At 66.9% G+C, this 54935-nt stretch carries 55 protein-coding genes and 1 tRNA gene (1 of these 56 running past the window's edge); 28 read left to right on the top strand and 28 right to left on the bottom strand.

What is annotated here, in order from left to right:
- The 6 genes from tkt to RBB34_RS08460 form a co-directional block, all read left to right on the top strand.
- A protein-coding gene (tkt, locus tag RBB34_RS08485) for a transketolase (protein ID WP_306118773.1) crosses the window boundary here: on the top strand, window positions 1–1531 show its 3' portion. 473 nt of this gene lie to the left of the window's left edge; only the last 1531 of its 2004 coding nucleotides appear in the window; its start codon lies off the left edge, out of view; its stop codon occupies window positions 1529–1531.
- A 39-nt stretch (window positions 1532–1570) separates the two neighbouring features.
- On the top strand, window positions 1571–2572 hold the full coding sequence (gap, locus tag RBB34_RS08480) for a type I glyceraldehyde-3-phosphate dehydrogenase (RefSeq protein ID WP_306118772.1): 1002 nt from the start codon (window positions 1571–1573) through the stop codon (window positions 2570–2572).
- A gap of 100 nt (window positions 2573–2672) precedes the next feature.
- Window positions 2673–2858 (top strand): hypothetical protein, encoded by a 186-nt coding sequence (locus RBB34_RS08475; protein WP_306118771.1) that lies wholly within the window; start codon window positions 2673–2675, stop codon window positions 2856–2858.
- Between the two features lie 61 nt (window positions 2859–2919).
- Window positions 2920–4113 (top strand): phosphoglycerate kinase, encoded by a 1194-nt coding sequence (locus RBB34_RS08470; RefSeq protein ID WP_306118770.1) that lies wholly within the window; start codon window positions 2920–2922, stop codon window positions 4111–4113.
- Window positions 4114–4237: 124 nt separating this feature from the next.
- Complete coding sequence (locus RBB34_RS08465; RefSeq protein ID WP_306118769.1) at window positions 4238–5266, top strand: class I fructose-bisphosphate aldolase; 1029 nt, start codon at window positions 4238–4240, stop codon at window positions 5264–5266.
- A 243-nt stretch (window positions 5267–5509) separates the two neighbouring features.
- Window positions 5510–6148 (top strand): LysE family translocator, encoded by a 639-nt coding sequence (locus RBB34_RS08460; protein WP_306118768.1) that lies wholly within the window; start codon window positions 5510–5512, stop codon window positions 6146–6148.
- Between the two features lie 49 nt (window positions 6149–6197).
- Here the strand turns inward: RBB34_RS08460 and rpmE are convergent, their stop codons facing one another.
- Window positions 6198–6419, bottom strand: coding sequence for a 50S ribosomal protein L31 (gene rpmE / locus RBB34_RS08455; protein ID WP_306118767.1), 222 nt, complete (start codon window positions 6417–6419; stop codon window positions 6198–6200).
- 193 nt (window positions 6420–6612) lie between these two features.
- On the opposite strand from rpmE, the gene RBB34_RS08450 reads away from it, so the two are divergent.
- Both RBB34_RS08450 and RBB34_RS08445 read left to right on the top strand, forming a co-directional pair.
- Window positions 6613–8430 (top strand): ABC transporter transmembrane domain-containing protein, encoded by a 1818-nt coding sequence (locus RBB34_RS08450; RefSeq protein ID WP_306118766.1) that lies wholly within the window; start codon window positions 6613–6615, stop codon window positions 8428–8430.
- Window positions 8431–8569: 139 nt separating this feature from the next.
- On the top strand, window positions 8570–9589 hold the full coding sequence (locus RBB34_RS08445; RefSeq protein ID WP_306118765.1) for a GSU2403 family nucleotidyltransferase fold protein: 1020 nt from the start codon (window positions 8570–8572) through the stop codon (window positions 9587–9589).
- A gap of 13 nt (window positions 9590–9602) precedes the next feature.
- Here RBB34_RS08445 and RBB34_RS08440 read toward each other — a convergent pair whose 3' ends face one another.
- From RBB34_RS08440 to RBB34_RS08415, 6 genes are all read right to left on the bottom strand, one after another.
- The gene (locus RBB34_RS08440; RefSeq protein ID WP_306118764.1) at window positions 9603–10634 is read right to left on the bottom strand and encodes a peptidoglycan -binding protein; all 1032 of its coding nucleotides are present in this window, start codon (window positions 10632–10634) and stop codon (window positions 9603–9605) included.
- 3 nt (window positions 10635–10637) lie between these two features.
- Window positions 10638–11663, bottom strand: coding sequence for a MotA/TolQ/ExbB proton channel family protein (locus RBB34_RS08435; RefSeq protein WP_306118763.1), 1026 nt, complete (start codon window positions 11661–11663; stop codon window positions 10638–10640).
- A gap of 156 nt (window positions 11664–11819) precedes the next feature.
- Window positions 11820–12623 (bottom strand): inositol monophosphatase family protein, encoded by an 804-nt coding sequence (locus RBB34_RS08430; protein WP_306118762.1) that lies wholly within the window; start codon window positions 12621–12623, stop codon window positions 11820–11822.
- A 43-nt stretch (window positions 12624–12666) separates the two neighbouring features.
- On the bottom strand, window positions 12667–13230 hold the full coding sequence (gene efp, locus RBB34_RS08425) for an elongation factor P (protein WP_306118761.1): 564 nt from the start codon (window positions 13228–13230) through the stop codon (window positions 12667–12669).
- Window positions 13231–13317: 87 nt separating this feature from the next.
- A complete protein-coding gene (locus RBB34_RS08420; protein ID WP_306118760.1) occupies window positions 13318–14511 on the bottom strand; it encodes a sel1 repeat family protein in 1194 nt (397 codons plus the stop codon).
- The gene (locus RBB34_RS08415) at window positions 14508–15170 is read right to left on the bottom strand and encodes a thiamine phosphate synthase (protein ID WP_306118759.1); all 663 of its coding nucleotides are present in this window, start codon (window positions 15168–15170) and stop codon (window positions 14508–14510) included. The genes RBB34_RS08420 and RBB34_RS08415 overlap by 4 nt, the downstream gene beginning before the upstream one ends.
- A 236-nt stretch (window positions 15171–15406) precedes the next feature.
- On the opposite strand from RBB34_RS08415, the gene RBB34_RS08410 reads away from it, so the two are divergent.
- A complete protein-coding gene (locus tag RBB34_RS08410; protein WP_306118758.1) occupies window positions 15407–15685 on the top strand; it encodes a metalloregulator ArsR/SmtB family transcription factor in 279 nt (92 codons plus the stop codon).
- Between the two features lie 253 nt (window positions 15686–15938).
- Here the strand turns inward: RBB34_RS08410 and RBB34_RS08405 are convergent, their stop codons facing one another.
- Window positions 15939–16118, bottom strand: coding sequence for a DUF465 domain-containing protein (locus tag RBB34_RS08405; protein WP_306118757.1), 180 nt, complete (start codon window positions 16116–16118; stop codon window positions 15939–15941).
- A gap of 187 nt (window positions 16119–16305) precedes the next feature.
- Here RBB34_RS08405 and RBB34_RS08400 point away from each other — a divergent pair, with 187 nt between their 5' ends.
- From RBB34_RS08400 to RBB34_RS08375, 6 genes are all read left to right on the top strand, one after another.
- Window positions 16306–16509: a YdcH family protein gene (locus tag RBB34_RS08400; RefSeq protein WP_306118756.1), complete on the top strand. Its 204-nt coding sequence runs from the start codon at window positions 16306–16308 to the stop codon at window positions 16507–16509.
- A gap of 82 nt (window positions 16510–16591) precedes the next feature.
- A complete protein-coding gene (gene purE / locus RBB34_RS08395; RefSeq protein WP_306118755.1) occupies window positions 16592–17092 on the top strand; it encodes a 5-(carboxyamino)imidazole ribonucleotide mutase in 501 nt (166 codons plus the stop codon).
- 4 nt (window positions 17093–17096) lie between these two features.
- A complete protein-coding gene (locus RBB34_RS08390) occupies window positions 17097–18200 on the top strand; it encodes a 5-(carboxyamino)imidazole ribonucleotide synthase (protein ID WP_306118754.1) in 1104 nt (367 codons plus the stop codon).
- Window positions 18201–18311: 111 nt separating this feature from the next.
- Window positions 18312–18437, top strand: coding sequence for a type B 50S ribosomal protein L36 (gene ykgO / locus RBB34_RS08385; protein ID WP_306118753.1), 126 nt, complete (start codon window positions 18312–18314; stop codon window positions 18435–18437).
- A 144-nt stretch (window positions 18438–18581) separates the two neighbouring features.
- A complete protein-coding gene (locus tag RBB34_RS08380; protein WP_306118752.1) occupies window positions 18582–19208 on the top strand; it encodes a hypothetical protein in 627 nt (208 codons plus the stop codon).
- A gap of 48 nt (window positions 19209–19256) precedes the next feature.
- A complete protein-coding gene (locus tag RBB34_RS08375) occupies window positions 19257–20336 on the top strand; it encodes an alpha/beta hydrolase (RefSeq protein WP_306118751.1) in 1080 nt (359 codons plus the stop codon).
- A gap of 42 nt (window positions 20337–20378) precedes the next feature.
- Here the strand turns inward: RBB34_RS08375 and pyk are convergent, their stop codons facing one another.
- Window positions 20379–21815 carry a pyruvate kinase gene (gene pyk / locus RBB34_RS08370; RefSeq protein ID WP_306118750.1) on the bottom strand — a complete coding sequence of 479 codons (1437 nt, stop codon included), beginning with the start codon at window positions 21813–21815 and terminating at the stop codon, window positions 20379–20381.
- Window positions 21812–22237: a DUF1036 domain-containing protein gene (locus RBB34_RS08365; RefSeq protein ID WP_306118749.1), complete on the bottom strand. Its 426-nt coding sequence runs from the start codon at window positions 22235–22237 to the stop codon at window positions 21812–21814. The genes pyk and RBB34_RS08365 overlap by 4 nt, the downstream gene beginning before the upstream one ends.
- Window positions 22238–22437: 200 nt before the next feature.
- Here RBB34_RS08365 and RBB34_RS08360 point away from each other — a divergent pair, with 200 nt between their 5' ends.
- Window positions 22438–22692: a DUF1244 domain-containing protein gene (locus RBB34_RS08360; RefSeq protein WP_306118748.1), complete on the top strand. Its 255-nt coding sequence runs from the start codon at window positions 22438–22440 to the stop codon at window positions 22690–22692.
- A gap of 275 nt (window positions 22693–22967) precedes the next feature.
- On the opposite strand, the gene RBB34_RS08355 is transcribed toward RBB34_RS08360, so the two are convergent.
- The 3 genes from RBB34_RS08355 to RBB34_RS08345 form a co-directional block, all read right to left on the bottom strand.
- Window positions 22968–23939 (bottom strand): SGNH family hydrolase, encoded by a 972-nt coding sequence (locus RBB34_RS08355; protein WP_306118747.1) that lies wholly within the window; start codon window positions 23937–23939, stop codon window positions 22968–22970.
- Window positions 23940–24009: 70 nt separating this feature from the next.
- Window positions 24010–25227 carry a lytic murein transglycosylase gene (locus RBB34_RS08350; RefSeq protein WP_306118880.1) on the bottom strand — a complete coding sequence of 406 codons (1218 nt, stop codon included), beginning with the start codon at window positions 25225–25227 and terminating at the stop codon, window positions 24010–24012.
- A gap of 129 nt (window positions 25228–25356) precedes the next feature.
- Window positions 25357–26928 carry an outer membrane beta-barrel protein gene (locus RBB34_RS08345; RefSeq protein WP_306118746.1) on the bottom strand — a complete coding sequence of 524 codons (1572 nt, stop codon included), beginning with the start codon at window positions 26926–26928 and terminating at the stop codon, window positions 25357–25359.
- 205 nt (window positions 26929–27133) lie between these two features.
- On the opposite strand from RBB34_RS08345, the gene RBB34_RS08340 reads away from it, so the two are divergent.
- Window positions 27134–28129, top strand: coding sequence for a KpsF/GutQ family sugar-phosphate isomerase (locus RBB34_RS08340; RefSeq protein WP_306118745.1), 996 nt, complete (start codon window positions 27134–27136; stop codon window positions 28127–28129).
- 203 nt (window positions 28130–28332) lie between these two features.
- Here RBB34_RS08340 and hemH read toward each other — a convergent pair whose 3' ends face one another.
- The 4 genes from hemH to RBB34_RS08320 all read right to left on the bottom strand — a co-directional run bounded on the left by hemH (window position 28333) and on the right by RBB34_RS08320 (window position 34610).
- Window positions 28333–29397: a ferrochelatase gene (gene hemH / locus RBB34_RS08335; protein WP_306118744.1), complete on the bottom strand. Its 1065-nt coding sequence runs from the start codon at window positions 29395–29397 to the stop codon at window positions 28333–28335.
- Window positions 29398–29596: 199 nt separating this feature from the next.
- Window positions 29597–32080 carry a 5'-nucleotidase C-terminal domain-containing protein gene (locus RBB34_RS08330; RefSeq protein WP_306118743.1) on the bottom strand — a complete coding sequence of 828 codons (2484 nt, stop codon included), beginning with the start codon at window positions 32078–32080 and terminating at the stop codon, window positions 29597–29599.
- 164 nt (window positions 32081–32244) lie between these two features.
- Window positions 32245–32670 (bottom strand): hypothetical protein, encoded by a 426-nt coding sequence (locus RBB34_RS08325; RefSeq protein ID WP_306118742.1) that lies wholly within the window; start codon window positions 32668–32670, stop codon window positions 32245–32247.
- Between the two features lie 119 nt (window positions 32671–32789).
- Window positions 32790–34610, bottom strand: a complete 1821-nt coding sequence (locus RBB34_RS08320; protein WP_306118879.1) for a M3 family oligoendopeptidase — start codon at window positions 34608–34610, stop codon at window positions 32790–32792.
- Between the two features lie 164 nt (window positions 34611–34774).
- On the opposite strand from RBB34_RS08320, the gene RBB34_RS08315 reads away from it, so the two are divergent.
- Both RBB34_RS08315 and RBB34_RS08310 read left to right on the top strand, forming a co-directional pair.
- Window positions 34775–36286, top strand: a complete 1512-nt coding sequence (locus RBB34_RS08315; RefSeq protein ID WP_306118741.1) for a sigma-54 dependent transcriptional regulator — start codon at window positions 34775–34777, stop codon at window positions 36284–36286.
- Between the two features lie 299 nt (window positions 36287–36585).
- Window positions 36586–38412 carry a DUF882 domain-containing protein gene (locus tag RBB34_RS08310; RefSeq protein WP_306118740.1) on the top strand — a complete coding sequence of 609 codons (1827 nt, stop codon included), beginning with the start codon at window positions 36586–36588 and terminating at the stop codon, window positions 38410–38412.
- Between the two features lie 33 nt (window positions 38413–38445).
- On the opposite strand, the gene RBB34_RS08305 is transcribed toward RBB34_RS08310, so the two are convergent.
- From RBB34_RS08305 to RBB34_RS08270, 8 genes are all read right to left on the bottom strand, one after another.
- Window positions 38446–38712 carry a DUF2312 domain-containing protein gene (locus RBB34_RS08305; protein WP_306118739.1) on the bottom strand — a complete coding sequence of 89 codons (267 nt, stop codon included), beginning with the start codon at window positions 38710–38712 and terminating at the stop codon, window positions 38446–38448.
- Between the two features lie 118 nt (window positions 38713–38830).
- A complete protein-coding gene (locus RBB34_RS08300) occupies window positions 38831–39025 on the bottom strand; it encodes a hypothetical protein (RefSeq protein WP_306118738.1) in 195 nt (64 codons plus the stop codon).
- Window positions 39026–39124: 99 nt separating this feature from the next.
- On the bottom strand, window positions 39125–40585 hold the full coding sequence (locus RBB34_RS08295) for a glutamate synthase subunit beta (protein WP_306118737.1): 1461 nt from the start codon (window positions 40583–40585) through the stop codon (window positions 39125–39127).
- A gap of 13 nt (window positions 40586–40598) precedes the next feature.
- Window positions 40599–40964, bottom strand: a complete 366-nt coding sequence (locus RBB34_RS08290; RefSeq protein ID WP_306118736.1) for a DUF5615 family PIN-like protein — start codon at window positions 40962–40964, stop codon at window positions 40599–40601.
- A 4-nt stretch (window positions 40965–40968) separates the two neighbouring features.
- Window positions 40969–41190, bottom strand: a complete 222-nt coding sequence (locus tag RBB34_RS08285; protein ID WP_306118735.1) for a DUF433 domain-containing protein — start codon at window positions 41188–41190, stop codon at window positions 40969–40971.
- Window positions 41191–41287: 97 nt separating this feature from the next.
- Window positions 41288–41611: a heavy metal-binding domain-containing protein gene (locus RBB34_RS08280; protein ID WP_306118734.1), complete on the bottom strand. Its 324-nt coding sequence runs from the start codon at window positions 41609–41611 to the stop codon at window positions 41288–41290.
- A gap of 4 nt (window positions 41612–41615) precedes the next feature.
- Entirely contained in the window at window positions 41616–46355 is a 4740-nt protein-coding gene (gene gltB, locus RBB34_RS08275; protein ID WP_306118733.1) for a glutamate synthase large subunit, read from the bottom strand.
- On the bottom strand, window positions 46352–46534 hold the full coding sequence (locus tag RBB34_RS08270) for a hypothetical protein (RefSeq protein WP_306118732.1): 183 nt from the start codon (window positions 46532–46534) through the stop codon (window positions 46352–46354). The genes gltB and RBB34_RS08270 overlap by 4 nt, the downstream gene beginning before the upstream one ends.
- A gap of 339 nt (window positions 46535–46873) precedes the next feature.
- Between RBB34_RS08270 and RBB34_RS08265 the strand changes: the two genes are divergently transcribed.
- From RBB34_RS08265 to RBB34_RS08250, 4 genes are read left to right on the top strand one after another with little or no spacing between them, the layout of a single operon-like run.
- Complete coding sequence (locus RBB34_RS08265) at window positions 46874–47182, top strand: DUF2282 domain-containing protein (protein ID WP_306118731.1); 309 nt, start codon at window positions 46874–46876, stop codon at window positions 47180–47182.
- A 35-nt stretch (window positions 47183–47217) separates the two neighbouring features.
- Entirely contained in the window at window positions 47218–48183 is a 966-nt protein-coding gene (locus RBB34_RS08260) for a DUF692 domain-containing protein (protein ID WP_306118730.1), read from the top strand.
- Window positions 48167–49000, top strand: coding sequence for a DNA-binding domain-containing protein (locus RBB34_RS08255; RefSeq protein ID WP_306118729.1), 834 nt, complete (start codon window positions 48167–48169; stop codon window positions 48998–49000). Before RBB34_RS08260 ends, RBB34_RS08255 begins: the two co-directional genes overlap by 17 nt.
- Before the next feature lie 2 nt (window positions 49001–49002).
- Window positions 49003–49509, top strand: a complete 507-nt coding sequence (locus RBB34_RS08250; protein ID WP_306118878.1) for a DoxX family protein — start codon at window positions 49003–49005, stop codon at window positions 49507–49509.
- Window positions 49510–49638: 129 nt separating this feature from the next.
- Here RBB34_RS08250 and RBB34_RS08245 read toward each other — a convergent pair whose 3' ends face one another.
- Window positions 49639–50112 (bottom strand): Hsp20 family protein, encoded by a 474-nt coding sequence (locus RBB34_RS08245; RefSeq protein ID WP_306118728.1) that lies wholly within the window; start codon window positions 50110–50112, stop codon window positions 49639–49641.
- Window positions 50113–50423: 311 nt separating this feature from the next.
- On the opposite strand from RBB34_RS08245, the gene RBB34_RS08240 reads away from it, so the two are divergent.
- Window positions 50424–50816 carry a hypothetical protein gene (locus RBB34_RS08240; RefSeq protein WP_306118727.1) on the top strand — a complete coding sequence of 131 codons (393 nt, stop codon included), beginning with the start codon at window positions 50424–50426 and terminating at the stop codon, window positions 50814–50816.
- Between the two features lie 148 nt (window positions 50817–50964).
- Window positions 50965–51912: an alpha/beta hydrolase gene (locus RBB34_RS08235; RefSeq protein ID WP_306118726.1), complete on the top strand. Its 948-nt coding sequence runs from the start codon at window positions 50965–50967 to the stop codon at window positions 51910–51912.
- A 29-nt stretch (window positions 51913–51941) separates the two neighbouring features.
- On the opposite strand, the gene hisN is transcribed toward RBB34_RS08235, so the two are convergent.
- Window positions 51942–52727 (bottom strand): histidinol-phosphatase, encoded by a 786-nt coding sequence (hisN, locus tag RBB34_RS08230; protein WP_306118725.1) that lies wholly within the window; start codon window positions 52725–52727, stop codon window positions 51942–51944.
- 174 nt (window positions 52728–52901) lie between these two features.
- Window positions 52902–53792: an N-formylglutamate amidohydrolase gene (locus tag RBB34_RS08225; RefSeq protein ID WP_306118724.1), complete on the bottom strand. Its 891-nt coding sequence runs from the start codon at window positions 53790–53792 to the stop codon at window positions 52902–52904.
- A gap of 190 nt (window positions 53793–53982) precedes the next feature.
- Between RBB34_RS08225 and RBB34_RS08220 the strand changes: the two genes are divergently transcribed.
- The 3 genes from RBB34_RS08220 to RBB34_RS08210 all read left to right on the top strand — a co-directional run bounded on the left by RBB34_RS08220 (window position 53983) and on the right by RBB34_RS08210 (window position 54907).
- Complete coding sequence (locus RBB34_RS08220; protein WP_306118723.1) at window positions 53983–54345, top strand: response regulator; 363 nt, start codon at window positions 53983–53985, stop codon at window positions 54343–54345.
- 97 nt (window positions 54346–54442) lie between these two features.
- Window positions 54443–54517 (top strand) — tRNA-Val (locus RBB34_RS08215).
- 219 nt (window positions 54518–54736) lie between these two features.
- On the top strand, window positions 54737–54907 hold the full coding sequence (locus RBB34_RS08210; protein WP_306118722.1) for a hypothetical protein: 171 nt from the start codon (window positions 54737–54739) through the stop codon (window positions 54905–54907).
- Window positions 54908–54935: the final 28 nt, after the last annotated feature.

Below are 54935 nucleotides of genomic sequence, written 5' to 3'. Positions count from 1 at the left end.
CCTCATGGAGGGCATCAGCCAGGAGGCGATTTCCCTGGCAGGGCATCTGGGGCTCGACAATCTGGTGGTCATCTGGGACGACAACCGGATCACCATCGATGGCGACATCGCACTGGCCGATTCCACCGACCAGATCGCCCGGTTCGAGGCCTGCGGCTGGGCCACCGACCGGATCGACGGGCACGATCCCGATGCCATCGAGGCGGCGCTCACCCGCGCCGGGAGCGCCGGCCGGCCGGTCATGATCGCCGCACGCACCACCATCGGCTTCGGCGCCCCGACCAAGGCCGGCACGGCCAAGGCGCATGGCTCCCCGCTCGGTCCGGAAGAGATCGCCGGCGCCCGCATCGCGCTGGGCTGGCAGGCCGAACCCTTCGAGATCCCCTCGGAGATCCTCGATGACTGGCGCCTTGCCGGGCTTTCGTCGGGACAGGAGCGTGTCGCCTGGCAGAAACGGCTCGATGCCGTCGGCAACGGGATCAAGAGCGAGTTCGAACGGCGCATGCGTGGCGATCTGCCCTCGACCTTCTTCAACGCGGTCGGTGACTACAAGGCCGCCCTTGCCAGGCAGGCGCCGACCGCCGCCACCCGCAAGTCCTCGCAGATGGCGCTCGAAGTGATCAACGCCGCCATTCCCGAGACGCTGGGCGGATCGGCCGATCTGAGCGGCTCGAACAACACCAAGACCGAACAGACCGCTGCGATCACACCCGGCGACTTCTCCGGCCGTTACATTCATTACGGCATTCGCGAGCACGCCATGGCGGCCGCGATGAACGGCATCGCCCTGCATGGCGGCCTCATGCCCTATGGCGGGACCTTCCTGGTCTTTTCCGACTATGCGCGCCCGGCCATGCGCCTGGCGTCCCTGATGGGCATCCGCTCGATATTCGTCATGACGCACGACTCGATCGGCCTGGGCGAGGACGGCCCGACGCATCAGCCGGTCGAGCACCTGGCCGCCTTGCGCGCCATCCCCAATCACCTGGTCTTCCGGCCCGCCGACGCGATGGAAGTCGTCGAGTGCTGGGAACTTGCCCTGGGCGAAGCGGCCATGCCGTCCACCCTCGCCCTGACCCGCCAGGACCTGCCGGCCCTGCGCACGGAGACCGCGAGCGAAAACCGCTGCGCGCTGGGCGCCTATGAACTGGCCACCGCCGGCGAGGAATCGGCGATTTCGCTGTTTGCGACCGGCTCGGAAGTGCACATCGCCATGCAGGCGCGCGAGCGGCTGATCGCGCAGGGCCATCGCGCGCGCGTCGTCTCGGTGCCGTGCTTCGAACTGTTCGAGCGCCAGTCGCCCGAATATCGGCGCGCCATCATCGGCACGGACGGCGTCCGCATCGCCGTCGAGGCCGGCGTGCGGCAGGGCTGGGAGCGTTTCATCGGCGAGGACGGCATCTTCATCGGGATGAGCGGTTTCGGTGCATCGGGCCCGTACAAGGCGCTATACGAGCATTTCGGCATCACCGCCGACGCCATCGTCGAGGCCGCCCTCGCGCGTCTTGCGCGGCGAACCGATGCCGCGTGATCGTTGCCCATCGGGCTTGTTGAGCATTTGGAGAACACCATGACAGTCAAGGTAGCCATCAACGGCTTTGGCCGCATCGGCCGCAACGTCTTGCGCGCCATCATCGAATCGGAGCGCACCGACATCGAGGTCGTGGCCATCAACGATCTGGGCCCGGTCGAGACCAACGCCCATCTGCTGCGCTATGACAGCGTGCACGGCAGGTTTCCCGGCGCGGTCAGGGTCGATGGCGACACGATCGATGCAGGCCGCGGCCCGATCCGGGTGACCGCCGAGCGCGATCCGGCCAGCCTGCCCTGGTCCGATGTCGACATCGCGCTCGAATGCACGGGCATCTTCACCGATCGCGACAAGGCCGCCCTGCATCTCAAGAACGGTTCCAAGCGCGTGCTCATTTCCGCGCCCGGCAAGGGCGCCGACAAGACGGTCGTCTACGGCGTCAACCATGACGCGCTGACCGCGGACGACCTTGTCGTCTCCTGCGCGTCGTGCACCACCAACTGCCTGGCGCCGCTCGCCTATGTGCTGCACAGCGAGTTCGGCATCGAAAAGGGCTACATGACGACCATCCACGCCTATACCGGCGACCAGCCCACGCTCGACACCCTGCACAAGGATCTCTATCGCGCCCGCGCGGCGGCCATGTCGATGATCCCCACCACGACCGGCGCCGCCCGCGCGGTCGGCCTGGTGCTGCCCGAACTCGACGGCAAGCTCGACGGCTCCGCCGTGCGTGTGCCCACCGCCAACGTCTCGCTGGTCGACCTGAAGTTCGTGCCCTCGCGCGATGTCACGGCCGAGGAGGTGAACGCCGCCGTCAAGGCCTGGTCCGAGGACAGGCTCAAGGGCATTCTCGATTACGATACCGAGCCGAAGGTCTCCATCGACTACAATCACGACGCCCATTCGTCCAACTTCGCCGCGCCCCAGACCAAGGTGCTCGAGGGCAATCTGGTTCGCGTGATGAGCTGGTACGACAACGAATGGGGCTTTTCGAACCGCATGTCCGACGTCGCGGTGGCAATGGGCAGGCTGATCTAGCCCCGCTTGCGAGCATTTTCGGCGCCCTGGCCGGCGATTTCGGCCCAACCCGAAGGGCCGCGTGGAGATATTCGACAAACCCTGATATGCTGGGCCGGTCATGGAGACCGGCCTCGTCATCTTCCTTCTGATCGGCGCGGGGATCGTCGTCCTCGCGCTCGTCGTCGGCCGGTTCTTCCGCCGAACGGTCGAAAGCCAGATGCCCGGCGCCGACCAGGGCGACAGCCGCGCATGGTGGTATGCGACCGGCCGCCGCAATGGCGATGACGGTGCCGATAGTCATTGAAATCGCGGTGTGATCTTCCTAGGAAACCGGGTGTGACTTGCGGCCACCGGGAAGACCGACCATGCCCATCAGGACCCTCGACGATCTGACCGACATTTCCGGCAAGCGCGTCATGGTACGCGTCGACCTCAACGTGCCCATGGCCGACGGTCAAGTCAGCGATGCAACGCGCCTGGAACGCGCCGCCCCGACGATCACCGAACTGTCCAGGCGCGGCGCGAAGGTGATTTTGCTGTCCCATTTCGGCCGGCCCAAGGGCAAGGTCGTGCCCGACATGTCGCTGCGCCCTGTCGCCCAGGCGCTCGAGGAGGTGCTGGACCTGCGCGTGGATTTCGCGGCCGACTGTATCGGAAGCGCCTGCGCCGCCCGCCTGTCCGAGATGGCCCCGGGCGATATCGTGCTGTTCGAGAACACGCGCTTTCACCCCGGCGAGGAGGCCAATGATGCCGATTTCGCCCGGGCATTGGCCGAAAACGGCGACATCTACGTCAACGACGCCTTTTCGGCTGCCCACCGCGCCCATGCCTCCACCGAGGCCATCGCCCGCCACCTGCCGGCCTATGCCGGCCGCGCCATGCAGGCCGAACTCGAGGCGCTTCAAAAGGGCCTGGGCGACCCGGCGCGGCCGCTCGTCGCCATTGTCGGCGGCGCCAAGGTGTCGACCAAGATCGACCTTCTGGAAAACCTGATCGCAAAGGTCGACGCGCTGGTGATCGGCGGCGGTATGGCCAACACGTTCCTGGCCGCCCGCGGCGTCGATGTCGGCCGGTCGCTGTGCGAACACGATCTGGCCGAGACCGCCCGCACCATCATCGCCAGGGCGGCCGAGCGCGGTTGCGCGATCGTGCTGCCCATCGACGTGGTGGTCGCCGCCGCCCTCGAGGAGGGCGCTGCCACGCGCACCGTCGATGTCGATGCCGTCCCCGCCGACCGGATGATCCTCGATATCGGTCCGGCCTCGGTCGCCAAGGTCAATGGCTGGATCGGCCAGGCCGCCACGCTCGTCTGGAACGGTCCGCTCGGCGCCTTCGAGGTGCCGCCCTTCGATGCGGCGACCATGGCGGCGGCGCGCCATGCCGCCAACCTGACGGCCAAGGGCGACCTGGTCTCCATCGCCGGCGGCGGCGACACGGTCGCCGCGCTCAACAAGGCGGGCGTGACCGGCAAGTTCACCTATGTATCGGCGGCCGGAGGGGCGTTCCTTGAATGGATGGAAGGGCGCCGGCTGCCGGGCGTGGCCGCACTTCAGGCCTGACTGGCCCCGCCTCGGTCGCCCACGCGACCGGTCCGTCGTTTCAATCGATTGAGGTGAGCCGGCCCGTATTTTCCGGTGTCCGGCCTTCTGCTATGGCCATGCCAACGACACATGGAGAAGCGACATGAGCGAACGTCTCGAGGACATTGCGGCGAAGATGGTCGCCCCGGGCAAGGGCATTCTGGCCGCCGACGAATCGACCGGCACGATCAAGAAGCGCTTCGATACGATCGGCCTGCAATCGACCGAGGACACGCGCCGCGACTATCGCGAGATGCTGTTCCGGTCCGAAGAGGCGATACGCGATTGCATTTCCGGCGTCATCTTGTTCGAGGAGACGCTCTATCAGCGCGCCGCCGACGGCACGCATCTGGTGGATCTGATCACCGCCGCCGGCGCGGTCCCCGGCATCAAGGTCGACAAGGGCGCCAAGGTACTGGCCGCCTATCCCGGGGAGACGGTCACCGAGGGCCTTGACGGGCTGCGCGAGCGGCTCGACACCTATTACGACGCGGGCGCCCGCTTTGCCAAATGGCGCGGCGTGATCGCCATTTCCGACAGCCTGCCCACCGATTACGCGATCAGGGCCAATGCCCACGCGCTGGCCCGCTATGCGGTGTTGTGTCAGGAGCAGGGCCTTGTGCCGATCGTCGAGCCCGAAGTGCTGATGGACGGCGAGCCGGGCACCCATTCCATCGATCGCTGCGCCCAGGTGACCGACGCCGTGCTGACGGCCGTGTTCGAGGCGCTGCACGAGGCGCGTGTCATGCTCGAAGGCATGATCCTCAAGCCGAACATGGTGATCGACGGCAAGAACGCGCGCAAGGCCTCGGTCAACGAGGTCGCCGACCGGACGCTCAAGGTGCTCAGGGAAACCGTGCCGAGCGCCGTGCCCGGCATCACCTTCCTGTCGGGCGGCCAGAGCGACGAGGAGGCCACGGCGCATCTGTCGGCGATGAACGCGCGTGGCGGCGAGATCCCCTGGCCGCTGACCTTCTCCTATGGCCGCGCCCTGCAGGCCGCCGCGCTCAAGGCCTGGGGCGGCAAGGCCGCAAACGTGCCCGCCGCGCAGGCGGCCTTCACCCATCGGGCGAAGATGAACGCCCTCGCGGCCCGCGGCGAATGGTCGCCCGAACGCGAACAGGCGGCCTGATCGCCGGCAGGACCCTTGCCGGCACAGGCACGGGCAGGGAAGCGGGGCGCCCTGTCCGGCGTTCAAATGGAAAACGGCCGCGCAGCGATCTGCACGGCCATTGGCCTCGTCAAGGCCCGGATCGCGGACGAAAACGGCATGCCGCGCCGCCACCCGGGATTCGTGCCGACCGGGCCCGTTTTGCACCGCCACCGGAATGCATGATAGTCATCCCGGCAATCGTCTTGCTTGATCGAGGTGCCCATGCTCGACTGGACCGGACTGGCCGCGATCTTCGCCGCCTTCTTCGTCGTGACCGTTTCGCCCGGCCCCGCCAGGCTCGCCGTGAGCACCGTGTCGGCGGCCAGGGGCCGTCGAAACGGCATGATGTTCGGGTGCGGTCTTGGACTGGGACTGGCGCTCTGGGGCATCGTCGCGGCGACCGGTCTGGGCGCGGTGCTGCAGACCACGACCCACCTGCTTGCCGCGCTCAAGGTCGCGGGCGGTCTTTATCTTCTCTGGCTTGCCCATGGTTCGGCCCGCTCGGCGATGCGCAAGGATGATGCATCGAGCCACAGCGATGGCGATCCGTCCGTGAACGAGAGGAGCTGGTTCATGCGCGGGCTGCTGCTGAACCTTTCAAATCCCAAGGCAGTGGTGGCGTGGATGGCCGCACTCTCGGTCGGCCTGGGAGCCGAGAGCGGTTGGGGCGGCGTCGCCATCGCCACGGGCGGCTGCATCATGATCGGCTTTGCGATCTATGCAGCCTTTGCCGCCGCGTTCTCGATCTCCGCCGTCATGCGGTGCTACGCCCGCGCGCGCCGCTGGATCGACGGCATCGTGGCGGCCCTGTTCGCCCTTGCCGGACTGGCGCTGATCCGCTCGGCCGTTTCAAGGGCATGAGCCGCCCGGTGAGCCGGTCGCCGCAACGGGCAAGCCCGGCATCTGACCGCTAGATGCCCAGGCCCTGATAGCGCTTCTGGAACTTGGAGACGCGGCCGCCGCGATCGACCAGGCCCTGCTGTCCGCCGGTCCAGGCCGGGTGTGTGTTGGGGTCGATGTCGAGGTTGAGCGTATCGCCCTCCGCGCCCCAGGTCGAGCGCGTCATGTATTCGGTGCCGTCGGTCATGACGACCTTGATCATGTGGTAGTCGGGGTGAATGTCGGCCTTCATGGTGCTGTTCCGTCGAAACTGGGGCGTGAAATGGATGCGACATCATTTCCGCCGGATTTGATGACAAAAGCCGCGAACGCGGCGCTCACGGCTTTGAAAATCGTGACGCGGGCTATACACGACAAACCGACGTCAAACAAGAGCGGTCGCGCCGCACGCGCGGCGCCCGATCGCCGGCCTAATCGGGGCGCATATGAGCGCAGACACATCGACAGCCGCCAGCCGCGTTGCGGGCACGGCCGCAACGAACGCCAGGACGCGCACGCTGCGGCCGCTGGCCCGGCTCGTGCCCTACATCGTCCGGTACAAGGGTCTTCTGGCCGGCGCGGCCTTCTTCCTGCTGCTGGCGGCCGTCACCACACTGGCCCTGCCCACCGCCGTGCGCCGCATGATCGACTACGGCTTCACCGGCAACGATGCGGGCCTGATCGACCAGTACTTCACCATGCTGGTGGCGATCGCGGCGACGCTGGCGGCCGCCAGCGCGCTGCGCTATTATTTCGTCATCACGCTTGGCGAGCGCGTGGTCGCCGATCTCAGGCGCGACGTCTTCGCCCATGTGATGACGCTGTCGCCGGCCTTCTACGACACCGCCCAGTCGGGCGAGATCGTCTCGCGGCTGACCGCCGATACCACGCAGATCAAGTCGGCCGTCGGCGCCACCGCCTCGCTCGCCCTGCGCAACATGATCCTGGGCATCGGCGCGCTGATCATGATGATCGTCACGAGCCCGCAGCTTTCGGGCCTGGTGGTGGCGGCGATCCCGCTGATCATCCTGCCCATCGTCGGCTTCGGCCGGCGCGTGCGCACCCGCTCGCGCACCGCCCAGGACACGCTCGCCAATGCCTCGGCCTATGCCTCCGAGGCGATCGGCGCGGTGCGCAGCTTCCAGGACTTCACCAACGAGCTGTTTGCCGGCCGGTTTTACGCCGATGCCGTCGACCGCGCCTTCGGCGCCGCGCGCTCGGCGGTGCGCGCCCGCGCGGCCTTGACCGCCTTCGCCATCTTTCTGGTTTTCTCCAGCGTCGTCGCGGTTCTGTGGATCGGCGCCAAGTCGGTGCTCGCCGGCACCATGTCGCCGGGCACGCTGGGCCAGTTCCTGCTCTATGCGGTGTTTGCCGCCGGTGCGCTGGCCGCGCTTTCGGAGGTCTGGGGCGAATTGCAGCAGGCCGCCGGCGCCGCCGAGCGGCTGACCGAACTGCTCGAGGAGGACCCGGCCATCGCCACGCCCGCCGACCCGGTCGCCCTGCCCGAACCGCCGCTGGGCACGCTCGCCTTCGACGAAGTGACCTTCGCCTACCCCACAAGGCCCGACGACAGCGCCACCCATGCCCTGAGCTTTTCGGTCGAACCGGGCGAGACGATCGCCATTGTCGGCCCTTCGGGTGCCGGCAAGTCGACCATCTTCGCGCTTTTGATGCGCCAGTACGATCCGCAGGCCGGCATCGTCACCGTCGACGGCGTCGATCTGCGCCGCGCCGAACTGACGGCCGCCCGCCAGCGCATGGCGATCGTGCCGCAGGACGTGACCATCCTGTCCGGCACGGTGGCCGAGAACATCGCTTTCGGCAAGCCGGACGCGACGATCGACGAGATCGTCGAGGCGGCGCGCGCCGCCCAGGCCGACGGCTTCATCCGCGATCTGCCGAACGGCTACGAGACGCAGGTCGGCGAGCGCGGCGTGACCCTGTCCGGCGGCCAGCGCCAGCGCGTCGCCATCGCCCGCGCGATCCTGCGCGATGCGCCGATCCTGCTGCTCGACGAGGCCACTTCGGCGCTCGACGCCGAAAGCGAGGCGCTCGTGCAGAAGGCGCTGGAAACGCTGATGGAGGGCCGCACCACGCTGGTCATCGCGCACCGGCTGGCGACCATCCGCAAGGCCGACCGCATCCTGGTGATGGATCGCGGCCGCATCGTCGAGGAAGGCACGCACCAGTCCCTGTCGCGCAAGAAGGACGGCGTCTATGCGCGCCTTGCCACGCTGCAGTTCAACGCCGGCAGGGCGGCATGAGGCAGAACGGCTGACGTGCCCGCTTCCGCACCGAGCAGTCGCCGGCAGGGTGTGTGCATCAAACGATTTCTTGCTGCACACATTGACCTGTGTGCAGCAAAGTAATATTTGATGCACACACCCGGGAACCCGAACTGCCATGGACATCGTCGCGCACAGTCGTCCGGCCGTGGTGGCCTATCAGGACCTGCTTCGCCTCCATCTGGACGCGCGCGCGGCGAACCTGGTCGGCGCGATCGAGGAGCGACACCGCAACGGCCGCACATATCTTTACGAGCGCTTCCGGATCGGAACAGAGATGGTCAGCCGCTATCTCGGCGAGGACAGGCCCGAACTGCGGGCGCGCCTCGAAAAGGCGCAAGCGCTGAAGGCGGACGCACAGGCGCGCCGGAAGCGGATGACGCGGCTTGCGCGCACGCTCCGTGCCGAAGGATTCATCGCCGCAGACCGGCAGACCGGATCGATCCTGCTGGCATTCGCGCGAGCCGGCGTGTTCCGGCTCGGCGGCACGCTGGTCGGCACCGCTGCATATGGCGTCTACCAGGGCGAACTCGGGGTCCGCATGGATTTCGAGGAAATGGCGCAAACCGACGACATCGATGTGACCGGCTTCCAGCGTCTTTCGGTCGCGCTCGGCGACATCGTCGACGACAAGCCCGGCGACATTCTCGGGGCGCTGAAATTCGACCCGGTCCCCGGCATCGACGACCGGCAGGTCTGGAGATGGCGGCAGAGCCGCTCGGAGACGCTGGTCGAATTCCTGACGCCCGCCTTCGGCGACGAGACCGTCAAGCCACTGCCGGCGCTTGGCGTCAGTGCGCAAGCGCTCAACTATCTGAACTATCTCATCGCCGACCCGATCGACGCGGTCGTGCTTTATCGTTCGGGCGTGCTCGTTCAGGTACCCCGGCCCGAGCGGTTCGCGATCCACAAGCTGATCGTCGCCGACCGGCGTCCTGGCGGACCTGACCGGCTGAAGGCGCGCAAGGACAGGGCCCAGGCGGCCTTCCTCATCGCGGTCCTGTCCGAAGACCGGCCCGACGAACTGGCCGAAGCCTATGAGGACGCCCTGTCCCGCGGTCCGCGCTGGCGCGAGCGGATCGCCGCCAGCCTGAAGCGTCTTCCCGAAACGGCCGAGAGGCTGAAGGCCCTTGCTTGACCCGCCGGCCTGCCTACCGCTCGGTCAGTTTCAGCTCGATGCGCCGGTTGCGCGCGCGGGCCTCGTCATCCGTGTTCGGCTCCAGCGGCTGGAACTCGCCGAAACCGGCCGCGACCAGCCGGTTGGGCGGCACGCCCTGGTCGATCAGATACTTGACCACCGAGGTGGCGCGCGCCGATGACAGCTCCCAGTTGTCGCGGATGCGCCCGGTGCCCGACAGCGGCACGTCGTCGGTGTGCCCGTCGACGCGCAGCACCCAGTTGATCTCGTCGGGTATCTCCTGTTCGAGATCGATCAGCGCGTCGGCGAGCTTGGCCATTTCCTCGGCGCCGGCCGGGTTCAGTTCGGCCTGGCCGGAAGGAAACAGCACCTCGGACTGGAAGACGAAGCGGTCGCCGACCACGCGGACGTTCTCGCGGTCCGACAGGATGTCGCGCAGCCGGCCGAAGAAGTCGGACCGGTAGCGGTTGAGTTCCTGCACGCGCTGGGCCAGCGCCACGTTCAGGCGGCGGCCGAGATCGGCGATCTGCGCCTGCGCTTCGGCGTCGCGCGCTTCGGAGACGTCCAGCGCGCTTTCGAGCGCCGCGATCTGGCTGCGCAGCGCGCCGATCTGCTGGTTGAGCAGCTCGACCTGGCTGAGCGCACGCTGGCTGACGAGGCGCTCTACCTCCAGATCCTCGGTCAGCGTGCCGATCTGCTGGCGCGCGGCCTCGCCCACGCCCTCGTCGGCGGCCAGCAATTGCTGCAGGCGCGCCCGCTCGGCCTGCGCCTGGTTGAGCGAGGCGCGCAGCGCGGCGACCTCGTCCTCGGTGTCCTGCCTGTCCGAGCGTTCCAGCGCCAGCAATTGCGTCAGTTCGTTGATCTGCGTGTTGAGCCGGTTGAGCACGGCATCGCGGCCGGTGATCTCCTGGCCAAGCAGGAACTGGGCCAGAACGAACACCGACAGCAGGAACATGATCGCCAGCAGCAGCGTCGACAGCGCGTCGACGAAGCCCGGCCAGTAGTCGACCCCTGCCGGCCGGCGTCGGGATCGCGCCAGCGCCATGGATCAGGACCCCTTGTCGAGCTTGGCGATGGTCTTGGAAAGCTTTTCGAGCGTGTCGCGCATGGCCTTTTGCTCCTTGGCCTGGCCGTCGACCCAGTCGCGCATCATCTGCTGCTCGCTGCGCATGGACTGCACCAGCCCCTGCACGCCCTCGGCAAGGCTCGCCAGCGCCTGGGTCTGGCGCGGCGTCGAGGCGGCGTCCTGCATGTTCGCCAGCCGTGCCGTCAAAAGGCTGAGCTGGTCGGTGCCGGTGAGCGCGGCGGCGCCCGCGTTCTCCTCGACATTGGTCACCGACGACAGCCAGTTTTCGAGTTCGGTATAGAACCGGTTCTGCGCGCGGCCCGCCTGCAGGTCCAGAAAGCCCAGAACCAGCGAGCCGGACAGGCCGAACAGCGAGGACGAAAACGCCGTGCCCATGCCGTCGAGCGGCTCGCTGAGCCCGCGCTTGAGCGCATCGAGCACCGCATTGGTGTCGCCGGTGCCCGGATCGAGCGACTGGATCGTCGCACCGATCGAGCCGATCGTCTGCAACAGGCCCCAGAACGTGCCGAGCAGTCCCAGAAACACCAGAAGTCCGATCAGATAGCGCGAAATGTCTCGCGATTCGTCGAGCCGCGTGCCGATCGAATCCAGGATCGAGCGCATCGAAAGCGTTGTCAGCGCCACCGATTGCTGGCGGCTGAGCAGCGCCCGCATCGGCGCCAGCAGCACCGGCTCCTTGCGGGCCGCGTTGACCGTGTCGCCGACCTTGAACGAATTGACCCAGGCGACCTCGCGGAACAGCCGCGTGACCTGCATGAAGGCGAGCACGATACCCACCGCCAGCACGCCAAGAATGAGCCCGTTCAGGCCCGGATTGGTCATGAAGGCCGACGACACCTGCCGATACAGGATGGCGGCGAGAAAGCCGACGATCACAACGAAGATGATCATCGACAACAGGAAGACCTGCGGATTGGACAACCGATAGGGGTCGAACCGGCGCCGCGCCGATTTGACGATTGCATCGTCTGCCGCTGAGACGTTCATGCCGGCGTTCTCCCGTCGCCTCGTGCGATTGTCAACCGCGCCCGCAGGCTCCCGATTTTAAGTCGAACTGTGGCGAAATTGAAAGAACCAACTGGCCCAAAGACTTGGGCCTCACGGACATGAACCGCGAAGACGCCGGCCCCGGAGACGCGGGCCTCATGACCCGGACGGTTCGGAACGGTCGAGCGTGGCCAGAAGTTCCCGGTGCACGGCCTCGTTGCCCGCGACGATCTCGCCGCGCCCGAAAATGTCCTTGCCGCCGGCCCGGTCGGTGACGAAACCGCCGGCCTCGCGCACCAGAACCATCCCCGCCGCCATGTCCCAGGGCGACAGATGACGCTCCCAGTAGCCATCGAGCCGGCCGGCGGCGACATAGGCCAGATCGAGCGAGGCGGCGCCGGAGCGGCGAATGCCCACGCACCGGCCCATCACATTGCGCAACTCGATGAGAAACTGACCGTGATGGCCACGGCCCAGATGCGGCACGCCGCAACCGATCACGCTGTCGGACAGCGATCGCCGCGCGGCCACGCGCAGGCGCCGGTCGTTGAGGAACGCGCCGCCGCCGCGTTCGGCGGTGTACAACTCGTCCGTGGCCGGATTGAAGACGACGCCGGCGACCAGTTCGCCCTGGCGTTCGAGCGCGATCGAGACGGCAAACTGCGGAATGCCGTGCAGGAAATTCGTGGTCCCGTCGAGCGGGTCGACGATCCAGCGGTGCTGCGGATCGCTGCCCTCGACCGCCCCGCCTTCCTCCATCAGGAAGCCATAGGCCGGTCGGGCGCGCTGAAGCGATTCAAAGACGGTTCTCTCGGCCCGATGGTCGGCCTGGCTGACGAAGTCGCCCGGTCCCTTGACCGAGACCTGCAGGTTCTGCACCTCGCCGAAATCGCGTGCCAGCCCGCGGCCGGCCTTCATGGCGGCCTGGACCATCACATTCATCAATGCCGAGCGCGCCATGGCGGGCCTTTCGGGGACGAGGCGGGGTCAGGGAAGCGGCGGCTCAGTCGGCCCGCCGCACATAGGTGATGTCGTCGGTCGCAACGACGATGCGTTCGCCCGAGGTGACGAATGGCGGCACCATGATGCGCACGCCGTTTTCGAGCACCGCCGGCTTGTAGGACGAGGTCGCCGTCTGGCCCTTGACGACCGGATCGGCCTCGGCCACCTCGAGCGTGACCTGGTCGGGCAGGGAGACGCCGATCGGCCGCTCCTCGTGCAGTTCGACGGTGACGGTCATGCCGTCCTGAAGGAAGGCGGCGCGGTCACCGACGAAATCGGAGGCCAGTTCGAGCTGTTCATAGGTCTCGGTGTCCATGAAGACGAGCGACTCGCCCTGAGCGTAAAGGTACTGGTAGTCCTTCTGCTCGAGCCGGACGCGTTCGACCGTCTCGGTGGCGCGGAAGCGTTCGTTGAGCTTGGTGCCGTCGATGAGGTTCTTGAGCTCGACCTGGTTGAACGCGCCGCCCTTGCCCGGCTTGACGGCGTTGGTCTTCACCGCGACCCACAGGCCGCCATTGTGCTCGATCACGTTGCCCGGCCTGATCTCGTTGCCGTTGATCTTCATGTCCTGTCACCTGAATCTTGCGGAAAACGCCGCGGGGCGGCCTGCGTTGCGGGCTCAAGACCACAATTGCCCCCTTGTTGCAAGCGGTCAGCCGCCGCGCAGCCGGTTCGCGCGCTCGATGCCCTGCCGCTGCATGGCATCGGAAAGACCAAGCCAGAAGTCCTCGAGCACACGGTCCCGCAGACCGGCCCGCCGCGCCAGCACATACCAGCCCGCCGCTTCGGTCACATTGGGTTCGGTTCCGATACCGGCCCAGTAGAGCTTGGCCAGTTGCGCCTGCGCGGCGATGTTGCCCTGCCGCGCCGCACGGGCCGTCCACACGAAACCGCCGCGCAGATCGCGATCGCCGCCAATGCCCTCGAGCATCATGCCGCCCAGTTCGAACTGCGCGGCATCAAAGCCCTGTTCGGCCGCCCGGCGCAGCCACGTGCGGGCCTCGGCCTCGTCGCCCAGGGCGGGCGGGCGCCCCTGCGCGTAATATTGGGCGACCGCGTACTGGGCATCGGCAATGCCCTTTTCGGCCGCCTCGAGGAAGTAGGCGAAAGCCTCGTTCTGGCCCGAAGGTCCGGGCCGGTCGGCAAGGGAAAGCTGGGCGTGGTTGAACATCGCCATGGCATTGCCCGCCTCGGCCGCCGCCTTCATGAGCGTTCGCGCCTCGGGCGAATCCTCATCATCGCGCAGCAGGATCAGCGCATAACGGAACTGCGCCTCCGGTTCGCCCTGGCGCGCGGCCTGCGCATACCATCGGGTCGCTTCGGCCTCGTCGACGGCGACGCCGAGACCGCGCGAATAGATCTCGGCGAGCAGCAATTGCGCCGCCGAATCGCCGGCCTGCGCGCGCGGCAGCGCCAGGTTGCGGGCGGTCAGGTACATGCCGCGCTGAAACGCGCCATAGGCCGCGTCGGGCGGCGGCGGGCCGAAGCGCGCCGGCGAGGGTCCGTTCCCGGTGTCGGCGGCGCCTTCGGGGGCATTGTCCCCTCCGCTCCCGTTCGCGCCGCCAAAGCGTGCCGGAGAGGGTCCGGCGGCCGGTCCATCCCGGGGCGGGGCCGGTCGGGGTTCCTGCCGCGCGGCCCCGGACGCGGGCGCGCCGGGCTGCGCCAGGCCGCCAAAGCGCTCGGGCGCCGGTTCGCCGTTCGTCTCCGCCCCGTCAGAGGCGGGTTCGCCAAAGCGCGATGGCGCCGGCTCGGGCACGTCGACGCCGGCCTGCGCATGGGCCAACGCCGGCGCCATGACCAGCAGCGCGGCGACCGCGCATCGCAAGGTCGCGACCGCCGCTCTCATGCGGCATCCTCCAGGCTGTGCTCGCGAAGAATCGCGTTGGCCTTCGCGACGGCCGCGGCCGTATCGACGCCGGGCCCGAAAACGGCCTGCGACAGCGCGACGAAGTCGACGCCGGTGCCGGCGGCGGCATCGAGATGGTCAAGATCGAATCCGCCCATCAGAACTGCGGGGATTTCCACGAAATCGGCCCACCAGCGCGCCAGGTCCGCCGCCTTGGGATGCGCCATTGCGTGCGTGTCGCCGCCGAGCCGGCCAAAGAAGACGTAATCGGGCCGCGCCTCGCCGATCTCCAGCGCCGTGTGCCGGCTCGTGCCGCCATCGGCACCGATCAGCCGATCATCATCGGCCAGATCGGCGATCGCCGCGACGATCTCGCCGACGCCGCCGCGCAGATGAACGCCGTCGGCCCCGGTTCGCATGGCCATACGCGGTTCGCCCGCCGCCATGACCGCCGCGCCGATGCGTTGGCCCGCGGGAACGACCGTTTCGAGCAGTCCCTGATAGCCGTCGCCCCCCAGCGCGTATTGCGGCACGATGATCGAGGCGACATCGCCGCCCTGCCCCGCTTGCGCGATCTGCGCAGCGAGCGCTTCGGGCGCAGCGCCCTTGGGCGTCACCAGCACGAGGCGGCAATGAAGTTGCGTGGCTTCGGTCGTCATCGCCCTTGTCTGCGGTCCGCGATACGCGCCGACCTGATGGTCGACAATGTCGACGGCATTAGGGCAGCCAGCCGTCGCTGGCAACAAGGCCGTTGGCCTCGGGGTCGGCCGGAGACACCGGTCGCTTGCGCTGCGATGCACAACGCCGCTGCCGCTTTTGCTGCATATGCGAAAGGATCATCTCGCAACCGCGAAAAAGGCTTGCCGCGCGGTAAGACCTGGCTTACAAATCGGGGATGCCGAACGACCCCTTCGACGCCATTGCCGACCCGCACAGACGCCACGTTCTCGAGGAGCTTCGCCGGCGTCCGCGAACGGTCACCGAACTGGCCGATGGCCTGCCGATTTCACGACCGGCCGTGTCGCAGCACATGAAGGTGCTGCTCGATGCGGGACTTGTCACGGCACGCGCGCAAGGAACGCGCAGGATCTACTCCGTCAATGACGAGGCATTCTTGCCGCTCAACCTCTGGCTCGACCAGTTCTGGGCGTCGCAACCGGTTCAGCCGCGGTAACCGGCGCACGAGGATCCGTTGAATATCGCCGCGCGGGCCTTCGGGTTGGGCGCAGCCTCGCGCGCCGATACTCGACAGACCCGAATGCGCCAGCCGGGCTGACGGCTCGATCGATGGCATTGCCAAGGCCGGTCAGGCTGCGTTTCGACCGGCACCTGCCCGCGGCGCCATCGGCCTCTCGACGGGCCGGTGCGATGGCGGCGCGGCGGTGTTCGACAGACCCTGTACCGGTTCGCCCCGACCGGCTTGCGGCTCAATGATGCGTCGTCTGCGTCGACAGCCGTTCGATTTGCTCCTTCAGTCGGAGTTTTTCGCGCTTGAGCCGGGTGATCCGCGATTCGTCCGGGGCCGGGCGCGCCTGCATGTCGCTGATTTCGCTTTCAAGAGCGCCATGCTTGCGCTTGAGGGCGTCCAGATGACCGTCCAGTGCCATGTAACTCCTCCTTGGAACCGGTTGTATTCACCTATTCGATTGTTCGATGGTGCCAGAATTCGGCACAACTGTCGAACGCATCGTGGTAGCATTCCGTTGCACGCGCTCGTGTGGTAAAGCGCCGGTTCATTGCCGATACAACAACGAGGGCGCTGCCGCGTGCGCGCCGCCAAGAGCGGAAAAGGCGATGTCCGAACAGGACCAGGCAGAACTGCGCTTGATGTTCGCAAGGCTCAAGCAGGACCACGAGGATTTCGATGCCGCGATCGCCGCGATGCAGGCAACCGGTTGCAATCGCTTGCAGATTCAGCGCATGAAGAAGAAGAAGCTCGCCATTCGCGACCGCCTCAAGGACATCGAGGACCAGATCATCCCGGACATCATCGCCTAGGATCCGCACGCCCGATCGAACGGCTGTGGACAACGCCATTGGCTGTGGATAGTTGGGACCGTTTCGCCGCAACGGTTCGACCATGAAAGCCAAGATCGCCATCATTATGGGCAGCCAGTCGGACTGGCCGACCATGCGTCACGCCGCCGAGGTGCTCGATGCGCTCGCCGTGCCCTACAAGGCGCGAATCATCTCGGCCCACCGCACGCCGCATCGCATGGTCGATTTCGCCGAAGGCGCCCGCGACGCCGGCTTCGAAGTGATCATCGCGGGCGCGGGCGGCGCCGCCCATCTGCCCGGCATGGTCGCCGCGCTCACCACGGTGCCGGTGCTCGGCGTGCCGGTGCAGAGCCGGGCCCTGTCGGGTCAGGATTCGCTGCTTTCGATCGTGCAGATGCCCGCCGGCGTTCCCGTCGGCACGCTGGCGATCGGGCAAGCCGGCGCGACCAATGCTGGACTGTTGGCCGCGGCGATCCTGGCCAATGCCGACGCGGCGCTGCGCGCCCGGCTCGAGACCTGGCGCAAGGCCAACACCGACAGCGTTGCCGAACGGCCCGACCGTTCGGCCGACCCCGAACGCTGAGCCCGTGCTGAATCGCGGCGCGACGATCGGCATCATCGGCGGCGGCCAGCTCGGCCGCATGCTGGCCATGGCCGCGGGACGGCTGGGCCTGCGGACCCTCGTGCTCGAACCGCAACCCGACTGCCCGGCCGCGCAGATGGCCAACCGCCAGATCGTCGCCGGCTATGACGATCCGGCCGGCCTGGCCGCGCTGGCCGAGGCCAGCGATGTCGTCACCTACGAGTTCGAGAACGTGCCTTACGACGCGGTCGCCCGGTTGTCGCGGGACCGACCCGTCTTTCCCGGACCCGACGCGCTGCGCGTTGCCCAGGACCGGCTCGTCGAAAAGCGCTTCCTGCGTGCGGCCGGCCTGGCGACGGCCGACTTCGAACCGGTGGACACAGAGCACGACCTTGTTGCCGCGCTCGGCCGGTCGGGCGGGACCGGCATCGTCAAGACCCGCCGCTTCGGCTATGACGGCAAGGGCCAGATCCGCTTTGCCGGCGATGCGTCCGACCCGGCGCCCGCCCGGGCCCTGGCGGCGCTCGGCGGAGCGCCCGCCATCCTGGAATCGCTGGTCGGATTTGCGTGCGAGGTCTCGGTCATCGCCACACGCGGACGCGACGGGACGGTCGTCAGCTACGAGCCGGCGCGCAACCGCCACCGTAACGGCATCCTGGCAAGCTCGGTCGTCCCGTGCGGGCTCGCCGAAACGGCGATCGCGGCGGCGCGGCGACAGGCGCATGCCCTGGCCGACCGGCTCGGCTATGTCGGCACGCTCGGCCTCGAACTGTTCGTGATGGCGGAGGGCACGCTGCTCGCCAACGAGTTCGCCCCGCGCGTGCACAATTCCGGCCACTGGACCGAGGCGGCCTGCACGGTCAGCCAGTTCGAACAGCACATCAGGGCGATCGCCGGCTGGCCGCTCGTCGAACCGCGCCGGCACAGCGACTGCGTGATGGAGAACCTGATCGGCGACGACATCGACCGGCTTGCGGCGATCGCCGGTGAACCGGGCGCCTGCGTGCACGACTATGGCAAGGCCGAGATCCGCGCCGGCCGCAAGATGGGCCACGTCACCCGGTTGACCGGCCGGGCCGCGCCATCGCCGGAGGCTGACAAAACTTGACAAGTCCGCCGGCATGGCTGTAACAGCGCACATCGAATTTGGCGCGCCGCAACGGCGCGTTTTTGTTTGTCCCGGCCCGTCCGGGATCCGGATGCATTCAAGGCCGAACCGATGAAGATCAAGAACTCGCTGAAGTCGCTCAAGAGCAGGAACCGCAACAACCGCATCGTGCGGCGCCGGGGCCGGGTCTACGTGATCAACAAGCTCAATCCGCGCTTCAAGGCACGCCAGGGCTGACCGGCCCATCCGCGGTCGCGCCTGCGCGCCCCCGGTCGGGCGCGGGGCGACGGCGCGCCGCGACCCTCACCGATTTTTGCGTTTGACCCGCGCCATGGCCGCGCTAGTCTTGTGGTCATGCGACTTGTCCTGACCGCAATTGCGTTGTCCCTGACCGTCTTTCTGGCGGCGTGCCCCGTCGGCGCCCAGTCGATCATCGACCCCGAGGCCGAGACCGCGGAGCCGATCCAGCCGGGCGATGACGCCATCGTGCCGCCCACCGACGACGTTCCTCTCGTCGACAACGATCGCCACGAGCGCATCGACGCGCTGTTCGCCGAACTCAAGCGGACGGCGGATCCGCGCGCTGCACAGACCATTGCCGACGGAATCTGGTCGCACTGGTATCGCTCCGGCAGCGCCAGCATCGACCTGATGATGCAATGGTCGAACGATGCGCTACGCGACCGGCGCTTTCACATGGCGCTGGATTTCCTCGACCAGGTCGTCATCCGCGCCCCCGACTACGCCGAAGGCTGGAACCGCCGCGCCACGCTGCACTACACGATGAACAATCTCGCCAAGTCGATGAACGATATCCAGAAGGTGCTGGAGATCGAACCCCGCCATTTCGGCGCGCTGTCGGGTCTGGCGATGATCCTTGAAAGAAACGGCAACGACCGCGCCGCGCTGGCCGCCTGGCAGCGTGCCCTGGCAGTCTATCCGGCCATGCAGTCGGCACAGGAAGCGGTGATCCGTCTCAGCGACGAGCTTGCCGGCGACCCCGTCTGATCGGGCGCGCCGCACATCCCCTTCCATTCCAGGACGCAGGCAGTCTCCGTGAACATCGCGCTCGCCGCTCTGGCCGTGCTGGCCTCCCTAGCCTTTGCATTGGCCGGCGCGACGCGCATCGGCGTCTTCCTTGTCGAGCGGCGCTATCCGCCCACGGGAACCTTCGCCACGGTTCGCGACACGCGCCTGCACTTCGTCCTTCACCGCGCCGAACGGCCCGACCTTCCGACGACCGTGTTCCTGCACGGGGCGAGCGGCAATCTGCACGACGCCGCCAGCGTCTTCGCCGAGCCCCTGCGCGGCCGCGCGAACCTGCTCTTCGTCGATCGACCCGGTCATGGCTGGTCGACACGCGGGCCCGATGACAATGCATGGCCGGACGGCCAGGCGCGCACGCTCGCCGCGCTCCTTGACCATCTGGGCATCGACGAGGCCATCATTGTCGGGCACTCCTTCGGCGGGGCGATCGCGGCCAGCTTTGCGCTCGATCACGCCGAGCGCACCGCCGGCCTGCTCTTTCTGTCGCCGGTGAGCCACCCCTGGCCGGGCGGGGTGAGCTGGTATTACAGGCTCACCGCGGTGCCGGTGCTCGGGCGGCTCTTCACCGAGACCGTGGCCATGTTCGGTGCGATCATGCGCATCGATGGCGGCACCGACTGCGTCTTTGCGCCCAACCGGCCGACGCTGCACTACGCACGGCGCACCCACCTGCCCCTGATCTTCCGGCCGGGACATTTCCGGGCCAATGCCATCGATGTCGCCAATCTTTATGAATACGTCACCCGCGTTTCGCCCCACTACGCGCGCATCCAGGCACCCGCCGTCATCATCACCGGCAACAAGGACACCATCGTCCTGCCCTCGATCCACTCCACCGGACTGGCCCGCGATCTGCCCAACGCCGAATTGCTGCGCATCCGCAATCTCGGCCACAAGCCCGATCACGTCGTCACCGATCTGGCGATCGCCGCGCTCGAACGGCTTGCCGGCAAGCCGCGCGACCTGGAAGGCCTGGCCCACGCGGCCGAAGCCCGGCTCCAGTCGGATGCCTATGGCCCGCTCGAGCGCTGCCTGGACAATGACGTCATTCGCAAGGAAGTCGAGGCGGCGGGGTTTCGGCTTGATTGACACAGCCGCGTCCGCGCGCGCCGCAAGGTTCGGCGCCCGTTCTCAGATCCCGCTCAGCCCGTCCGAGCCGATATAGGCGATGCGCAGCATGTTCGTCGCCCCGGGCGTGCCAAGCGGAACCCCGGCGCTGATGATCACGCGGTCGCCCGGCTTGGCGAAGTCTTCGCGAAAGGCGATGCGGCAGGCACGGTCGACCATGTCGTCGAGATCGACGGCGTCCTCGGTCACCACGCAGTGCAGGCCCCAGACCAGCGCCAGCCGGCGCGCCGTCTCGGCGACCGGCGACAGCGCGATGATTGGAAGGTTCGGCCGCTCGCGCGAGGCGCGAAGGCCGGTCGTGCCCGACGAGGTGTAGCAGACCACCGCGCTGAGCCTGAGCGTTTCGGCGATCTGCCGCGCGGCCGCCGAGATGGCGTCGGCGCCGGTCGCCTCGGGCGCCGAGCGCTGCGCGTTGATGATGCCCGAATAGTTCGGATCGCGCTCGACCTGCTCGGCGATGCGCGACATGGTCTGCACCGCTTCGACCGGAAACTCGCCCGCCGCCGATTCGGCCGAGAGCATGATGGCGTCGGCGCCCTCGAAGACGGCGGTCGCGACATCGGAGACCTCGGCGCGGGTGGGCACCGGCGCGGCGATCATCGATTCGAGCATCTGCGTTGCCACGACCACCGGCTTGCCGGCGGCACGCGCCTTGCGCGTGATCTGCTTCTGAATGCCCGGCACGCTTTCCAGCGGCATCTCGACGCCCAGATCGCCGCGCGCGACCATGATCGCGTCGGACATCTCGATGATCTCGTCGATGCGCTGCACCGCCTGCGGCTTTTCGATCTTCGACAGAAGCGCCACGCGCCCGCGTGCGATCTTGCGCACCTCGGCCAGGTCCTCGGGCCGCTGGATGAACGACAGCGCCACCCAGTCGACCGATTCCTGAAGGACGGCGCTCAGGTCCGAGCGGTCCTTTTCGGTCAGCGCACCAAGCCCAAGCGTCGTGTCGGGCAGGCTGACGCCCTTGCGGTCGGAGATGGTGGTTCCGGCGACCACCTTGCAGGTGATCGAGCGCCCGTCGCTGGCGGTGGCGACCAGTTGCAGGCGGCCGTCGTCGATCAGCAGCCGGTGGCCCGGCTGCACCGCCTCCAGGATTTCCGGATGCGGCAGGTGAACGCGCGTGGCATCGCCCGGCGCCTGTTCGTCGTCGAGCGTGAACGCCTGTCCGATTTCGAGCGACACCTTGCCCTGGGCGAACTTGCCCACGCGCAGCTTCGGTCCCTGCAGATCGGCGAGAATGCCGATCGGCCGGCCCTGACGCGCCTCCACGGCGCGGATTCGCGCCACCAGGTCGCGCATCAGGTCCTGGCTGGCATGGCTCATATTGATGCGAAAGACGTCCGCACCGGCCGCATGCAGCTTGCCGATCATGTCTTCGGAGGAGGAGGCCGGTCCCAGCGTTGCCAGAATCTTGACCTTGCGGCTGCGCTTCACTGACCGGTCCCCTCGGTGACATTGGTTGCCTCCGGTGCCTCATCGGGGGCGGCGCCGCCATTGTCAACCAACTGGACCATCCAGCTCTGCTGATTGCCGGTATCGTATTCGCGGAAACCGGCGCGCTGGAAGCCGCGGGCGAAGCAATCGTTGACGCCGGTGATCTTGAACTCGCGCTCGGCGACGCACATCTGAATCGGCCCGTCCCAGCGCCCGCCGCGCAGCGCATCCTCCGCATAAAGGTAGTAGTAGCGCGAGGCCAGCGCGCCCTCGATCAGCGTCTTGCAGCTCGCCGGCTCGATATGCCACCAGCCCTCGGTGATCCATCCGGCCTGTGCGCGGTAGCCGATGGCAACGCCCACCAGTTCTTCGGTCCCGTTGCACACGCGGAAGTCGGCGCGGGCCGATATGGTGCCGAACATCAAGAAAAGCCCGATCGCGCCGGCCAGTGCCACGATACGCGATGGCGGCGCCCAAGGACGGCGAACTCGCAAGCGGCCTCTCCCTTTGCTGTGCTCAGCAGACAACCAACGCCCCTTTTGTCATGAAAGCCACCTTTGTCAATGCGCGCGCGAAGCGATAGGCTCAAGGGCCGGTTACCCAGAACTTCGAGGAAGGCACCATGGCCGAGATCACCCCGTCCACGCGAACCGAACTGGAAGCGGCCGCCTTTCGCCGCCTCGTCGAACATCTGCGCGAACGCACCGACGTGCAGAACATTGACCTGATGAATATGGCCGGTTTTTGCCGCAACTGCCTGTCGGACTGGTACCGCGAGGCGGCCGGCGAACACGGCATTGAGCTCGACAAGCAGGAAGCGCGCGCGATCATCTACGGCATGCCCTACGATGAATGGAAACGGCGCTATCAGACCTGAAGAGCGTCTTGTTCCGCGATTTGCCTGCCGTTTGAATCGCACCGGTGCAAAGGTCGGAAACGCAGGCCCGCCGCCAACTCAATGACACCTATGCAGCCTTGAACCCGACATCCGTACCGAAAACGACATCGGTCGGACGTGGAAGCGTCGCACTCGCTCCATTTCGCCACGCCCTTGCGGTCGATGCGATTCGCCGACACCGGTGCCAGCCATGATTGAGCACATGCCCCGCGCCGGCGCGCCGCGACCGCCGCGCCGGGCGGCCCGGCAGGGCGTCAGCCGCCGGCCGGCCAGGTGAAATTGCCGGCCCGGCCCGGACGCGCCGGTGGCGGAATGCCGTTCTCGACCAGCCGCCGGCGCACCGATTTCGCCTGCAACGGATTGTCGACATTGCGCGCCAGATCCTCGACATTGCCAAGCAGCGCGCTGCCGCCGTCGAGGTCGGGATCGGACAGGGCGATCGGGTCGATCCGATCGAGCTCGGCCTCGGTTTCGAGCGGCGGCAGCTTCAGGATCGGCAGGTTTTCGGGACCCAGCGAGGTGATGAAGGAGATCGAGGGGTCGTCCAGCACCTGCCGGAGCTGCCGTTCGACATAAAAGGCGATCTTGCGGTAGCCGGCGCGCGTGAAGTTGATGCCGTCGGAATTGCGCAGCCGCACCGTCTGTCCCTTCACGTCGGTGCCGCGGTCGACGAAACGCCCGTTCTCGTCCACGAACCCGTCCCAGATGTCCACGAAATAGCCGCTCGCGCCTTCCGCCGCCGTCCGGTACAATTCGTTCAGGGCAAGAATGTCCGCAGACATCGAGCGGAACCGGAAGGGCGGGCTGCCGGTCCAGACCAGAAGCGCCTCGCGCTCGCGGATTTGCGCGATGAACGCCTCCACCCGCGAGACATACTCGGCCCGCCAGGCATCGGTCAGCGCATCCTCGCGGCGGCCATCGATGCGCATGGGCTGGCGATCGTTCGAACCGATCAGCACGACCACGATGTCGGGCTCGATCTCGTCGAGCACGCGGCCGATCTCCCCCGGCCAGTCATAGTGATCGTCGCGCACAAAGCCCGAAGAGCCGCGAATATGGGTTTCAACGACCACCGTCGGCCGGTCGGCGAACGCCTCCTCGAGCCCGCGCGCCATGCCGTCGGCGATGAAGTCGCCGACCACAAGCACGGTGCGCGCATTGGGGTTCTTCCCGCTCTGCGCCTGGGCCGGCGCTGGCCAGACAAGGGCGATCAAGACAGCGGCCAACGCCGCCCTCACCCAACGCGCCCCATTGGCCGCAACCCTTGACATCGATCCACCCCGCCCTTCGCTCCGGCTAGAACCTGCGCAGCGCTTCCAGCACTTCCATGGACGCAAACCCGTCCTGCGGCAATCCGGCGCGGGCCTGGAAGGCCTTGATCGCGCTGCGCGACATCGGCCCGATCTTGCCGTCGATATCGCCCTCGTAAAGGCCCTTGCGCGCCAGGCGGATCTGCAGCTCCTCGCTTTCGGCAACGCTCAGCCGCGTGAAGGGCCGTGTCCAGTCCTTGCGCGGGGGCGGATATCCGCCGATCTGGTCGGCCAGCAGCCCGACGCCGAGCGCGTATTTGTCGGCGTTGTTGTAGCGCTTGATGACGAAGAAGTTGTCGACCATCAGGAAGGCCGGCCCGTCGCGACCCTGCAGCACCTTCAGCTCGGCCTTCTGCCCCGGCCGCGGATAGTCCCTGCCGTTGGCGCGCACCACGCCCAGCCGCTCCCATTCGCGCAAGGTCAGCTTGCCGCCCGGGAACTTGCGGCCCGGCGGCAGGATGACCTCATAGCCCCAGGTCTGGCCCGACTTCCAGCCATTGCGGCGCAAGAGATTGGCGGCCGTGTAGAGCGCGTCGGGCACCGAGTTCCAGATGTCCTTGCGCCCGTCGCCATCGCCATCGAGCGCATAGGCCATGTAGCTGGTCGGGATGAACTGGGTATGGCCCATCGCCCCGGCCCACGAGCCCGTCAGCCCGGATATCGGTACATCGCCACGCTGTGCGATCTTGAGCGCGCCGATCAACTGGTTGCGCGCGAACCGCGCCCGCCGCCGGTCGGCATAGGCCAGCGTTGCCAGCGCGCGCGGCACGTAGTGCAGGCGACCGGGCTGCTTGAGCGCCTCGCCATAGCTCGATTCCATCGACCAGATGGCCAGCACGATGTGCTTGCTCACGCCCGTCGAGCGCTCGATCCGGTTCAGAAGCCGCCGGTATTTGCGCAACATGCGCTGGCCCTCGGCGACGGTGCGCTCATTGACCCGATTGTCCAGATACTGCCACGCCTCGTCGCGGAATTCGGGCTGAAACCGTGCCTTGCGCAGCACTTCGGGGTCGGGCGTACGCACATTGGCGAAGGCGCGGTCATACACCTGCCCCGAAACGCCATTGCTCACGGCGACCGAGCGGAAATCGCGGATCCACTTCTGGAAACCCGCATCCGCAAAGGCCGGCGCAGCCGCGCTCACGCCCATCGCCAGGACAAGCATGGCCAGCGCCGCATTGATCGTCTTCTTGCACCCCAACATCATCTCAAGCCTTCCTCTGGTTCGCGATACGCGACGCCAACCCTGATTCGCCTCGAGTTTTCTGCGGGTGAATGCAGCACATCGATGGCGAAATTTCGGCAGACCGGCCTGCAAACCGCTGCCGCAGCGTCAGCGCTGCATCCTCAAGCCCACAAACGCATTGCTGGACTCGCTGCGTTCGGTCGGGTCCGAGCTGAACACCTTCTCGTGTCCGATCCGGCCGGACAGGCCGACGAACCGGTTCAGCCAGACCGTCGCGCCCACCGACGCGGCCGCCGTGACGGTATCGGCATTGGCGCCGGTGACGTCCTCGTAGTCGAGGCTCGCCTCGCCTTCCAGTTGCAGATTGGCGCGCGCCCGATGCGTCGCGCTCATCGTTCCGGCATAGTTGACCGAGCCGCTGACATCGGCCGCCCCGCTCGACTGCGTCGTCGTTCTCAGCCCGATCCGCAGATCGGTGCCGCGCCGCGGCGACCAGTTGAGCGCGCCATCCAGCGACACCCCGCCGATATCGGCAAGCGTCGGGTCGGCGATGTCTTCATACACATAGCCGATCGCCACCTCGCCATTGAGCTTTTCGCCCCGGTTCAGCGCGATGCCCACCCGCCCCGCATAGCGGGTCGCGTTACGGTCGAGGCCGGCCGTGTCGGGCCGCTCGTCCATCAGCCGCTGGCTGAATTCGGCCTCGGCGAAAGGCGCCAGCACACCCGCCGTGTCGAGACCGCCACGCAGGCGCAGCCCGACCCGCGTGAAATCGAGGTCGCCCTGCGAGACCGAACTGCCGTCGCTGAGCGCCGCCGCGCCGTGGATCTCGCGCGCCACGGAGGCTTCGGCCTCGCCGGTCACCGGCCCGATATCGCGCGACAGCGCCAGCGAGCCGGTCAGCGCGTGCTTGTCGGGCGTGTTCGTGCCCTCGATGCCGGGAAACAGCACCGGATCGGTGGCGACGAAAAAGGCCGCGGAGGCCGGATCGTCGCGGCTGTAGCCATAGCCGGCCCGCGCCGTCAGCGTCGTATCGAGGCCCAGATCGAGACGCAGCAATGCGCTGAGATCGAGCGTGGGCTCATCGTCCTCCTCGCCGCTGACCGGGAACGGCAGCCGGCCGGCCAGGTCGAGTTCCAGCGCGTGCCGGCTCCAGTCCGACACGGCGCGGACGTCCAGGCCGATCTCGCCCAGAACGCCGGTCGAGACTTCATCGCTCAAGGACGGCGGCGGACCCGGATCGGCGACGCTCGTGCGCGTACGCAGCGCCGTCGCGCCGATTTCGAGCGTGGTGTTGACGTCGAACGTGCCGATGCGCAGGCCGAGCGGAGCGAAGGGGTCGTCCTCTGGCACACCGACCCCGGTCTGCACGGGCGCCGCGCGCGCGGCCGGCTCGGCACGGCCGGAAAGCACGTCGGCGGTCTCTTCCGGCGCCTGGGCGACCGAACCGGTGATCACCCGGGCGTCGTCCTCGGGCAGGGTCGCCGCGTCATCGTCGAGATCGATGGTCACGCTGCCGTCGACGGCGAGACCGGCCGCGCTCACGGGCCGGTCGCCCCTGGCGCGACCCGCCTGTGCCGGATCATCGTCACTGCCTGCCGCCGGCACGGCCCGGTCGCGTGCGCCCGGCACGCCGAGCACGTTCTCGTTCACTTCGCCACGCAGGTCGGGCAGCACCTGCCCCGCCGCCGGACCGGCGAGCGCGACAAGGCCGGCCACGAGGGCAGCACTGTGAAGCGAAGTGCCATGAAAGGGCCGGCTCGGGATCACCTTGTTCTCGCACGGACGGTGTGAAATGCCTTACCATCGGGTAAACACAAGCGGTTAAGGAAGCGTTCACGGCCCGCCCGTGCGCCCTTGAAATCGTGGACATGACGCGCCGTCTGGAGTAGCTGACCGACGACCCGACACCGGCGGACTCCGCATGAAACCAAGACCCGCACCGACCCCGGCCACGCCCGATCCCCTGCAATCCGCAATGCGCACGCTGGCAAGCGAGGCCGACGGGCTCCACGCCCTGGCCGATGCGCTGCGCGACGGGCTGCGCGCCCCGTTCGCCGCCGCCATCGAGACCATCCGCGCCCGTCCCGGCCGGGTGATCGTCTCCGGGGTCGGCAAGAGCGGACACATCGCCACCAAGATCGCCGCCACGCTCGCCTCGACCGGCACGCCGGCCTATTTCGTCCATCCGGCCGAAGCCAATCACGGCGATCTGGGCATGATCACCCGCGACGACGCCATCATCTGCCTGTCCTGGTCGGGCGAGGCCAAGGAGCTGGGCGGCATCGTCTCCTTTGCCAGGCGCTTTTCGATCCCGCTGATCGCGATCACCGCCGGGGCGACATCGGCGCTGGCGCGCGAGGCGGCGATCGTGCTCCTGCTGCCAAGGGCCGAGGAGGCCTGCCCGCACGGACTGGCGCCGACCACCTCCTCGATCATGCAGCTCGCCATGGGCGACGCGCTGGCGGTGGCGCTTCTGGAAAACCGGGGGTTCACGGCCGACCAGTTCCGCGATTTTCACCCCGGCGGCCAGCTCGGCGCCAACCTGACGCGCGTCGGCGATCTGATGCACACCGGCGACAGGCTGCCGCTGGTCGCCGCCGGCACCTCCATGCGCCAGGCGATCGTGCAGATCTCGCAGAAGGGGTTCGGCTGCGTCGGGGTGGTCGATGGCGACGGACGGCTGGCCGGCATCGTCACCGATGGCGACCTGCGCCGGCATATCGATGCGGACCTTTTGTCGATGCAGGTCGACGAGGTGATGACGCGCGAGCCCAAGACGATCGCCGCCGATGCGCTGGCGGCGACCGCGCTGACCATCGTCAATGCCGCCTCCATCACCGCGCTGATGATCGTCGAGGACGGCCGGCCGGTCGGCATCGTGCACCTGCACGACCTGCTGCGCGTCGGCGTGGCCTGAGGGCGCAGGCGCGCTCGCGTTCAAACAGCCCTCACCCGACTGCGGCTAACGCTCATTTCATTCGCGAAGCCTCGTATGCCTCTCCCCGTAAACGGGGCGAGGGACGGGACATCCGCGCACGCATCCGGGCGATCAAGCGCGATGTGGAGATCCCCTCTCCCGGCAAGCGGGGAGAGGATGAGGGTGAGGGGCTCTTGCCGGCCTCAGATCCAGCCCTGCAGTTCGCGGCGCACAAGCGTTTCGATCACGCTCATGCCTTCGGCGCTGTCATTGAGGCAGGGAATGTGGGTGTAGTGCGTGCCGCCCGCTTCCATGAAGATCTCCTCGCCCTCGCCGGCGATCTCCTCGAGCGTCTCCAGGCAGTCGGACACGAAGCCGGGATTGAAGGTGGCGACCTTCGTGATCCCCTGTGACGGCAGTTCCTCGAGCGTCTTGTCTGTATAGGGCTGCAGCCACTCCTCGGGGCCGAAGCGCGACTGGAAACAGGTCATCAGCCGGCCCTTTTCCCAGCCAAGGCGCTGCTCGAGCAGACGCGAGGTCTTGTGGCAATGGCAGTGATAGGGATCGCCGCGCTTGAAATAGCTTTGCGGAATGCCGTGATAGGAGGCAATGACCCGCTCCGGCTCGAAATCGAGCGATGACAGATGCGCCTCGATGGAGCGCGCCAGCGCCTCGATATAGACCGGTTCGTCGTGATATTGCGGCACGACGCGCAGGGCCGGCATGTAGCGCATCGCCGACAGCGCCTCGAACACCTTGTCGTTGACCGTGGCGGTCGTGGTCGCCGAATATTGCGGGTAGAGCGGGAAGGCGACGATGCGGTCGCACCCCTTTTCGCGCAGCGCCTCGATGCGCGAACGGATCGAGGGATTGCCATAGCGCATGCCCCAGTCGACGACGACGTTCTCATGCGCCTTGAGCGCCTCGCCCAGCTTGTCGGCCTGCGCGCGCGTATAGGTGCGCAGGAAGCTCTCGTCCTTTTCCTTGTTCCAGATTTCCTCATAGGCCTTGCCGACGCGACCGGGCCGCGTGTTCAGCACGATGCCGTAGAGGATCGGATACCAGATCGCCCGGGGCCATTCGATGACCCGCTTGTCAGTGAGGAATTCGGCCAGATAGCGCCGCATGGAACGGTAGTCGGTGCCGTCGGGCGTGCCCAGATTGATCAGCAGCACGCCCACCTTGCCGATGCGCACGGGCGGATGGTCGGTGGGCAGGGGTCCGACCTGCTTTGCGAGCGAGCGATCGATGCTGGTCTGCATGTTCATGGCAAGAATGCGTCCCGTTCGCGCTGGCCGTCCCCGTTACCTGACGCGATGTAGCTCCTCGAACGGCGAAATCAATGCGGCAAAAGGACAAGAGGCGGCGCGCTTGCGGTGCGCTTGGCGGCCGGTTCGTGCACCGCGCCCGGCGCGACAACGCAATCAGGCGCCCGCGCGCGGGCGCCTGTTCGCAGCGCGGGCCGATCTACTGGGCGGGAATCTGCAGCTCCGCGCCGATCGGCAGGGCACGGCTGGACAAGTCCGGATTGGCCTGCGCGATCGTACGCCACATGGTGGCATCACCGTAATATTCGCGGGCCAGTTCCCAGAGCGTATCGCCGGCGACGACGGTATGGCTCCGCATGCCGTCCATGGCATCCTCGGCCGCCATATCGTCCTCGGCCATGGCATCCTCGGCGGCCATCTCGTCTTCAGCCATGGCATCCTCAGCCGCCATCTCGTCCTCGGCCATCGGCTCTTCGGCCGCCATCTCGTCCTCGGCCATCGGCTCTTCGGCCGCCATCTCGTCTTCGGCCATGGCATCCTCGGCCGCCATCTCGTCTTCGGCCATGGCATCCTCGGCGGCCATCTCGTCCTCGGCCATCGGCTCTTCGGCCGCCATCTCGTCCTCGGCCATGGCATCCTCGGCAGCCATCTCGTCCTCGGCCATGGCATCCTCGGCAGCCATCTCGTCCTCTGCCATCGGCTCTTCGGCGGCCATCTCGTCCTCGGCCATTGGCTCTTCGGCCGCCATCTCGTCCTCGGCCATCGCATCCTCGGCCGCCATCTGGTCCTCCGCCATCGGCTCTTCGGCCTGCAACGTCGGACCCTCCGTCGACAGCGTCTCGGCGGCAAGGCTGGTTTCGGGCGGCACCACGGTCGGAATGTCCTCGGCCACGTCCTCTTCGACGGCGGGCGTCTCGGCGGCGTCGGCCATGTCGTCCTCGATCTCGACGGTGGGCCCTTCGGTGGACAGCGTGTCGGCGGCTAGACCGGTTTCGGGCGGCACGACAAGCGGCTCGTCGTCCGCCGCGGCCGCCTGCTCATCCGCCATGTCGTCGTCGGCCATCGCGTCCGCGGCGGCCGTGATGCGCCCGTCCGTATAGGGCTCATAGGGGCTGTTCTCGCCAAGATAGTCGGCGACCACCTGTTCGAGACCGGGGCCGAAATCATAGGCATTCATCGCGTTGGAGGCGAACATCGCATAGCCGTCGCCGCCATTGCGCATGAAATTGTTGGAGACCACGCCATAGGTCGCCTCCGGGTCGAGCGCGGTGGCATTGCCGTCCGCATCGATCACCATCACGTCGGAGATGCGGCTGCCCGGCTCGGCCTCGATATCGAAGACATAGGAAAGGCCGGCCACCTGCGGAAAGCGTCCGGCGCCCTCCTCGATCTGGCCGACGCCGTTTTCCAGCGCGGCGATGATGTCGGCACCCTTGAGCTGGAACGTCGCCAGCGTGTTCTGGAACGGCAGGACCGTGAACACCTCGCCCATGGTGACCTCGCCCGCATCGATCGATGCGCGCAGCCCGCCGCCGTTCTGGATGGCGATCTGGATGCCCTGGTCGCGGACGCGTTCGAGCATGGCATCGGCCACCAGATTGCCCATCGAGCATTCCATGGCGCGGCAGACTTCACGGCTGCCCTCGATCGGCCCGGTCGCCTCGCCGACCGCCACGCCCATCATTTCCTCGATCGGGCCTTTGAGTTCGGCGACGCGGGCCGCGATCTCCGCGTCCGGCGTGACCGCCGCATCGAGCAGGTGCGGCTCGCCCTCGGCCGAGACCACATTGCCGTCATCGTCGAAGACGACGCGCAATTCGCCCAGATACTTCGAATAGGCATAGGCCTGCACGATCGGCACGTCCTGGCCGGAGGGGTTCTGCACCACCACCGGATAGGGCCCCGCAGCGTCCTCGTCGATGTTGGAAAGCAGCGTGTGGCTGTGCCCACCGACGATCAGGTCGATGCCGTCGACGGCCGCGGCGATTTCCCTGTCGCGCGGCAGGCCGACATGGGACAGCAGGATGATCTTGTTCACGCCCGCCTCTTCCATCTCGGCGACCGCGTCCTGCAGATAGCGCGTCTCCTCGATCAGAAGGATCGTCGGCCCCGGCGAAGATGTCTCGTCGGTGTCGGTCGCCAGCACCGACACGATGCCGACCTGTTCGCCGCCGACCTCCTTGATCACATAGCCGTCCAGCATGCCGGCGAGCGGCGAACTGGCGCCGGCCAGCGTGTTGCCGGAAATGACGGGGAATTCGACCTGTTCCATGAATTCGGCCAGCGCTTCGGGTCCGTCGTCGAATTCGTGATTGCCGACCGCCATGACGTCGAAACCGATCGCGTTCATGAACTCGGCCGCCGCCTCGCCCTTGTAGGTGGTGTAGAACAGCGAGCCCTGGAACTGGTCGCCGGCGTCCAGCACCAGCACGTTGCCGCCATTGTCGGTCAGCGCGCTGCGTCGCTCGTCGATCTTCGTCTTCACCCGGGCCACGCCGCCGAAGCATTCGCCGGCCGCGTCGTCCTCGGCGCTGCAGGTCGAATCGAACCGGTTGATCGGCTCGATCCGCGAGTGCAGATCATTGATGTGCAGGATGTCGAGCGTGAACTCGGCCCTGGCCATGGCCGTGTTCAGCGCGAGCGCCGAGACACTCGCCGCAGCAAGCAACGCGATTTTCTTCATGAAGGCCTCCCGTCTGCCTCAAGGGACCGCGCCGCAGCGCGTGATGATGCGGCGCTTATCGGGCCTTACTGTGTCAGCGTTTTGACGGCGCAGTCAACGGCAAACAGTGATTGTCGCGCAATATCAGGACGCTATCGCCGGGCCGGGCGACGGCGCCCTGGCTGTCAGCCGATACGCGAGCGGCGCAGCAACTGGAACTGCTGGCCGGAATCATTGGTGCAGTTGAGCGTATTGGGGTTTTGCAGCACGCAATTGGCGCGGATCCGCGTCTCGCGCAGCAGCGAGAAGAAGCTCAAGGTGATCGACGGCTGCCCGGTCACCGGATCACGCCCGGCATAGGTATAGGTGCCTTCGGCCACACGGTTGCCGGTGTCGTTTGCCACGTTGACGAAGCGCCCGTTGACCAGGCTTGCCGTGGCCACGCCGCTCGCGTCGGTCCATGTTCCCTCGACCGCGCGCAGCCGGCCGTCGGTACCACCGCCGCCCGGCGGCGGCGTCAGCGCCACGCAGCCCGACAGGGCCATCGCCCCGATCGCAAGAGCCGCTGTCCGGCGCGCGCGTTTCGGACCATGCTCGCGCGCCTTCGCCATCGTCGTGATCATCGCAAAGACTCCAGTTCTGTTCCCCATCGCCGCAAGGCTAGACGCTTTCGCGTCCAAAGAAAACCACTATGGTTCCGCAGGCCGGGCGTCAGACCGCATGGCCCGCTTCACGCGTCCATCGCCTCGAGTTCGTCGACGATGGCCTCGATCACGCCAAGTCCCTTCGCCCAGAAGTCCGGATCGGTGGCATCGAGCCCGAACGGCGCGAGCAGTTCCCTGTGGTGCTTGGTCCCGCCGGCGCGCAGCATGTCGAAATAGGCGTCCTGGAAGCCGCTGTCGGCGCGCTGATAAACCGCGTAGAGCGAGTTCACCAGGCAATCGCCGAAGGCATAGGCGTAGACGTAGAAGGGCGAGCGGATGAAATGGGGCACGTAGCTCCAGAAATGCTCGTAGCCCGGATTGAGCCGGATCGCCGGGCCCAGGCTTTCGGACTGCACCTCGACCCAGAACCGACCGAGCTGTTCCGACGTCAACTCGCCCTCGCGCCGGGCCAGGTGCACCTTGCGTTCGAACAGGTAGAAGGCGATCTGCCGGATGACCGTGTTGATCATGTCCTCGGCCTTGTGCGCCAGCATCGCCTTGCGCTCGGCCCGTTCGTCGGTCCGCGCGAGCATGGACCGGAAGGTCAGCATCTCGCCGAACACCGAGGCGGTCTCGGCCAGCGTCAGCGGCGTCTGCGCCATCAGTGCGCCCTGCTCGGCCGCCAGCACCTGATGCACGCCGTGGCCGAGTTCATGGGCCAGCGTCATCACGTCGCGCGGCTTGCCCAGATAGTTGAGCAGGATATAGGGATGCGCCGACGGCACGGTCGGGTGCGAAAAGGCTCCGGGCGACTTGCCCGGCCGCGTCGGCGCGTCGATCCAGCCCTGGTCGAAGAAGCGTCGGGCAATGTCGGCCATTTGCGGCGAAAAGCCGTGATAGGCCGACAGCACGATGTTGCGCGCTTCGTCCCATCCGATCACGGCCTGCGGCGTTTCGGGCAGCGGCGCGTTGCGGTCCCAGGCATCCATCGTCTCCATGCCCAGCCAATTTGCCTTCATGGCGTAGTAGCGGTGCGAGATGCGCCCGAACCCGCCGCGCACGGCCTCCACCAGCGCCTCGACCACCTCGCGCTCGACCCGGTTCGACAGATGCCGCGCATCGGCGACGTCCTCGAAGCCGCGCCAGCGATCCGAGATCTCCTTGTCCTTGGCCAGCGTGTTGGTGATCAGCGTGAACATCCGCACATTGTCGCCGAACGTGCCGGCAAGGGCCCCGAACGCCTTTTCGCGCACGGTCCGGTCGGCATCCTGCAGCTTGTTCAGGGTCGGCTCGAGCGGCAGTTGCTCGCCGTCGACATCAAAGCGCAGGCCGGTCATCGTCTCGTCGAACAGACGATGGAATGCCACCGCCGAGGTCACCGACTTGTCCAGGAAAAGCTGCTCGAGCCTGTCCTCGAGCTGATAGGGCTTTTCAAGGCGCAGGTCGCTGATCCAGGGCCGATAGCGTGCCAGCACGGTATCCTGGGCGAACGCCGCCTCCAGAACCGCCTCCTCGATGCGGTTGAGCTCCAGTTCGAAGAACAGAAGATGGCTTGCCGTGGCGGTCAGATGCTGCTGGACGTCGCCGTAGAACTTGGCGCGTGCCGGATCGGAGGTATCGGCGGCGTACAGCAGGCTGGCGAACGAAGCGATACGACCGGAAAGATCCTCGAGCTCTTCATAGGCAGTGACCGCCTCGCCGAGCCGACCCGCGCGCGCGGCGGCGTCGAGCTCGCCCTGCCATGCCTGCTCGAAGGCCCTGGCCTGTTCGGCGACCGCGTCCAGATCCCGCTTGAGCGCCGGCGCATCGGTGCTCTCGTAAAGATCGCCAAGTCGCCATTGGGGCAGTTCGCCCAGCTCCGGCCGCCCCGGCGCCTGGGCTGGCGCCGCCGTGGCGCGTGTGACCATGGTTTCTAGGTCGGTCATGAAAGCCGCTCCGCAGACATTGAATAAAAGTCGAGCCTTCGCGTTTGCCGTCGCTTGAGGCGCCTGTGTCATGTTGGCGCAAAGACGTCGAAAATCGGCACGCGCCGAACCACCGAGTTTAGGCCGCCCAAACCGCAGTGCAAGCCATGACCTCGACCATTCTCATTGTCGACGACGATCCGGTCCAGCGCCGGCTGGCGCTGGCCGCGCTCGAAAAGGGCGGCATGGCGGCAACGAGCTGCGACAGTGGCGATGCGGCGATCGACCTGGTCACCAATGGCAGCGACGAGGCGTATTCCGCCATGGTCCTCGATCTGGTCATGCCGGGCACGGACGGGCTGGCCGTTCTGCAGACGCTGCGCGAGCGCGGCTCGCAGATCCCGGTCATCGTGCAGACGGCCAGGGGCGGCATGGATGTCGCCATCGCCGCCATGCGTGCCGGCGCCTTCGACTTCCTGGTCAAGCCGGTCGCGCCGGGCAAGTTGACCCGGTCGGTTCAGGACGCCCTGAAGGTGGCGGGCAGCGCCTCGGCGACCCTGGCCCGCAGACCGGCCGCAAGGCCCGGCCGGCACGATGTGCGCCTTGTTGGCGACAGCGACGAGATGGCCCGCGTCAAGCGGCTGATCGCCAAGGCCGCCACCAGCGACATCCCGGTGCTGATCCAGGGCGAATCGGGCACGGGCAAGGAGCTCGTCGCCCGCGCCATCGCATCCCGGGGCGCGCGAGCGGGCAAGCCGCTGGTTATCGTCAATTGCGGCGCCATCCCGGACAATCTGGTCGAGAGCATCTTGTTCGGCCACGAGAAGGGAGCCTTTACCGGCGCCACCGAAAGGCATGTCGGCAAGTTCAGCGAGGCCGATGGCGGCACGCTGTTTCTCGACGAGATCGGCGAACTCCCGCAGGCCGCCCAGGTCAAGCTGCTGCGCGCCATCCAGGACGGACAGATCGAACCGGTCGGCGGCCGCACGCCGCAACAGGTCGATGTGCGGCTTGTCTCGGCAACCAACCGCGACCTGATCGCCGCGGTCCGCGATGGCAGCTTCCGCGAGGATCTGTTCTACCGGCTCAACGTCTTTCCGATCCTCACACCGAGCCTGCGCAGCCGTCCCGGCGACATACCGGCGCTGATCAACCGCTTTATCGACGATCGCCGCGACGGCAAGGCGGCCAAGGCGCCGCCCACGATCGAACCGGCCGCCATCGCCCTGCTGCAGGCCTATGACTGGCCGGGCAACATCCGCCAGCTCGAAAACGAGATCTTCCGGGCCCTGGTGCTCAACGAGACCGGCGTGCTGACGGTCGACGATTTCGACCATATCGCAGCCCAGCTCGCCGGTCAGCGCCCGCAGCTGCGTGCCGTCCCGGCCTCGCCGCCGCCCGTGCCGGTGGCGGGCACGCCTTCGCCCGCTCCCGGGCCCGCCGCCTCGGCCTTGCGGCCCGCGACGGCCGACCGGACGCCGCGCCATATCGTCAGCCTGCTCGACGCCACCGGACATGTCCGCGCCCTGACCGAGATCGAGGCCGAAGCGATTGGTCATGCCATGGTTCACTATGGCGGGCAGATGAGCGAGATCGCCCGGCGCCTTGGCATCGGCCGTTCGACGCTCTACCGCAAGCTGCGCGAGCACGATATCGCCGATCCGCGCAAGGGCGAGTGATCACGTCTCGTATACAGCGCAAGACGAGCGTGATTGGCGTTTTAGCGATTTGCTAACCATGACGGCCTTACTCGGCGTCCAAGTGGCAATCTTGCCACGCAATCACCGCATTTTGACATCATCAGCGGCCGAGGGGTAGCCGAGGTCCATGCGCGGTCTGTACGTTGCGTCAAAGTTGAGTTGATTCCGACCTTACGCAACGGCATTGAGCGCTAACAGGCGGTTAACCATGGTGTGGGAACGTCCGTGGGAGATTGCGGCACGATTGCCTGGCGATCCGAGCCCAAGGGCGGAGGGACATGACGGATTGGTGCGCTTTGCGCTTCACCCAGAACGATAGGGCACACACCGGCCTCTGCTGGCCACGATGCCTTGCGGCGACCATGGTCGTGCTTGCGGCGTTGCTGGGGCCCGGCGCCGTGATCGGCGCGACCGGGGCGCAGGCCGAAACGCGCACGCTCAAGCTCTATTACACCCACACCCGCGAGCGCCAGGAAATCACCTTCAAGCGCAACGGCAGATACGTCCAGAGCGGGCTCAACGAGCTCAACCGTTTCCTGCGCGACTGGCGCAGCAACGAGCCGACCAAGATGGACCCCGAACTCTTCGATCTGGTCTGGGAGGTCTATCAGGCGTCGGGCGCGCGCGATTACATCCACGTCGTCTCCGCCTATCGTTCGCCGGCCACCAATTCCATGCTGCGGCGCACGCGCGGCGGCCAGGCCAAGAAGAGCCAGCACATGTACGGCCGGGCCATGGATTTCTTCATTCCCGGCGTGCCGACCAGGAAGCTGCGCGAACTGGGCTTCAAGCTGCAGGGCGGCGGTGTCGGCTATTATCCCAAGTCGGCCACGCCTTTCGTGCATCTGGACACTGCACGGGTGCGCGCCTGGCCGCGCATGAGCCGGAGCGATCTCACGCGCCTGTTTCCCGACGGCAAGACGCTGCACCTGCCGCCCGACGGCAAGCCGCTGCCCGGCTATCAGCAGGCGCTTGCCGCCTATAACGCCCGCAAGAAGGCCGGCGAGCCCGCCAGCTTCAACAGGCGCGGCGGCGGCGGTGGCGGCGGCCTGCTCGCCAACATCTTCGGCCGCGACCGCGATGACGACACGCCCGCAGCAACCGCACGGTTGCGCTCGGCGCCCGCCCCGGCGCCGACCCGCCAGACACCGCGCACGCTTCTCGCCGCCCTTCCGGCCTCGGCCATTCCCTTGCCGCTCAGCGCACCGCGCGGCGCCCCGCCCGATCCCGAGCCCGAGCCCGAGCCCGCGCCGATGGCTGTCGCCGCGGCAGCGCCCGATACCCAGGAAAGCCCGTTGGCCGAAGTCGCCCCGCCCGTACCGCAGGCGCGCCCGGCGGTTCTGCTCGCCGCTGCCGAAGCGCCTGAGCAGCGCAGCACGGCGGTCGAGCTCGAACAGACCGTCGCCGGCCGCACCGAGGCGAACACCGACGCCGCAGCGCCCATGTCGCAGGACGATGCCGCCGCCATTCTGGCGGCCCTTGGCGGAACCGCCTCGGACGATGCCGAGCCGACGACCGAACTGGCCTACGCCGTGCCCGTGCCCTCGCGCGCGCCACGCACGGACATTGCGAGCCAGGCAGGCCCCGCCCTCGCCGCGCTGTCTCCGCAGGCATCGGGTCCGGCCTCGATTCCCGCGCCGGTCGAGCGCAGCGTCGCGCCCGGAACCGACGGCAAGGCCGGCCGCGTCACCGTTCCCAGCCCGCGGCCGCGTCCGCAGCCGGACGTGGTCACCGCCGCGCTCGACACCGGCGTGAACACGACGCAGAAGTCCGCGCGCCCGTCGGCCGAGGACGCCCGCAATGCCGCGCGGCTGGAACTGGTTCCCGCCGACCAGATCGATCCGGCCAGGTTCGGCGAATGGGCGACATCGAGCTCCGCGCTGACCCAGTACGGCCGGCAGATGGTCGCTCCGCAATTTGCCAAGAACGCCACGCGCGCCCTGCCCGACACGATCTACAACAGCGGCTTTTCGAAACTGCCGATGCCCGATCCGAGCCGCTTTTCGGGCGAAACGCCCAATCTCATGCCCGTCGCCCGCCTGGTTGCCGAAGCCACCGGCGGCGATGGCGGCATCTTGACGCTCGACATCCCCTCGGCGAACTGAGGCTTCACGGCACGCGCTTGCGGCGTGTCGCGCTCAAGCCTCCTGGGGGCTGTCGAGCATGCCCAGCGCGGCCATGTAGGTGTCCAGCACCGCCTCCTGCTCGAGCCGCTCGTTCTGGTCCTGCTTCCGGATGGCGACGATCTTGCGCAGCGCCTTCGTGTCGAAGCCATTGGCCTTGGCCTCGGCATAGACGTCCTTGATGTCGTCGGCGATGGACTTCTTTTCCTCTTCCAGCCGCTCGATGCGCTCGACAATGGCGCGCAACTGTTCGCGCGCCACACCCTGGACGTCGTCGGACATGTTCGGATCGCTCCCAATGGGCAAAAACGGTCGCGCCCGATTGCCGCATCAACACGACGCGGTCAACCGGGCCATACGCAGTTCACAGAAAGCTTGCGCGGCGGCGCGAGGGCCGATGTCAGCGTTGTTGAATGAGCCGGTTCAGATGGCCGGCAAGAACCCAGGCGACGGGAAGCCCGATCACCGCACCGGCGGCCGCGGCGATCGCGATATAGGTGCCAGAGACCACATTGGCGGTCAGCAGCGCTATGACGAAGATGCCGGCCAGCGTTGGCGCCACCAGAAGATAGGTGGCCATTCTGAGCGCGAACATCGTCCCCTCCAAGGTCATTTCAGCTGCGCGCAATCTCCATGCGCAGCCATCGCCGCTCCTTGATCTAGCGCAACAACTGCGCCGAATGCCGGTCGCCGCTCAGCGCGGCAGCACTGTCGAGCCCATCAAAAACTCGTCGACCGAACGCGCCGCCTGGCGGCCCTCGCGGATGGCCCAGACGACCAGCGACTGGCCGCGCCGCGCGTCACCGGCGACGAACAGCCCGTCGACCGAGGTGCTGTAGTCGCGGTCATCGGCCCGCACCGAGCGATTGCCGCGCCGGTCGGTGTCCATGGCGAGCCTTTCGCCGAGTTCATGGACAACGCCGGTATGCTCGTAAGGTCCGGCAAAGCCGATCGCGATGAAGGCCAGATCGGCGCGGATGAAGAATTCGGTGCCCGAGATCGGCTCGCGCCTTTCGTTCACCTCGCAGCATTTGACATGGGTGAGAACCCCGTCCTCGCCGATGAATTCGAGCGTGGCGATCTGGAACTCGCGCTGGGCGCCCTCGGCCTGCGAGGACGAGGTGCGCATCTTGGTCGCCCAATAGGGCCACACGGTCAGCTTGTCTTCCTTTTCGGGCGGCTCGGGCCGGATGTCGAGCTGGGTCACCTTGACCGCGCCCTGCCGGAACGCTGTGCCGATGCAGTCCGATGCCGTGTCGCCGCCGCCGACGACGACCACATGCTTGGCCGCCGCGGTGATCGGATCGGAGTTCCAGGCGACCGAGGCGATGGAGTTCTCGCGGCCCACGCGCTTGTTCTGCTGGACCAGATAGTTCATCGCCGGATGCACGCCGTCCAGATCGCTGCCCGGAATTGCCGGGTCGCGCGGCCGCTCCGAGCCGCCGCAATAAACGATGGCGTCGAACTCGGCCTGCAACTGCTCGATCGTCTTGTCCACGCCGACATGCACGCCGGTGTGGAACGTCACGCCCTCGCCTTGCATCTGCTCGATGCGCCGGTCGATGAAGTGCTTTTCCATCTTGAAGTCGGGAATGCCGTAGCGCATCAGCCCGCCGATCTTGGCCTCGCGCTCGTAAACGTGAACATCGTGCCCGGCACGGCCGAGCTGCTGCGCCGCCGACATGCCGGCCGGGCCCGAGCCGATGACGGCGACCCGCTTGCCGGTCTTGCGGGTGGGCGGATAGGGCCGCACATAGCCCATCTCGTAGGCCTTGTCGGCGATCGCCTGTTCGATCGTCTTGATGGCGACCGGCACGTCCTCGAGGTTGAGCGTGCACGCTTCCTCGCACGGCGCCGGGCAGATGCGGCCGGTGAACTCGGGGAAGTTGTTGGTCGAATGCAGGTTGCGGATCGCCTCTTCCCAGTCATTGTTGTAGACCAGATCGTTCCAGTCGGGGATCTGGTTGTGGATCGGGCAGCCCTGCGGGCCGTGGCAATAGGGAATGCCGCAATCCATGCAGCGCGCGGCCTGCTTGGCCACTTCGGCATCGGCGAGTGGAATGGTGAACTCGCGAAAATGGCGAATGCGGTCGGAGGCCGGCTCGTACTTGGCCACCTGCCGGTCGATCTCGAGAAATCCGGTTACCTTGCCCATTGTCGTTCCAGTCTCAAATTACCTTCGTTATCGGCCGCTGCCGCAGTCCCCTGTCCGCCATGATGGTCATGTGATTGACCAGCATATCGTATGAGGTCACGAGCTGGTGCACCCTCTGGCGCATCTCTAGCACCAGCCTCTCCGGCTTGGCCATGGCGATGATGACAACACCGAATGCCGGTTCGCCATCGCGAAAGATCAAGTCTCCGAAATCGTAATCGTGCGTGACGATCACGCGCCCCTCGCGCAGCGACCGCCTCAGTATGTCGCGGTCGCTGGCACCGGTGTCTTCGACGCCAATGTCGACGACGTCGCAGCTGGCCTGTTGCAGCGCACTGACCAGGGAGGTGGAAACGCACTCGTCGCAGATGAACCGCATGCGGTCACTCGGCGGCGATCACACGCATGTCTGCCAGATAGTCGGCCGCAAAGGACTGAGCGCGGTGGACGTCGTCGATCGATATGTTGCGCAGCTCCTCGACAACTCTCTCCGGCGTATAGCCCAGGCCGAGCATGCGCAGCACATGTTCAACGGTGATCCGCGTGCCTTCGAATGTCGGTTTTCCCATCATCACCTCAGGGTCCGAAACAATCTTTTTCGACATGACCGCTCCGTTTCGTTTCCGCCTGGTCGGCACCGACCCAAGATCGCTTGTTTACACCAAGAGCACGATCAAGTCCCATGCCAGGCGCGGCATGACCTCACTCCAGCACCACCGCCGTTCCCGACACCGACACCATCAGCATTGTGCCCGAGCCGGCGGTGATGTTCTCGTAGTCGATATCCACGCCGATCACCGCATTGCCGCCCAGCCGCTGCGCCTCGGCCTGAAGTTCGCCGAAGGCAATCTCGCGCGCCTCGCGCAGCGCCTTCTCGTAGGCGCCCGACCGGCCGCCGACGATATCGCGGATGCCGGCGAGGAAGTCGCGGAACACATTGGCGCCCAGGATCGCCTCGCCGGTGACGACGCCCTTGTAGCCGGTGATGTCGTGCCCCTGCACGGTGTTGGTGGTGGTCATGATCATCGCCTCACTCCGCCGCCATGCCAAGGCGCATGCGCTCCATTTCCTCCAGCGCCCGGCGGTACTCCACCGGCATCACCTTGCGGAATTTCGGCCGGTACTTCTCCCAGTCCTCGAGGATCTCGGCCGCCCGCGTCGAGCCGGTATAGAGCTTGTGATTGCTGATCAGCTTGAACAGGCGCTCCTCGTCGTGCCGCGTCATGTCGCCGGAGACGTCGACGCGCCCCTTGTGCATCAGATCGCCGCCATGATGGTGCAGCTTTTCGAGGATGTCGTCCTCCTCGGGCACCGGCTCCAGTTCGACCATGGCCATGTTGCAGCGGCTCTCGAACGTGCCGTCCTCGTCGAGCACATAGGCAACGCCCCCGCTCATGCCGGCGGCGAAGTTGCGGCCGGTGCGGCCGATCACGACGACCACGCCGCCGGTCATGTATTCGCAGCCATGATCGCCCACGCCCTCGGCGACCGCGATCGCGCCCGAATTGCGCACCGCAAAGCGCTCGCCGGCGACGCCGCGGAAATAGGCCTCGCCCTGGATCGCCCCGTAGAGCACGGTGTTGCCGACGATGATCGACTCCTCGGGCACGATGCGCGCATCGTCGGACGGGCGCACCACGATGCGGCCGCCGCACAGCCCCTTGCCGACATAGTCATTGGCATCGCCGATCAGGTCGAACGTCACCCCGCTCGCCAGAAACGCGCCGAAGGACTGGCCGGCCGTGCCGGTGAAGGTCACCGCGATCGTGTCGTCGCGCAGGCCCTTGTGGCCGAAGCTCTTGGCGACCGCGCCCGACAGCATCGCCCCGGTCGTCCGGTCGGTGTTCCGGATCGGCATGTCGATCCTGACCGGCTGCTGGCGGGTGAGTGCCGGCTGCGCGCTTTCGATCAAGGCCCGGTCGACGACCTCGTCGATCGGGTGCTTCTGAAGCTGCGTGTGGTACATCTCCGACTTCGGTGCCTGGGGCTTGTGGAACACGCCCGAAAAGTCGAGCCCCCTGGCCTTCCAGTGGTCGATCAACGGCTTCTGCTCGAGCAGGTCGCTCTCGCCGATGATATCGTCGAGGCTGCGCACGCCGATCCGGGCGAGCAGTTCGCGCACCTCCTCGGCGACATAGAAGAAGTAGTCGATCACATGCTCGGGCGTGCCCTTGAAGCGCTTGCGCAGCACCGGGTCCTGCGTGGCGATCCCCACCGGGCAGGTGTTCAGATGGCACTTGCGCATCATCAGGCAGCCCGCCGCGATCAGCGGCGCGGTCGAAAAGCCGAACTCGTCCGCTCCCAGCAGCGCGCCGATCACCACGTCGCGCCCGGTGCGCAGACCGCCATCGACCTGCAGGGCGACGCGGCTGCGCAGACCGTTGAGCACCAGCGTCTGCTGGGTCTCGGCAAGCCCCATCTCCCACGGGCTGCCGGCATGCTTGAGCGAGGTCAGCGGCGAGGCGCCGGTGCCGCCGTCATAGCCGGCAATGGTGATGTGATCGGCGCGCGCCTTGGCAACGCCGGCGGCCACGGTGCCGACGCCGACCTCCGAGACGAGCTTGACCGAGACATCGGCGGCCGGATTGACGTTCTTCAGATCGAAAATCAGCTGCGCCAGATCCTCGATCGAATAGATGTCATGGTGCGGCGGCGGCGAGATCAGCCCGACGCCCGGCGTCGAATGGCGCGTCTTGGCGATCGTCGCATCGACCTTGTGGCCGGGCAACTGCCCGCCCTCGCCGGGCTTTGCGCCCTGCGCGACCTTGATCTGGATCATGTCGGAATTGACCAGATATTCGGTCGTCACGCCGAACCGGCCCGAGGCCACCTGCTTGATCGCCGAGCGCTCGGGATTGGCCGTTCCATCGGGCAGCGGCAGGAAGCGGTCGGGCTCCTCGCCACCCTCGCCGGTGTTGGACTTGCCGCCGATCGCGTTCATGGCGCGCGCCAGCGTCGTGTGCGCCTCCCGGCTGATCGAGCCGAAGCTCATCGCGCCCGTCGAAAAGCGCCTGACGATGTCGGCGGCCGGCTCGACCTCTTCGAGCGGCACCGGCGCGCGGCCCAGATCCTCGGCCGTCCTGATGCGGAACAGGCCGCGAATCGTCTTGGTCCTGTGGTTTTCCGCATTCACGTCCTGCGCGAACTGGCGGTATTCGTCCGGCGCCCGCTTGCGAACGGCATGCTGCAGCGAGGCCACCGCCTCGGGCGTCCACACATGCTCCTCGCCGCGAATGCGGTACATGTATTCGCCGCCCACCTCGAGCGCGGTGCGCAGCACCGGATCGTCCGAGAAAGCCGCCTCGTGCCGCCTGACCGTCTCGTCGGCGATCTCCGTCAGGCCAACGCCCTCGATCGTCGTCGCCGTGCCGAAGAAGAACTCGTTGACGAACGCGCTCGACAGCCCGACCGCATCGAAGATCTGCGCGCCGCAATAGGACTGGTAGGTCGAGATGCCCATCTTGGACATCACCTTCAGGATGCCCTTGCCGATCGACTTGATGTAGCGCTCGACCACCTCGTACTGGTCGACCTCGGGCGGGAACTCGCCGCGCGCATGCATGTCGGCGAGCACGTCGAAGGCCAGATAGGGGTTGATCGCCTCGGCGCCGTAACCGGCCAGACAGCAGAAATGGTGCACCTCGCGCGGCTCGCCCGATTCGACCACCAGGCCGACCGAGGTCCGCAGACCCTTGCGGATGAGGTGATGGTGCACCGCCGCCGTCGCCAGCAGCGCCGGGATCGCCACGCGGTCCGGCCCGACCCGGCGGTCCGACAGGATGATGATGTTGTAGCCCATATGGACCACCTTCTCGGCCCGCTCGCACAGCCGTTCGAGCGCGCCCTTCATGCCCTGGGCAGCCTGCTCGACCGGGTAGGTGGTATCCAGCGTCTTGGTGTCGAACAGGTCCTCGGAGTGGCCGATCGAGCGGATCTTTTCCAGATCCACATTCGACAGGATCGGCTGGCGCACCTCGAGCCGCTTGCGGGCGGCGTTGCCTTCCAGATCGAAGATGTTCGGCCGCGGTCCGATGAACGAGACCAGGCTCATCACCAGTTCCTCGCGGATCGGGTCGATCGGCGGATTGGTGACCTGCGCGAAGTTCTGCTTGAAATAGGTGTAGAGCAGCTTGGACTTGTCCGACAGCGCCGAGATCGGCGTGTCCGTGCCCATCGAGCCGATCGCCTCCTGGCCAGTGGTCGCCATCGGCGCCATCAGCATGCGCGTGTCTTCCTGCGTGTAGCCGAAGGCCTGCTGCCGGTCGAGCAGCGAGACATCGTCGCGCATCGGCCGCACCGGCACCGGTTCGAGGTCTTCCAGGATGATCTGCGTGTTCTTCACCCACTGCCGATACGGGTGCATGGACGCCATTTCATGCTTGATCTCCTCGTCGGAGACGATGCGGCCCTTGTCCATGTCGATCAGCAGCATGCGGCCGGGCTGCAGTCGCCACTTGGTGACGACGTTCTCCTCGGGCACGGTGATCACGCCGGCTTCGGACGCCATGATCACCCGGTCGTCGTCGGTGACGATGTAGCGCGCCGGCCTGAGGCCGTTGCGGTCGAGCGTCGCGCCGATCTGCCGACCATCGGTGAAGGCGACCGCTGCCGGCCCGTCCCAGGGCTCCATCAGCGCGGCATGGTATTCATAGAACGCCATGCGCTCGTCGTTCATCAGCCGGTTGCCGGCCCAGGCCTCCGGGATCAGCATCATGACGGCATGGGCGAGCGAATAGCCGCCCTGCACGAGGAACTCGAGCGCGTTGTCGAAGCACGCGGTATCGGACTGGCCCTCATAGGAGATCGGCCAGAGCTTTTCGATCTCCTCGCCGAAAAGGGGCGAGGCGACCGAGGCCTGCCGCGCCGCCATCCAGTTGACGTTGCCGCGCAGCGTGTTGATCTCGCCATTGTGCGCGACCATCCGATAAGGGTGCGACAGCTTCCAGGAGGGGAAGGTGTTGGTCGAAAAGCGCTGATGGACCAGCGCCACCGCGCTTTCGAAGCGCGGATCGGTCAGGTCGTCGTAATAGGCGCCGAGCTGATAGGCCAGGAACATGCCCTTGTAGACGATCGTGCGCGAGGACAGCGAGACGATGTAAAAGCCGTTGTCGCGGCCGTCGGTCTCGCCATAGACGCGGTTGGAGATCACCTTGCGCATGATGAACAGGCGCCGCTCATAGCCGTCATCGTCGAGCCCGTCGGGCCGGCCGAAGAAGACCTGCACATGAACCGGCTCGCTGGCGGCGATATCGGGCGCCTTGGACAGCGACGAATTGTCGACCGGCACGTCGCGGGTGGCGATCACCGATACGCCTTCGGCCTCGGCGGCCTCGTGGATGATCCGTGTGCAGGTCTCGCGCAGCGCCGCATCGCGCGGCAGGAACACATGCGCGACAGCGTAATCTCCCGCCGGCGGCAGCGTCACGTCCTGTTCGGCGATCACCGCACGGAAGAAACCGTGCGGGATCTGCACCAGCATGCCCGCCCCGTCGCCCATCAGCGGATCGGCGCCCACGGCGCCCCGATGGGTCAGGTTTTCGAGCATTCTCAGCCCGTCGGCGACGATCTGGTGCGAGGCGATGCCCTTCATCTGCGCGATGAAGCCGACCCCGCACGCATCGTGCTCGTTGGCCGGATCGTAGAGCCCGCGCGCGGTCGGCGCACCGGCATGTCGGGGGGCTGCGACGCCCGAAGCGGCAGCCTTCGCTCGTTTTCCGGCGTCCCTGGCTGCGGTCGCGGAAAATTCGCTGGATGGCGCATGTTTCGTCATCGGCTTTCCTCCGGCTCGCGCCCCGGGCGACCGGCGCGCACAGTGTCATCAGGCAACGTCGCACGAAAGGCGCGCGCCGCAAAACCGGCGTCGGCTTGTTCCGTCACCGGATCAACTCCGGTAGCGCGATCCAAGCCATCGCCAATCTGGAACTTCGCCTCGCCCTTGGGCGGCTTCACGCGCGCTCGATCATGGCGGGAGCCGCGCTCGCCCCGCAATAGGACAACATTGCTGCCCTAATTTATGGCAGATTTCACCACGATCTACAAGGTCATGCGCGCAGTTAGCCGATTGGTCGGGCGAGGCGCCGGCCACCGGCCGGCTTTCGCACGGCGGCAAATGTGCGGCGCCGCCACGATTTCAACCCCCCGCCGCCGGCTCAAGCGCCGTTCACGATCCGCTCACGAGGACTCGACGCACGATGACACGTCGTTGATTTCCCCTTGACCGACGCGTCTGGGAATGTCCGCCCGTCCGGCGCGGTGCCGGACAAGACAATTCCAAAGGGAGACTACCAAATGTCGAAAGCCACCAAGACCGCACTTTCGGGCGCCGTCGTCGCCGGCGCCGTCGCCGCTGCAATCGGCGGCCTGAACCTTGCGGGCGTTACCGACGCGCATGCCGCCCAGGAGAAGTGCTACGGCGTTTCGCTGGCCGGGAAGAACGATTGCGCCGCCGGCCCCGGCACCACCTGCCAGGGCACCTCGACCGTCGACTACCAGGGCAATGCCTGGACGCTCGTCGCCGAAGGCACCTGCGAGAGCATGGAGCTGCCCGGCGACCGCATGGGCTCGCTGGAGCCGCTCGAGCGCGACCTGCCGAGCTGATCGCCCGAACCCCGTTGCAGACCGGAGACCGAGCCATGACAGACAGCCCCCTCGCCCGTCATGTCGCGCCGGCCGCGGCGACCGCGTCGGCGATCGGTAAAACCCGGTCTGCAGCGCCAGCGCGCGCCCCCGCCGCCATTGCCGCGGCGGCGGGCGTGAGCTTCAAGCACGATCATCTGGCCGCCATCCTCGACGACCCCGGAACCGTCGGCTTTCTTGAGGTGCACGCCGAGAACTACATGGGCGATGGCGGTCATCCGCACCGCACGCTCGAGCGCGTGCGCCGGGACTTCCCGCTGTCCCTGCACGGCGTCTGCATGTCGATCGGCGGCCCCGGCCCGCTGAACGAGGATCACCTCGCCCGCTTTGCCGCCCTCGTCGAACGCTACCAGCCCGGCCTCGTCTCCGAGCACCTGGCCTGGTCGACCCATGACGACGTCTTCTTCAACGACCTGCTGCCACTGCCCTACACGCCGCAGACGCTCGACCGCGTGTGCGAGCACATCGACCGCATGCAGACAGCGATCGGCCGTCCCATACTGCTCGAGAACCCGGCGACCTATGTGCTGTTCGACAACGCCACCATGAGCGAGACCGACTTTCTGCGCGCCATCGTCGCGCGGACCGGCTGCGGGTTGCTGCTCGACGTCAACAACGTCTTCGTTTCGGCGACCAATCACGGCTATTCGGCCCGGCAGTACCTGGACGACTTCCCGCTCGACCATGTCGGCGAGATCCACCTTGCCGGCCATAGCGAGCAGACCGACGACGAAGGCGACCCGCTGCTGATCGATAGCCACGACCGGCCCGTCGCCGATCCGGTCTGGGCCCTCTATGACGCGGTGATCGCGGCCACGGGCCCGATCCCGACGCTGGTCGAATGGGATTCCGATCTGCCCGAATGGCCGGTGCTGCGGGCCCAGGCCGAGGCCGCCAACCGCATCCTGTCCGCGGCATCGCAGCCGCATCGCCAGGGCCACCGCCATGCCCTTGCCGTCTGATCGCGCTTTCGCCTATCCGCTCGATGCGGCCGGCTTCGGTGCCGGCCTGCTCGATCCGGCCCGCGCCAAACCGCAGAGCGTCACCGGTGCGCACGGCAAGGCGGCCGAAAAGTGCTACAATGTCTATCGCAACAATGTCACGGTGAGCCTGATCGACGCACTCGCCGACATCTATCCGGCGGTGCAAGAGCTCGTCGGCGAGCGCTTCTTCCGCGCCATGGCGCGCGACTATGTGCGCGCCCATCCGCCCTCCTCGCCGCTGCTGTTCCGCTATGGCGAAGGCTTCGCCGATTTCATCGAGGGCTTTGCGCCGGCGCGCGAACTGGCCTACCTGCCCGACGTTGCCCGCCTCGAACGCGCCTGGCTGACCGCCTATCACGCCGCCGACCGCGAACCGATCGCACCGGACGAGCTCGCCTCGATACCGCAGGACCGGGTCGGCGAGATCGGCTTTGAGATGCATCCGGCCTTTGCCCTCGTTGCCTCGCGCTTTTCGCTTTTCCGGCTGTTCATGATGAACCGCGGCTTCATGCCGCTCGAGCGCATCGATGCGAGCCTCGCCGAGCCGGTCATGGTCACCCGGCCGCAGGCCGACGTCGCCGTCACCCGTCTGGCGCCGGGCGAGCCGGTCTTCCTTGCCCGATTGGCGGCCGGCGACACGCTTGGCCAGGCCGCCGCCGAGGCGCTCGCCGCCGAGACCGCCTTCGATCTCGGCCATGCGCTCGCCAGCGTGCTCGCCGCCGGCGCGGCCGTCGCCATCCGCGCGCCGGCCGGCACAACCGCCCATCCACCCGCCACCAGCCCGGAGGACCGATGACCATGAGTTCGATGTTCGACCACGAGACCGCCGCCGTTTCCCCGCCGCGACCCGGTCCGGCGGGCCTGCTCGAACGGGCCTCCGGCATCGTCCGGGCCGTCGCCCAGCCCGATCTGACGGCGCTCGCCCTGCGCGTGGCGCTGGCCGTGCCGTTTTACAAGTCGGGCATCCTGAAGTGGGACGGGTTTCTGCAGCTTTCGAGTTCGGCGAGCTTTCTGTTCGCCAGCGAGTTCAAGCTGCACATCGCCGGCGCGCAGATCGGCTATCCGTTTCCCGACGTGATGGCATTCGCCGCCGGCATCGGCGAGATCGTGCTGCCGATCCTGCTCGTGATCGGCCTGTTCACCCGCTTTGCCGCGCTCGGCCTTCTGGTCATGACCGCGATCATCCAGCTGACCGTGCCGTCGGGCTGGGCCATCCATCTGACCTGGGCGGCCATGGCCCTGGCGATCATGGCCTTGGGCCCGGGCCGGATCGCTGCCGACCGCTTCGTGCCGGGCCTGAAGTGACCGCGACCGCAAAAAAATGACCGCCGGCGAGGGAGGGCGCCGGCGGTCGTCCTGATCGTCGTCGGGCGGCCTTCCGCCCTGGCGTGATCATGGATCGTGATGGCCGGCCCGCGAGGGCCGGCGGAGCGATCAGTTCGCGGCCTTGGCTTCGATCTGCGAGACCTTGTTGCCCGAGCCCTTCACGATATCGATCTTGCGCGGCTTCATCGCTTCGGGAATTTCGCGCACCAGATCGATGTGGAGCAGGCCGTTCGCCAGCTCGGCGCCCTTGACCTCGACATAGTCGGCAAGCTGGAAGCGCCGCTCGAATGCCCGCGAGGCGATGCCGCGATGCAGCACTTCGCGGTTTTCGTCGCCAGCCTCGTCATCGGCCTTGGCGCCGGCGACCTTGAGCACGTTCGGCTTGGCCTCGATGCTCAGATCGTCTTCGGCAAAGCCCGCCACCGCCATGGTGATGCGATAGGCGTTCTCGCCGGTGCGCTCGATATTGTAGGGCGGATAGGTCTGGCCGTTTTCGGGCTGGGCGAGCGTATCCAGCATGGTGAAGAGCCGGTCGAAACCGACCGTCGAGCGGTAAAGGGGGGAAAAATCGACGTGTCGCATGGTTTGTCCTCCATTGAGCAACAACTGACATCAATGACCGCGTTCACCCGGTTGCCGGCGTGAGACGCTGTCGGTCAACAGGCCCTTATGGCGCCTGCCACCGCCATATGGTGAGCGCGAAAATCCGGTTCAAGGGACCGGTTGGCGCCCCCCGATCTTCGAACCTGAACGCTGGATGAATAGCACCTTACGCAGGGGTTCATGCGGGCGTCGCTAGTGTCACCGGCAAGCAATCCGGGAGACACAAGCAACCAAAAACGACAACCCCGTCATGGTCCACCACAGGAGCAATCACCCAGGAGCAATCACCAATGAGGAACACAGCCATCGCAGCGACGCTGCTTGCGGCCGTGACGCTCGGCGCTGCCGGGGCAGGCAACGCCGGTCCGATCGGGCCGCCCGCCGGTCCGATCACCATCACCCAGACGCAGCCGGCCGGCGTCGTCGACGTCACCTATCGGCGCCATGTCCTGCCGCGGCACGTCATCGTGCGCAGCCTTTACAAGCGCGGCTATCGCAAGGTGCACAGGGTATACTTTCACAGGGGCTACTGGCGGGCGCGCGCCGTCGGGCGTCGCGGCGTTGTCGCCCTGACCATCGATCCGCGCACCGCCAGGATCGTGCATCGCCGGCTGGTGCGCCCGTTCCACCGCTATCGGCCTTATCACCGCGGCGGCCTCAGCTTTTCGTTCGGCCTCCACTGAAACCGGACGAAGACCGGCCGGGCTGCAACGTCCCTTCCTGCCCGGACCGGAAGCCGGAGGCGCCGCAAGCGCCTCCGGTTTTCCTTTGACCTGTCGTCAGGGACAACCTATCAGTGCGCCGGTTCGAGCCCGGCCGCGCATCCTTCCCATGAGCACGCTCATCGCCTTTGCCGACAATGACGGTCCCCAGCCCCGCAAGCAGGGCTATGTGACCAGCACGGACGGCTTCGACCTGCGCTATGCCATCTTCCGGTCGCCGGTGCGGCCCAACAAGGGCTCCATCGTGCTCCTGCACGGCCGCAACGAATGCATCGAGAAATATCTGGAAACCGTCGCGGACCTGATGGATCTGGGCTTTGACGTTTGCACGTTCGACTGGCGCGGACAGGGCCGGTCGACCCGCTTCTTCGCCGACCACAAGCGCGGCCATGTCGACGATTTCGGCCAGTATGTCGCCGATCTCGACCAGGTGTTCACCGAGGCGTTCCTCGCCGAATCGCGCTCGCCCTATTTCATCGTCGCCCATTCCATGGGTGCGCTGGTGGCGCTTGCGGCCGCACCGGTGATGAACAACCGCATCGACCGCATGGTGCTGTCGGCGCCGCTGCTCGGCCTTTCGCCGGACTGGCCGGCGCCCGGCCTGCTCTCGGTGCTGACGCGCGGCCTGTGCTTTTTCGGCCTCGGCATGGTCTATGCCGGGCCGGGCCCCAGGGGCTTCGCCGCGCTCGAACTGGCAACCAACCGGCTGACCACCGATCCGGTACGCTTTGCCCGCAACCAGGCGATCCTCGATCCCGAAAAGGGCCTGGGCCTTGGCGCGGCGACCGTTGGCTGGCTGCGCGCGGCGATCAGGGCCATCGGGCACGTGCACAGCCATGAACACATGGCGCGGGTGCACATCCCGACGCTGATGGTCGTCGCCGGGGCCGACCGCGTCGTCTCCATCGGCGCGATCGAGCATTACGCACGATCGATCCGCGCCGGCACGCTGATCACCATCACCGGGGCGCGCCACGAACTGATGCAGGAAGCCGACGTCTTCCGCGAGCAGTTCCTCGCCGCCGTCGAGGCCTTCCTGCCCGGCTCCGACGGTTAGGGCGGATCCGGTATGGGCGCTGTCGAGTATCAGCCTCCGGCCAGCACGGCGCGCGCCGCTTCATGCAGTTCCGGCGTCGCAGCCGCCACCACATCGCCGCCCTTTTCGGGCCGCTCGCCGGTCCACGTCGTCACCACGCCGCCAGCCCGTTCGATCACCGGCACCAGCGCGACGATGTCGTGCGGGTTCAGATCGGGTTCGATGACGATGTCGGCGTGGCCGGCCGCCAGCATGGCGAAGGCATAGCAGTCGCAGCCATAGCGCGGCATGCGCACGGCCGCTTCGAGCGCATCGAGCCTGTCGCGCCTTTCGCCCTGATAGAGCGCCGGCGTGGTGGTGAAAAGGCTCGCCTCGGCCAGCGCCTGCGTGCGCCGCGTCTTCAGCCCGACTTCGGGCCGGCCGCCATGGATGAGCACCGCGCCCGCCTCATCGGCCAGGAAGAGTTCATCGGTGAAGGGCTGATGCATGAAGCCGCACCGGGCCACGCCGTCGACCGTCAGCCCGACCAGCGTGCCCCACAATGGCAGCCCCGAGATAAAGGCGCGCGTGCCGTCGATCGGGTCGATCACCCAGACATGGCTGCGATCGGCGCCCACCGGCGCGAACTCCTCGCCGATGATGCCGTGGTCGGGAAAGGCTTCGGCGATCAGCGCACGCAGCACGCGCTCGGCGGCGCGGTCGGCCTCGGTGACCGGGTCGAAGCCGGCCGAGGTCTTGTTGGTGACCGCGCCGGACGCACGAAAGCGTGGCAGGGTTTCGGCCGCCGCGGCGGCGGCGAGCCGGCGCACGAAGGCACGGTCAGGCAGCGATGGCATGAAGGCTCCCCTCGGGAATTGTTCGCAATCGCAAAAGAAAAGGCCGCACGACCTTGACAATTGTGCGCTGCAACATGACATTGGTGCAATGGCAGGCCTTGCCTGCCGCGCCCTCCTTGGGCGTTTCCTCCCCAGATTGGACCGCATTCCCACGGATGCGGTCTTTTTTTGGGATCATTCGGCGGCGATGGAATAATCCGCAAAGCAGCTGTCGGGCAAGCCCATGAGCGCGGTCATGAACCGATGCATGTCCTCGCGCAGGGCGGCGAAGCCGGGCTTTTTCTGCAGCGTGTGTTCGTTGACGTAGAGCCCGCGATTGACCTCGATCTGGATGGCGTGCAGGCCCTTGCCCGGCCGGCCGTAATGCTCGGTGATGAAGCCGCCGGCATAGGGCTTGTTGGTGGCAACCAGATAGCCCATGGCGCGCAGGGCGGTGACGGCCGCCTCGGAGATGTCGCCGCTGGCGCTGGTGCCGAACCGGTCGCCGACCACGAAATCGGGCCTGAGCCCTTCGGCACCGATGCGGATCGAGGCGGGCATGGAGTGGCAGTCGACCAGCACCGCATGGCCGAAGCGCCGATGGGTGGATGCCAGGAGACCGCGCAGCGTCGAGTGATAGGGCTTGTAGATGGTCTCGATGCGCTGCCGCGCCTCTTCGAACGCAATGCGCCGTGCGTAGATGTGCTGGCCCTCCGAGACCACCCGCGGCACCGTGCCCAGCCCGCCGGCGACCCGGATCGACTGGCGGTTGGCGAATGCCGGCAGCCGGTCGCAGAACATGCGCGGGTCCAGTTCGTATGGCTCGCGGTTGACGTCCAGATAGGCGCGCGGGAAATGCGCCGCTAGGAAGGGCGCCCCGAGCGCGGTCGCGCCGTCGAACAGCTCGTCGACGAAGAAGTCCTCCGAGCGCCGCACCGCCAGCGTGTCGAGCCGCGTCATGGCCAAAAAGCGCCGCGGATAGTAGCGCCCGCTATGGGGCGAATTGAAGACGAAAGGCGCCCTTTGCCGCTCCGGCAATCGCACCTCGAAGGCGGGGTGTGACGAAAAGTCGGGCGCGATCAGCATGTTTCGAAGCGGGCTGTCCTGCGTTGCGCAACGTCGTGTTGCCAGTGTTGACAGGCGGTGGTGATCCTGTCCAGTGGTCAAGGCCGCACATGCGGGCGCGGATTGACCACCGAATGTGTATACCGCATTTTTACCATGATCTGTAAGGTCTGACCGGGTAGCGGTCCAACAAGGGGAAGGCAGCGGGACGATGCAGAGGATTTTGCTGGCCGAGGACGATGACGACATGCGCCGCTTCCTGGTCAAGGCGCTGGAGAAGGCCGGCTACGAGGTGACCGATTTCGACAATGGCGCCAGCGCCTATGAGCGGCTGCGCCAGGAGCCCTTCACCCTGCTTCTGACCGACATCGTCATGCCCGAGATGGACGGCATCGAACTGGCACGGCGCGCCACCGAACTCGACCCCGATCTGAAGGTGATGTTCATCACCGGTTTCGCCGCCGTCGCGCTCAATCCCGATTCGCAGGCCCCGCGCGACGCCAAGGTTCTGTCCAAGCCCTTCCATCTGCGCGATCTGGTCAACGAGGTCGAAAAGCTGATCCAGGCCGCCTGAACCGGAGCCGCCCGGCGCGGCCTGCGCACGGGCCGGCCGGCCAGTCACATGGCACTTGACCGCCATGGCGGTTCATGGTGTATGGCCGGCTTCGGATGGGCGATTAGCTCAGCGGGAGAGCACTTCGTTGACATCGAAGGGGTCGCTGGTTCAATCCCAGCATCGCCCACCATCCCAGGCTCGGCAAAAACAAGAGCTTAGGGTAGCCCGCTTCAATCCGGGAAGACTGACACTTCAGCTGTGGTCACACTCTGGTCACACAGAAGGGTCCGTCATGGCTTCCATACGTAAGCATCGCGGCAAGTATCAGGTCCAGGTTCGCCGCCGTGGGCACGCCCCCATATCCCGAACGTTCAACCAGCGAAGGGACGCTCAGCAATGGGCAAGACAGATGGAGGTCGAGGCCGACAAGGGCGAACTGGTCGGTGACAGGCAGGCACTCGAAACCCTCACCCTGAGAGAAATCGTCGAACGCTACCGGGACGAGATCACGCCGAAGAAGAAGTCGGGCGAGGGACTGTTGGATATTTTGTGCCTGAGGCCTGTTTCCGTCATTGGCTGACGAACCTTTCGCCGAAAACAACGGCGAA

The sequence above is a fragment of the Roseitalea sp. MMSF_3546 genome (assembly GCF_030732865.1).
Classification (GTDB): Bacteria; Pseudomonadota; Alphaproteobacteria; order Rhizobiales; family Rhizobiaceae; genus Roseitalea.
The sequence above is the reverse complement of the archived record's forward strand: the minus strand, read 5'-3'. Positions and strand labels throughout refer to the sequence as shown.

What these genes read in the sequence shown, in the direction of transcription:
- RBB34_RS08415 (WP_306118759.1), bottom strand. Translation starts at nt 15,170, where the DNA reads ATGACGACCGAAGCCACGCAACTTCATTGCCGCCTCGTGCTGGTGACG.
- RBB34_RS08470 (WP_306118770.1), top strand. Translation starts at nt 2,920, where the DNA reads ATGCCCATCAGGACCCTCGACGATCTGACCGACATTTCCGGCAAGCGC.
- RBB34_RS08285 (WP_306118735.1), bottom strand. Translation starts at nt 41,190, where the DNA reads ATGTCGAAAAAGATTGTTTCGGACCCTGAGGTGATGATGGGAAAACCG.
- RBB34_RS08400 (WP_306118756.1), top strand. Translation starts at nt 16,306, where the DNA reads ATGTCCGAACAGGACCAGGCAGAACTGCGCTTGATGTTCGCAAGGCTC.
- gap (WP_306118772.1), top strand. Translation starts at nt 1,571, where the DNA reads ATGACAGTCAAGGTAGCCATCAACGGCTTTGGCCGCATCGGCCGCAAC.
- RBB34_RS08330 (WP_306118743.1), bottom strand. Translation starts at nt 32,080, where the DNA reads ATGAAGAAAATCGCGTTGCTTGCTGCGGCGAGTGTCTCGGCGCTCGCG.
- ykgO (WP_306118753.1), top strand. Translation starts at nt 18,312, where the DNA reads ATGAAGATCAAGAACTCGCTGAAGTCGCTCAAGAGCAGGAACCGCAAC.
- RBB34_RS08225 (WP_306118724.1), bottom strand. Translation starts at nt 53,792, where the DNA reads ATGCTGATCGCGCCCGACTTTTCGTCACACCCCGCCTTCGAGGTGCGA.
- rpmE (WP_306118767.1), bottom strand. Translation starts at nt 6,419, where the DNA reads ATGAAGGCCGACATTCACCCCGACTACCACATGATCAAGGTCGTCATG.
- RBB34_RS08350 (WP_306118880.1), bottom strand. Translation starts at nt 25,227, where the DNA reads ATGTTGGGGTGCAAGAAGACGATCAATGCGGCGCTGGCCATGCTTGTC.
- RBB34_RS08420 (WP_306118760.1), bottom strand. Translation starts at nt 14,511, where the DNA reads ATGAGAGCGGCGGTCGCGACCTTGCGATGCGCGGTCGCCGCGCTGCTG.
- RBB34_RS08210 (WP_306118722.1), top strand. Translation starts at nt 54,737, where the DNA reads ATGGAGGTCGAGGCCGACAAGGGCGAACTGGTCGGTGACAGGCAGGCA.
- hisN (WP_306118725.1), bottom strand. Translation starts at nt 52,727, where the DNA reads ATGCCATCGCTGCCTGACCGTGCCTTCGTGCGCCGGCTCGCCGCCGCC.
- RBB34_RS08320 (WP_306118879.1), bottom strand. Translation starts at nt 34,610, where the DNA reads ATGGTCACACGCGCCACGGCGGCGCCAGCCCAGGCGCCGGGGCGGCCG.
- RBB34_RS08465 (WP_306118769.1), top strand. Translation starts at nt 4,238, where the DNA reads ATGAGCGAACGTCTCGAGGACATTGCGGCGAAGATGGTCGCCCCGGGC.
- RBB34_RS08430 (WP_306118762.1), bottom strand. Translation starts at nt 12,623, where the DNA reads ATGGCGCGCTCGGCATTGATGAATGTGATGGTCCAGGCCGCCATGAAG.
- RBB34_RS08325 (WP_306118742.1), bottom strand. Translation starts at nt 32,670, where the DNA reads ATGGCGAAGGCGCGCGAGCATGGTCCGAAACGCGCGCGCCGGACAGCG.
- RBB34_RS08460 (WP_306118768.1), top strand. Translation starts at nt 5,510, where the DNA reads ATGCTCGACTGGACCGGACTGGCCGCGATCTTCGCCGCCTTCTTCGTC.
- RBB34_RS08475 (WP_306118771.1), top strand. Translation starts at nt 2,673, where the DNA reads ATGGAGACCGGCCTCGTCATCTTCCTTCTGATCGGCGCGGGGATCGTC.
- RBB34_RS08445 (WP_306118765.1), top strand. Translation starts at nt 8,570, where the DNA reads ATGGACATCGTCGCGCACAGTCGTCCGGCCGTGGTGGCCTATCAGGAC.
- RBB34_RS08410 (WP_306118758.1), top strand. Translation starts at nt 15,407, where the DNA reads ATGCCGAACGACCCCTTCGACGCCATTGCCGACCCGCACAGACGCCAC.
- RBB34_RS08365 (WP_306118749.1), bottom strand. Translation starts at nt 22,237, where the DNA reads ATGTTCGGCACCATATCGGCCCGCGCCGACTTCCGCGTGTGCAACGGG.
- RBB34_RS08255 (WP_306118729.1), top strand. Translation starts at nt 48,167, where the DNA reads ATGCCCTTGCCGTCTGATCGCGCTTTCGCCTATCCGCTCGATGCGGCC.
- gltB (WP_306118733.1), bottom strand. Translation starts at nt 46,355, where the DNA reads ATGACGAAACATGCGCCATCCAGCGAATTTTCCGCGACCGCAGCCAGG.
- efp (WP_306118761.1), bottom strand. Translation starts at nt 13,230, where the DNA reads ATGAAGATCAACGGCAACGAGATCAGGCCGGGCAACGTGATCGAGCAC.
- RBB34_RS08450 (WP_306118766.1), top strand. Translation starts at nt 6,613, where the DNA reads ATGAGCGCAGACACATCGACAGCCGCCAGCCGCGTTGCGGGCACGGCC.
- RBB34_RS08260 (WP_306118730.1), top strand. Translation starts at nt 47,218, where the DNA reads ATGACAGACAGCCCCCTCGCCCGTCATGTCGCGCCGGCCGCGGCGACC.
- RBB34_RS08250 (WP_306118878.1), top strand. Translation starts at nt 49,003, where the DNA reads ATGAGTTCGATGTTCGACCACGAGACCGCCGCCGTTTCCCCGCCGCGA.
- RBB34_RS08220 (WP_306118723.1), top strand. Translation starts at nt 53,983, where the DNA reads ATGCAGAGGATTTTGCTGGCCGAGGACGATGACGACATGCGCCGCTTC.
- RBB34_RS08405 (WP_306118757.1), bottom strand. Translation starts at nt 16,118, where the DNA reads ATGGCACTGGACGGTCATCTGGACGCCCTCAAGCGCAAGCATGGCGCT.
- RBB34_RS08300 (WP_306118738.1), bottom strand. Translation starts at nt 39,025, where the DNA reads ATGTTCGCGCTCAGAATGGCCACCTATCTTCTGGTGGCGCCAACGCTG.
- RBB34_RS08290 (WP_306118736.1), bottom strand. Translation starts at nt 40,964, where the DNA reads ATGCGGTTCATCTGCGACGAGTGCGTTTCCACCTCCCTGGTCAGTGCG.
- RBB34_RS08280 (WP_306118734.1), bottom strand. Translation starts at nt 41,611, where the DNA reads ATGATCATGACCACCACCAACACCGTGCAGGGGCACGACATCACCGGC.
- RBB34_RS08245 (WP_306118728.1), bottom strand. Translation starts at nt 50,112, where the DNA reads ATGCGACACGTCGATTTTTCCCCCCTTTACCGCTCGACGGTCGGTTTC.
- RBB34_RS08315 (WP_306118741.1), top strand. Translation starts at nt 34,775, where the DNA reads ATGACCTCGACCATTCTCATTGTCGACGACGATCCGGTCCAGCGCCGG.
- RBB34_RS08265 (WP_306118731.1), top strand. Translation starts at nt 46,874, where the DNA reads ATGTCGAAAGCCACCAAGACCGCACTTTCGGGCGCCGTCGTCGCCGGC.
- RBB34_RS08360 (WP_306118748.1), top strand. Translation starts at nt 22,438, where the DNA reads ATGGCCGAGATCACCCCGTCCACGCGAACCGAACTGGAAGCGGCCGCC.
- RBB34_RS08440 (WP_306118764.1), bottom strand. Translation starts at nt 10,634, where the DNA reads ATGGCGCTGGCGCGATCCCGACGCCGGCCGGCAGGGGTCGACTACTGG.
- purE (WP_306118755.1), top strand. Translation starts at nt 16,592, where the DNA reads ATGAAAGCCAAGATCGCCATCATTATGGGCAGCCAGTCGGACTGGCCG.
- RBB34_RS08310 (WP_306118740.1), top strand. Translation starts at nt 36,586, where the DNA reads ATGACGGATTGGTGCGCTTTGCGCTTCACCCAGAACGATAGGGCACAC.
- RBB34_RS08435 (WP_306118763.1), bottom strand. Translation starts at nt 11,663, where the DNA reads ATGAACGTCTCAGCGGCAGACGATGCAATCGTCAAATCGGCGCGGCGC.
- RBB34_RS08235 (WP_306118726.1), top strand. Translation starts at nt 50,965, where the DNA reads ATGAGCACGCTCATCGCCTTTGCCGACAATGACGGTCCCCAGCCCCGC.
- RBB34_RS08240 (WP_306118727.1), top strand. Translation starts at nt 50,424, where the DNA reads ATGAGGAACACAGCCATCGCAGCGACGCTGCTTGCGGCCGTGACGCTC.
- RBB34_RS08340 (WP_306118745.1), top strand. Translation starts at nt 27,134, where the DNA reads ATGAAACCAAGACCCGCACCGACCCCGGCCACGCCCGATCCCCTGCAA.
- RBB34_RS08295 (WP_306118737.1), bottom strand. Translation starts at nt 40,585, where the DNA reads ATGGGCAAGGTAACCGGATTTCTCGAGATCGACCGGCAGGTGGCCAAG.
- hemH (WP_306118744.1), bottom strand. Translation starts at nt 29,397, where the DNA reads ATGAACATGCAGACCAGCATCGATCGCTCGCTCGCAAAGCAGGTCGGA.
- RBB34_RS08305 (WP_306118739.1), bottom strand. Translation starts at nt 38,712, where the DNA reads ATGTCCGACGACGTCCAGGGTGTGGCGCGCGAACAGTTGCGCGCCATT.